Source organism: Nitrospinota bacterium, from assembly GCA_027619975.1.
GTDB lineage: Bacteria > Nitrospinota > Nitrospinia > Nitrospinales > VA-1 > JADFGI01.
Map to the genome: position 1 here is coordinate 1 of JAQCGX010000018.1, position 57671 is coordinate 57671.

At 47.1% G+C, this 57671-nt stretch carries 61 protein-coding genes and 1 pseudogene (1 of these 62 running past the window's edge); 27 read left to right on the top strand and 35 right to left on the bottom strand.

Annotated elements, in window-relative coordinates:
* Positions 1–76: 76 nt before the first annotated feature.
* Together O3C58_07820 and O3C58_07825 are read right to left on the bottom strand one after the other, a co-directional pair.
* Positions 77–1288 carry an MFS transporter gene (locus O3C58_07820; GenBank protein ID MDA0691759.1) on the bottom strand — a complete coding sequence of 404 codons (1212 nt, stop codon included), beginning with the start codon at positions 1286–1288 and terminating at the stop codon, positions 77–79.
* A complete protein-coding gene (locus O3C58_07825; protein MDA0691760.1) occupies positions 1285–1749 on the bottom strand; it encodes a tetratricopeptide repeat protein in 465 nt (154 codons plus the stop codon). Before O3C58_07825 ends, O3C58_07820 begins: the two co-directional genes overlap by 4 nt.
* A gap of 170 nt (positions 1750–1919) precedes the next feature.
* Here O3C58_07825 and O3C58_07830 point away from each other — a divergent pair, with 170 nt between their 5' ends.
* The 4 genes from O3C58_07830 (at position 1920) to O3C58_07845 (ending at position 5156) form a co-directional block, all read left to right on the top strand.
* Positions 1920–3200 (top strand): competence/damage-inducible protein A, encoded by a 1281-nt coding sequence (locus O3C58_07830; protein MDA0691761.1) that lies wholly within the window; start codon positions 1920–1922, stop codon positions 3198–3200.
* Positions 3201–3250: 50 nt separating this feature from the next.
* Positions 3251–3646: a CBS domain-containing protein gene (locus tag O3C58_07835; GenBank protein MDA0691762.1), complete on the top strand. Its 396-nt coding sequence runs from the start codon at positions 3251–3253 to the stop codon at positions 3644–3646.
* 53 nt (positions 3647–3699) lie between these two features.
* Positions 3700–3897, top strand: coding sequence for a hypothetical protein (locus O3C58_07840; GenBank protein ID MDA0691763.1), 198 nt, complete (start codon positions 3700–3702; stop codon positions 3895–3897).
* Between the two features lie 203 nt (positions 3898–4100).
* The gene (locus tag O3C58_07845; protein MDA0691764.1) at positions 4101–5156 is read left to right on the top strand and encodes a peptidase M42; all 1056 of its coding nucleotides are present in this window, start codon (positions 4101–4103) and stop codon (positions 5154–5156) included.
* Positions 5157–5210: 54 nt separating this feature from the next.
* Here O3C58_07845 and O3C58_07850 read toward each other — a convergent pair whose 3' ends face one another.
* The 5 genes and pseudogenes from O3C58_07850 to O3C58_07870 form a co-directional block, all read right to left on the bottom strand.
* A complete protein-coding gene (locus O3C58_07850) occupies positions 5211–5348 on the bottom strand; it encodes a type II toxin-antitoxin system RelE/ParE family toxin (protein ID MDA0691765.1) in 138 nt (45 codons plus the stop codon).
* On the bottom strand, positions 5341–5811 hold the full coding sequence (locus O3C58_07855; GenBank protein MDA0691766.1) for a type II toxin-antitoxin system ParD family antitoxin: 471 nt from the start codon (positions 5809–5811) through the stop codon (positions 5341–5343). The genes O3C58_07850 and O3C58_07855 overlap by 8 nt, the downstream gene beginning before the upstream one ends.
* A gap of 110 nt (positions 5812–5921) precedes the next feature.
* Positions 5922–6215: a helix-turn-helix transcriptional regulator gene (locus O3C58_07860; protein MDA0691767.1), complete on the bottom strand. Its 294-nt coding sequence runs from the start codon at positions 6213–6215 to the stop codon at positions 5922–5924.
* Positions 6212–6487 (bottom strand): annotated as a pseudogene (locus O3C58_07865) (type II toxin-antitoxin system RelE/ParE family toxin). Before O3C58_07865 ends, O3C58_07860 begins: the two are co-directional and overlap by 4 nt.
* A gap of 24 nt (positions 6488–6511) precedes the next feature.
* Positions 6512–7156 carry a rhomboid family intramembrane serine protease gene (locus O3C58_07870; GenBank protein MDA0691768.1) on the bottom strand — a complete coding sequence of 215 codons (645 nt, stop codon included), beginning with the start codon at positions 7154–7156 and terminating at the stop codon, positions 6512–6514.
* A 153-nt stretch (positions 7157–7309) separates the two neighbouring features.
* Between O3C58_07870 and O3C58_07875 the strand changes: the two genes are divergently transcribed.
* The 16 genes from O3C58_07875 to O3C58_07950 all read left to right on the top strand — a co-directional run bounded on the left by O3C58_07875 (position 7310) and on the right by O3C58_07950 (position 26119).
* Positions 7310–9730 carry an SUMF1/EgtB/PvdO family nonheme iron enzyme gene (locus O3C58_07875; protein MDA0691769.1) on the top strand — a complete coding sequence of 807 codons (2421 nt, stop codon included), beginning with the start codon at positions 7310–7312 and terminating at the stop codon, positions 9728–9730.
* A gap of 335 nt (positions 9731–10065) precedes the next feature.
* Entirely contained in the window at positions 10066–11418 is a 1353-nt protein-coding gene (locus O3C58_07880) for a response regulator (GenBank protein ID MDA0691770.1), read from the top strand.
* Positions 11419–11421: 3 nt separating this feature from the next.
* Positions 11422–12222, top strand: a complete 801-nt coding sequence (locus O3C58_07885) for a MotA/TolQ/ExbB proton channel family protein (GenBank protein ID MDA0691771.1) — start codon at positions 11422–11424, stop codon at positions 12220–12222.
* A 6-nt stretch (positions 12223–12228) separates the two neighbouring features.
* A complete protein-coding gene (locus O3C58_07890; GenBank protein MDA0691772.1) occupies positions 12229–13038 on the top strand; it encodes an OmpA family protein in 810 nt (269 codons plus the stop codon).
* Between the two features lie 162 nt (positions 13039–13200).
* A complete protein-coding gene (gene ribD / locus O3C58_07895; protein ID MDA0691773.1) occupies positions 13201–14277 on the top strand; it encodes a bifunctional diaminohydroxyphosphoribosylaminopyrimidine deaminase/5-amino-6-(5-phosphoribosylamino)uracil reductase RibD in 1077 nt (358 codons plus the stop codon).
* Positions 14278–14322: 45 nt separating this feature from the next.
* Positions 14323–14976, top strand: coding sequence for a riboflavin synthase (locus O3C58_07900; GenBank protein ID MDA0691774.1), 654 nt, complete (start codon positions 14323–14325; stop codon positions 14974–14976).
* Between the two features lie 175 nt (positions 14977–15151).
* Positions 15152–16363: a bifunctional 3,4-dihydroxy-2-butanone-4-phosphate synthase/GTP cyclohydrolase II gene (locus O3C58_07905; protein ID MDA0691775.1), complete on the top strand. Its 1212-nt coding sequence runs from the start codon at positions 15152–15154 to the stop codon at positions 16361–16363.
* Positions 16364–16380: 17 nt separating this feature from the next.
* Entirely contained in the window at positions 16381–16845 is a 465-nt protein-coding gene (ribE, locus tag O3C58_07910; protein ID MDA0691776.1) for a 6,7-dimethyl-8-ribityllumazine synthase, read from the top strand.
* A gap of 79 nt (positions 16846–16924) precedes the next feature.
* Positions 16925–17356, top strand: a complete 432-nt coding sequence (gene nusB, locus O3C58_07915; protein ID MDA0691777.1) for a transcription antitermination factor NusB — start codon at positions 16925–16927, stop codon at positions 17354–17356.
* A gap of 19 nt (positions 17357–17375) precedes the next feature.
* Positions 17376–18104: a metallophosphoesterase family protein gene (locus O3C58_07920; GenBank protein ID MDA0691778.1), complete on the top strand. Its 729-nt coding sequence runs from the start codon at positions 17376–17378 to the stop codon at positions 18102–18104.
* Between the two features lie 172 nt (positions 18105–18276).
* The gene (locus tag O3C58_07925) at positions 18277–20067 is read left to right on the top strand and encodes an N-acetylmuramoyl-L-alanine amidase (protein ID MDA0691779.1); all 1791 of its coding nucleotides are present in this window, start codon (positions 18277–18279) and stop codon (positions 20065–20067) included.
* A gap of 14 nt (positions 20068–20081) precedes the next feature.
* Complete coding sequence (der, locus tag O3C58_07930) at positions 20082–21404, top strand: ribosome biogenesis GTPase Der (GenBank protein ID MDA0691780.1); 1323 nt, start codon at positions 20082–20084, stop codon at positions 21402–21404.
* Between the two features lie 402 nt (positions 21405–21806).
* Positions 21807–23906 carry an elongation factor G gene (gene fusA / locus O3C58_07935; GenBank protein MDA0691781.1) on the top strand — a complete coding sequence of 700 codons (2100 nt, stop codon included), beginning with the start codon at positions 21807–21809 and terminating at the stop codon, positions 23904–23906.
* A 48-nt stretch (positions 23907–23954) separates the two neighbouring features.
* Positions 23955–24281, top strand: a complete 327-nt coding sequence (locus O3C58_07940) for an integration host factor subunit alpha (protein MDA0691782.1) — start codon at positions 23955–23957, stop codon at positions 24279–24281.
* 144 nt (positions 24282–24425) lie between these two features.
* Positions 24426–24785: a MerR family transcriptional regulator gene (locus O3C58_07945; GenBank protein MDA0691783.1), complete on the top strand. Its 360-nt coding sequence runs from the start codon at positions 24426–24428 to the stop codon at positions 24783–24785.
* Between the two features lie 116 nt (positions 24786–24901).
* Positions 24902–26119, top strand: coding sequence for a glycosyltransferase (locus tag O3C58_07950; protein ID MDA0691784.1), 1218 nt, complete (start codon positions 24902–24904; stop codon positions 26117–26119).
* A 134-nt stretch (positions 26120–26253) separates the two neighbouring features.
* Here O3C58_07950 and O3C58_07955 read toward each other — a convergent pair whose 3' ends face one another.
* Positions 26254–26727: a redoxin family protein gene (locus O3C58_07955; protein ID MDA0691785.1), complete on the bottom strand. Its 474-nt coding sequence runs from the start codon at positions 26725–26727 to the stop codon at positions 26254–26256.
* A gap of 210 nt (positions 26728–26937) precedes the next feature.
* Here O3C58_07955 and O3C58_07960 point away from each other — a divergent pair, with 210 nt between their 5' ends.
* Positions 26938–28554 carry a hypothetical protein gene (locus O3C58_07960; GenBank protein MDA0691786.1) on the top strand — a complete coding sequence of 539 codons (1617 nt, stop codon included), beginning with the start codon at positions 26938–26940 and terminating at the stop codon, positions 28552–28554.
* A 3-nt stretch (positions 28555–28557) separates the two neighbouring features.
* Here the strand turns inward: O3C58_07960 and O3C58_07965 are convergent, their stop codons facing one another.
* The 18 genes from O3C58_07965 to O3C58_08050 all read right to left on the bottom strand — a co-directional run bounded on the left by O3C58_07965 (position 28558) and on the right by O3C58_08050 (position 43633).
* A complete protein-coding gene (locus tag O3C58_07965) occupies positions 28558–28980 on the bottom strand; it encodes a DUF1566 domain-containing protein (GenBank protein MDA0691787.1) in 423 nt (140 codons plus the stop codon).
* Between the two features lie 38 nt (positions 28981–29018).
* The gene (locus O3C58_07970) at positions 29019–29243 is read right to left on the bottom strand and encodes a hypothetical protein (protein MDA0691788.1); all 225 of its coding nucleotides are present in this window, start codon (positions 29241–29243) and stop codon (positions 29019–29021) included.
* Between the two features lie 105 nt (positions 29244–29348).
* Positions 29349–31658, bottom strand: coding sequence for an ATP-binding protein (locus O3C58_07975; protein MDA0691789.1), 2310 nt, complete (start codon positions 31656–31658; stop codon positions 29349–29351).
* Positions 31633–32337 (bottom strand): DUF4390 domain-containing protein, encoded by a 705-nt coding sequence (locus O3C58_07980; GenBank protein MDA0691790.1) that lies wholly within the window; start codon positions 32335–32337, stop codon positions 31633–31635. The genes O3C58_07975 and O3C58_07980 overlap by 26 nt, the downstream gene beginning before the upstream one ends.
* A gap of 345 nt (positions 32338–32682) precedes the next feature.
* Positions 32683–35325, bottom strand: coding sequence for a DNA mismatch repair protein MutS (gene mutS, locus O3C58_07985; GenBank protein MDA0691791.1), 2643 nt, complete (start codon positions 35323–35325; stop codon positions 32683–32685).
* Positions 35326–35355: 30 nt separating this feature from the next.
* The gene (locus tag O3C58_07990) at positions 35356–35844 is read right to left on the bottom strand and encodes an HIT domain-containing protein (GenBank protein ID MDA0691792.1); all 489 of its coding nucleotides are present in this window, start codon (positions 35842–35844) and stop codon (positions 35356–35358) included.
* A gap of 30 nt (positions 35845–35874) precedes the next feature.
* Complete coding sequence (gene ybeY / locus O3C58_07995) at positions 35875–36342, bottom strand: rRNA maturation RNase YbeY (protein ID MDA0691793.1); 468 nt, start codon at positions 36340–36342, stop codon at positions 35875–35877.
* A gap of 103 nt (positions 36343–36445) precedes the next feature.
* Positions 36446–37408, bottom strand: a complete 963-nt coding sequence (locus O3C58_08000; GenBank protein ID MDA0691794.1) for a PhoH family protein — start codon at positions 37406–37408, stop codon at positions 36446–36448.
* A gap of 46 nt (positions 37409–37454) precedes the next feature.
* Complete coding sequence (folE, locus tag O3C58_08005; protein ID MDA0691795.1) at positions 37455–38012, bottom strand: GTP cyclohydrolase I FolE; 558 nt, start codon at positions 38010–38012, stop codon at positions 37455–37457.
* A gap of 1 nt (position 38013) precedes the next feature.
* Positions 38014–38421 carry a 6-carboxytetrahydropterin synthase gene (locus tag O3C58_08010; protein MDA0691796.1) on the bottom strand — a complete coding sequence of 136 codons (408 nt, stop codon included), beginning with the start codon at positions 38419–38421 and terminating at the stop codon, positions 38014–38016.
* A gap of 34 nt (positions 38422–38455) precedes the next feature.
* Entirely contained in the window at positions 38456–38641 is a 186-nt protein-coding gene (locus tag O3C58_08015) for a zinc ribbon domain-containing protein (protein ID MDA0691797.1), read from the bottom strand.
* A 54-nt stretch (positions 38642–38695) separates the two neighbouring features.
* On the bottom strand, positions 38696–39193 hold the full coding sequence (locus O3C58_08020) for a hypothetical protein (GenBank protein MDA0691798.1): 498 nt from the start codon (positions 39191–39193) through the stop codon (positions 38696–38698).
* Positions 39194–39262: 69 nt separating this feature from the next.
* A complete protein-coding gene (gene ndk / locus O3C58_08025; GenBank protein MDA0691799.1) occupies positions 39263–39679 on the bottom strand; it encodes a nucleoside-diphosphate kinase in 417 nt (138 codons plus the stop codon).
* A 91-nt stretch (positions 39680–39770) separates the two neighbouring features.
* A complete protein-coding gene (locus O3C58_08030) occupies positions 39771–40034 on the bottom strand; it encodes a pyruvate ferredoxin oxidoreductase (protein MDA0691800.1) in 264 nt (87 codons plus the stop codon).
* Positions 40035–40054: 20 nt separating this feature from the next.
* Complete coding sequence (locus O3C58_08035; protein ID MDA0691801.1) at positions 40055–40786, bottom strand: 2-oxoacid:acceptor oxidoreductase family protein; 732 nt, start codon at positions 40784–40786, stop codon at positions 40055–40057.
* Positions 40787–40801: 15 nt separating this feature from the next.
* Complete coding sequence (locus O3C58_08040) at positions 40802–41677, bottom strand: thiamine pyrophosphate-dependent enzyme (protein ID MDA0691802.1); 876 nt, start codon at positions 41675–41677, stop codon at positions 40802–40804.
* A gap of 203 nt (positions 41678–41880) precedes the next feature.
* The gene (locus O3C58_08045; GenBank protein ID MDA0691803.1) at positions 41881–43092 is read right to left on the bottom strand and encodes a ferredoxin oxidoreductase; all 1212 of its coding nucleotides are present in this window, start codon (positions 43090–43092) and stop codon (positions 41881–41883) included.
* A gap of 211 nt (positions 43093–43303) precedes the next feature.
* Entirely contained in the window at positions 43304–43633 is a 330-nt protein-coding gene (locus tag O3C58_08050; GenBank protein MDA0691804.1) for a hypothetical protein, read from the bottom strand.
* Between the two features lie 193 nt (positions 43634–43826).
* Between O3C58_08050 and O3C58_08055 the strand changes: the two genes are divergently transcribed.
* The 3 genes from O3C58_08055 (at position 43827) to O3C58_08065 (ending at position 45249) form a co-directional block, all read left to right on the top strand.
* The gene (locus tag O3C58_08055; protein MDA0691805.1) at positions 43827–44111 is read left to right on the top strand and encodes a hypothetical protein; all 285 of its coding nucleotides are present in this window, start codon (positions 43827–43829) and stop codon (positions 44109–44111) included.
* A 114-nt stretch (positions 44112–44225) separates the two neighbouring features.
* Complete coding sequence (locus tag O3C58_08060) at positions 44226–44672, top strand: DUF1841 family protein (GenBank protein ID MDA0691806.1); 447 nt, start codon at positions 44226–44228, stop codon at positions 44670–44672.
* A 37-nt stretch (positions 44673–44709) separates the two neighbouring features.
* Positions 44710–45249, top strand: coding sequence for a pyridoxamine 5'-phosphate oxidase family protein (locus O3C58_08065; protein ID MDA0691807.1), 540 nt, complete (start codon positions 44710–44712; stop codon positions 45247–45249).
* Between the two features lie 87 nt (positions 45250–45336).
* Here O3C58_08065 and O3C58_08070 read toward each other — a convergent pair whose 3' ends face one another.
* The 5 genes from O3C58_08070 to fliD form a co-directional block, all read right to left on the bottom strand.
* On the bottom strand, positions 45337–46842 hold the full coding sequence (locus O3C58_08070) for a tetratricopeptide repeat protein (protein ID MDA0691808.1): 1506 nt from the start codon (positions 46840–46842) through the stop codon (positions 45337–45339).
* Between the two features lie 240 nt (positions 46843–47082).
* Complete coding sequence (gene sucD / locus O3C58_08075; GenBank protein MDA0691809.1) at positions 47083–47952, bottom strand: succinate--CoA ligase subunit alpha; 870 nt, start codon at positions 47950–47952, stop codon at positions 47083–47085.
* Complete coding sequence (sucC, locus tag O3C58_08080; protein ID MDA0691810.1) at positions 47949–49109, bottom strand: ADP-forming succinate--CoA ligase subunit beta; 1161 nt, start codon at positions 49107–49109, stop codon at positions 47949–47951. The genes sucD and sucC overlap by 4 nt, the downstream gene beginning before the upstream one ends.
* A gap of 141 nt (positions 49110–49250) precedes the next feature.
* Positions 49251–49676 (bottom strand): flagellar export chaperone FliS, encoded by a 426-nt coding sequence (gene fliS / locus O3C58_08085; GenBank protein ID MDA0691811.1) that lies wholly within the window; start codon positions 49674–49676, stop codon positions 49251–49253.
* Positions 49677–49729: 53 nt separating this feature from the next.
* Entirely contained in the window at positions 49730–51346 is a 1617-nt protein-coding gene (gene fliD, locus O3C58_08090) for a flagellar filament capping protein FliD (protein MDA0691812.1), read from the bottom strand.
* Positions 51347–51599: 253 nt separating this feature from the next.
* Here fliD and O3C58_08095 point away from each other — a divergent pair, with 253 nt between their 5' ends.
* The 3 genes from O3C58_08095 (at position 51600) to O3C58_08105 (ending at position 52861) form a co-directional block, all read left to right on the top strand.
* Positions 51600–52229 (top strand): ribonuclease H-like domain-containing protein, encoded by a 630-nt coding sequence (locus O3C58_08095; GenBank protein ID MDA0691813.1) that lies wholly within the window; start codon positions 51600–51602, stop codon positions 52227–52229.
* A 100-nt stretch (positions 52230–52329) separates the two neighbouring features.
* A complete protein-coding gene (locus tag O3C58_08100) occupies positions 52330–52578 on the top strand; it encodes a type II toxin-antitoxin system ParD family antitoxin (protein ID MDA0691814.1) in 249 nt (82 codons plus the stop codon).
* A complete protein-coding gene (locus O3C58_08105; protein ID MDA0691815.1) occupies positions 52571–52861 on the top strand; it encodes a type II toxin-antitoxin system RelE/ParE family toxin in 291 nt (96 codons plus the stop codon). Before O3C58_08100 ends, O3C58_08105 begins: the two co-directional genes overlap by 8 nt.
* Here O3C58_08105 and O3C58_08110 read toward each other — a convergent pair.
* The 4 genes from O3C58_08110 to O3C58_08125 all read right to left on the bottom strand — a co-directional run.
* Positions 52858–53790, bottom strand: coding sequence for a HEPN domain-containing protein (locus tag O3C58_08110; protein MDA0691816.1), 933 nt, complete (start codon positions 53788–53790; stop codon positions 52858–52860). The two genes, O3C58_08105 and O3C58_08110, sit on opposite strands and share 4 nt — an antisense overlap.
* Positions 53791–53853: 63 nt before the next feature.
* Positions 53854–54843 (bottom strand): MoxR family ATPase, encoded by a 990-nt coding sequence (locus O3C58_08115; GenBank protein MDA0691817.1) that lies wholly within the window; start codon positions 54841–54843, stop codon positions 53854–53856.
* Positions 54844–54927: 84 nt separating this feature from the next.
* Positions 54928–56508 (bottom strand): peptidase MA family metallohydrolase, encoded by a 1581-nt coding sequence (locus tag O3C58_08120; protein ID MDA0691818.1) that lies wholly within the window; start codon positions 56506–56508, stop codon positions 54928–54930.
* A protein-coding gene (locus O3C58_08125; protein ID MDA0691819.1) for a DUF4175 family protein crosses the window boundary here: on the bottom strand, positions 56505–57671 show its 3' end. Its footprint extends 2172 nt past the window's final position; 1167 of the gene's 3339 nt are visible here — the last part of the coding sequence; its start codon lies beyond the right edge, outside the window; the stop codon is at positions 56505–56507. Before O3C58_08125 ends, O3C58_08120 begins: the two co-directional genes overlap by 4 nt.

Consider the following 57671-nt stretch of genomic DNA (forward strand, 5'->3'; position numbering starts at 1 on the left):
TTAAATTAACAGTAAACTTGAAATTAACATTTTAAGGTCCCAAAAATAGTTTTTCAGCAACCTGCTAGACCCTCCTCTATTTTCTTCTTCCGTGCTTGATTTCAGGAATGAGCATCAAGCTGGCCACAACCATCATGGCCGCTGAAAGCAGACCTACATTGACCACGCCAATTTTTTCATAAGCCCAATAGCCGATCATGGGGCCGATAGTTCCCCGTATCCCTGTCAGAGACACATGAACGGACATATAAGCCGCCGTTTTCCCCGGTGGCGCGTATTTTGTCACCCATAAACTCCAGGCGATGCTTCCCCCTGCAAATGCCAATCCGATCAATCCTGAACTGATGCCGATGACCCACGGATTTTTCGATATGAAAAACGCCCCAACGCCCACGGCGAATAACAAGTTGAGAATTATTCTAAGGGTCACAAAGTTCATGCGGTCAAACATTCTGGCCCAGAAGGGGATGAAAAGCATGCGGATGGTATCGGGAATGACGGTGATGATCATGGCCACAAAAATTGCGGAACCTTCTATGCCGAATTCGGCAGAGGTGACGTAATCTACCCGCAAGGGAATCGTCCACAGGTTGGCGAACCCCATGATGAACCAGGTGAACAACACATATCCAAAGGCACGATCCTGCACCACATATTTGAAGTTGGCGAGAGGATGCCAGTGCGCATTAGCTTCAATATTTTTTGATGGCATGCAATAGATTGCCCCCGCTTTGGCCAAAGCGCAAAAACCCATCAAGGTGAATAGCCAGGTAAAGTATTCTATATCGACTTCCAATAAGGATGAGCCAAGATAACCAAACGCCGCCGATACCCCGACCGTCAGGATGAGGGGAATGGAGAAATAGTTGCCGCGTTTATCGGCAGGATAATTGTCGCCGTAAATATCCGTTAAAAGTGGCAGTAATGCGCTTCGTCCGATGTATCCGATGACAATAAACAGGGAGAATATTTCCACCGTTTTGGACCAGGCGGCAATGAGCAGGCACACTCCGGTCATGACGGAAGGCAGGGCTCCCAATATTGATTTCCGCCAGCGGGTTCCTTCGGCGTAATGCACGAAGATGAGAGAAAGAAACATTCCCATGAAGGGAGCCGCAGCGATCAGGGATTTCAAGTTTTCGTCCGCTTGAAAGTAACGGATGGCGATGAAAAGGCAAAAGGTTTGCGATCCCGTCGCCAGCATGCCTTCGAACCCGCCGCGCGCCAGGTCGCACCGGAAGGTCTTCTTTGCGATTTCTTCTTTGGAGAGGGTTGAATAGGTGTTCAATTTAATTTTCCGAGGCACTGGGCGATGAACTCCCGGTTGGCGTCGGCGTAAGGCTGGATTTCGATGGCGCGTTTAAAACATTTCAGGGCTTCATCGTAACGGGCGAGTTTGTATAGGCACATTCCCATACCGTGCAAGGCGCCAAAATGGTGCGGGTTGATTTGAATCGTGCGTTCGCATTCGACAACCGATTCTTCAAGCTCGTCCTGTAGAAATAAAAGCGTGGCGAGTTTGTTATGGGCTTCGGCAAAATCAGGATAACTTTCTAAAAGATCTTCAAAGACCTGCCTGGCGTCTTCCATTTGGTTTTCGCCCATCAGCCTCGTTCCCTGGTTGAGCTGCTCTTCGGCTTGGCTTCCGGCTTCCTGGTACCATAGCGACCAGAGTTCCTGGGTGGCATGGTTGCGTGTGGCAGGACTAGGGTTTTTGAGATCGTTCAATAACTGTTGCAGTTCATTCATATTAAATATAAACCATTGATTTAGGTTTTCCTGATGGGGCAGGCATCAAACAGTGAATAGATTTGGGTTTCAAACAGTTAAAGTTTATATTAATTCAAATGACGCAAGGTTAGCAAACTCCGTTCTAAAATATTATTTTTGAGTGACCTGGAAAGGGTGAAGGAGCGCACTTGTTTTCTAACGAATCGGGAGTTCGGCAGGCGGAAATTATTGCCATCGGCAATGAAGTCGTTAGTGGCTTGATTCAGGACAGCAACTCACGGTTTCTGAGTGCCCGCTTGCAGTCCATAGGAGTCAATGTGTCCCGATTCACAGCTGTCGGAGATGATAAAACGACGATTCAGACCGTGGTTCAGGAAGCCCAGGAAAGAGTGGGCATTGTCATCGTCACCGGCGGGTTGGGTTCGACCCATGACGATATCACCAAGGCCGTTCTTGCCGACTTGTATAAGTCAGGGTTCAAAAAGGACGAGCAAGTCGCTAAAATGCTTACGGGGTTCTTTAAAACCAGGGGCAGGGAAGTGCCTGAAGGGGTCCAAAGCCAGTGGAACGTGCCCGAGGCCGCGACGGTTCTGTTAAACGAGAAAGGCACGGCCCCCGGATTGCTGTTTGAAAAAGAAGGCAAAATGCTTTATGCCCTGCCCGGCGTTCCGCTGGAGATGGAATATTTGTTCGAAAAATATATCGAACCTAAGCTGTCGTCCCCGGATGGGTTTAAAATATGGCATCGGGTGCTGCTCACCACGGGACTTTCCGAAGCTGATCTCTGGTCCCTGATTGGTTCGGTTGCGCCCTTGGAAAAGCTGGTGACGGTGGCATCGTTGCCGTCTCACCTTGGGGTCCGCATTCGATTGTCCGCCCTGGCAAAAGAGGAAGTTGAGGCGAAGGCCCGGTTGGATGAAGCGGATAACCTGATAAACACAAAAATTGCAACCCATCTATTCGGCAGAGATGATGAAACCCTCGAAGGGATAGTGGGCGAGCTTCTCCTGCAAAAAAAACAGACGGTCGCCGTGGCCGAATCGTGCACCGGTGGGTTGATCGGCCATCGCCTGACGCAAATTTCCGGAAGTTCCGAGTATTTTCTGGAGGGGGCGGTCACCTATAGTAACGAGGCCAAGCATAAGCGACTGGGCGTGGCGGAAGAACTTATAGTAGAATATGGCGCGGTGAGTGAGGAAGTTGCGTTAGCCATGGCCGAGGGGATTCGCAAAAGCGCCGGAACCGATTTTGGTGTGGCCGTCACCGGGATCGCCGGACCCACAGGCGGGACCGAGCAAAAACCGGTGGGGCTGACATATATTGCCATGAGCGATGCGGGCCATACCGAATGCCGGAAATACCTTTTTCATCAGGACCGTGGCCGCAACAAGGAGAGGGCCGCCCAGGCCGCTCTCGATCTTCTGCGTTGTCATCTCATGAAGCAAAAAGGTCTTGACGGGTTTAAATAGGTTTATTCTATTGATAAGAGGAAGTGGATCAATGAAAAAGGAGTTTTCAAATGAGTAAAGTCGGTGAATACATGAGTACCACGATTTATTCTGTAAGCCCGGATGAGCTTGCCTATGATGCCTTCGAAAAAATGAATAAAAACAATATTGGCGCGCTTTTAGTCAAGGATGGTGAAGAGTATGTTGGGGTCTTTACCAAAACGGATTGGATGTTGCTGGTTTTAAGGGGAGAAAGCGACCCCAAGACTTTGCAGGTTTCCGCGTTGATGACAAAACTTAAGTATACGATCGATCGGGATCAAACCATTGCTTCAGCCTGCGCCATTATAGAAGAAAATCGTATTCGCCATCTTCCAGTGACCAAGGATAATAAAATTGTGGGGATGTTTTCCGTCAAGGATTTGGAAAAATATTATCTGCACTTGCATAAAAAAACAGATTTTTAATTTCTGCATGGTTCAATAATGAACCCTGAAGGAATTGGGAGAGGAACGTAACTATGACCCCGTGCCGTGAATGCGGAAAAGAAGTTTCCGAAGATTTGCGGAATTGCCCTCATTGCGACACCCCGGTAAACCCGAATATTCCCAATTATCCCACCTTTGGCGGCAGTGGCTGGGTCATGAGCGTGATCGGAATTCTGTTCATCACGTTGATCGTGGGGCTGCTTGTTTTAATGTTTACGTTTCAAGATTGAAATTTCCCAGAGCGGACATTTCATAACGCAGCCTGGATAGAAAAAGTCAGGCTGAGGAGCAATATGTTTAAACGGTTCTCTTCCCGTACCAAAGTACGTTACATGAAGATAATTCCCGAGTATTACAATTCTTTTAAGCCAATTTCCCGCATATCCGGTTTTTTGCGGAGACAGGCCAACTTTATATAACTCACGCGACTCCAGTGCTAAGTAACGAATTTATTGACCTACTAAAATCTATTATAAGGCATCCCAGTGTCGTGGGTGCGGAGCACTCATTCTTTAGAGTGTTGCAACGTGAACTTGAAGAAAGGGGTGCGAATGTCACCTGGTACGAAGGGTTACTGGTCGCTCAGGGCAACAAACCCCTTAGCATCATGTTTTCTGCGCATATCGATCGGCATGGCTTGATTTGCACAGGCCCAAAAGAATTTCAGTACGCTGCATTCCTTTCTGCCAACAGGACGGACCTTTTAAATAATTCTGTTTCTGAAGAATTGATGACAAAGGTGACCGGGCGATTTCAGTCCGACCCAGTATATGCCTACGAGCCGTGGTCTGGTGTCTACCGGGGAAATGGCATTATTAAACGTTCCTATGTCTGCGAGTATAGAAACAACCTGATTTTCGAAATAGAAGGGCTTGGTGATGTTGTTGCCGGAACGCCTATCGCGTTTAAGGATAAACTTAAAGTCAATAACGGCCGACTGCAAGGACAATTAGATAATGTATTGACTGCCGCAGTGCTTGTGCATTTATTCAGTCTCGGTTTTCAGGGCACCGCATTTTTTACCGCACAGGAAGAGTCTGGCAAAAGCTGGCGTTATTTGCTGGAATGGTTTCGTCGATTTGGTGGATCGACCAATCGACTTTTCGTAGTGGATACCAGTCCTTTTCCCAGTATTGAGACAGCGAATAACCAGATGCTGGTTCTCAGAGAAAAAGATGCCAATGCCAGCTTTAACAGGGAGGCCACGAGTCTGATTGAAGATTTATGCCGAACAAATAATATCAGCTTTTTGTACAAAGACAGGTACGTTGAAGAAGATAACGCACGACTGTTGAGTCTGGGTGAAAAACCCCGGTCCGTCGGTAGCACGGAAATGGGTAGAATAATTATGGGTTCAAATGGACTGGTTGACGGCACCACAATACAGATACCCACAACCGGATATCACACCATGGACGAATCCGCATCACGTGAATCTGTTGATGCATTTATTCGTATATTGGCAACAATATCGAAGAAAAGTGAGTGATTGTTTTTCAGGCGCCGTACGAACGGCAATGATTACTCCAGTCCTCAAGCAGGCTCATTTGAGTGTTTTAAAGGCTTGAAATAAACCGTCTCGGTAATGCCCTGCTTGTTCGATGTCGAAGGTTTCAATGGTGTAATCCGCGATGGCGGCAAGATCGTTTTTAGCATCCTTGGTGAGGATATATTTAGCCACTGCGTTTCAGATGTCTCTGTTCCGCCTCCTTCCAGATATCCTCCGCTGTGTGCTCGCTGATTCCGCTGGCTTCGGCCTTATCCAGCATATTGCGTAATTCGACGATCTTGCTTTCCCGTTCCTGATCCTGGCGCACCAGGTGGCGGAAATATTCGCTGGTGTTTTCAAACTGCCGGGTTTTCATTGCGGACTGGATGTAGTTGCCCATCTCATCGGGCATGGTGATTGAAAATTTTGCCATCGTGTAAGTCCTCCTTTTAACTTTATTGGCCACAGGCTGGAAAGCCTGTGCTACCACTGTCCCGAGGGCTAACCCAAGTCCTCGGGGCTCAAAGCGGTACCCCAGAAAATCAAATCCTTTTTCTATTTTCCCGATGTAGGTTTTATCGGGGTGCTTTTCCAGATTGAGTTCCGCCAACGTTTGATTGACGTTCCGCACCGCTTCGCGCAGTTTCCACTGCAAATTGGCTGATCTGCAATGTCCGCTTTGGGTTGTGACTTCAACCGGTCAACGCAATCGAAGGTCCGTTTTTCCGTTATAACTGTTATTTCACAGAATTTGAGTTTTCATTTTCAAACCAACGTTATATGAAGCTCACGGCCCACGGCGCGGGCGGCTTTTGACATGGTAGCGAGTGTTACATTTGAAACGGCAGGGTCGAGAAATCGATCCAGTTGCCTTCTGCTGGTTGCCATTTTCTTCGCCATCTCTGTTTTAGAAATTTGGTTGTCGGACATAGCCTTGCGAATCTGATCCGCCAGAATTTCTTTAAGGGTCAGATGTTCGCATTCCTCAAGCATTCCCTGTTCATCGAGAAAATCATCAAAAGATGATCCAACGTGAGGGTTTTTGGTTTTCTTGCTCATTGCTCTACCTCCTTTTTCCTCTTCTTCGCGAGGTCTAAATCTGCTTGCGGTGTCTTCTGGGACTTTTTCACAAAGCCATGCAGGAGCACCATTTTATTATTGGTTATCAGGAAAATGACTCGCGCTATGCGTTTATCTGAAATGTCGCTACGGACTTCATAAAGCCCATGTCCCAGAGGTTTGCTGTAAGGCATACCAATCGGCCAGCCAAATTCAACCTTTTGAATGTCCTTGCCGACAATTCTCCGATCTTCCCTATTCAGTTTCAACAACGCGATTCAGGGGATTCTGGGTTTTCAAGCACGCATTCGGCGGAACGGCAGAATCAGAAGCATGCCCGCTAAAAACCCTCCGATATGAGCGAACCACGCGACCCCTGCGCCTCCCGATTGGGCCATGGCGTTTCCCACCTGAATCAAGACCCACAAACCGAGAAGAAACAAAGCGGGAACGCGGATGATGGTGACAAAAATGAATAAAAACACCAGTGTTTTGATTCTCGCAAAGGGGAACAGCACCAGATAGGCGCCCAGGATTCCCGATACCGCACCGCTGGCGCCGACCATGGGAATCACTGAATTGAAATCGGTGGCGACATGCCCGAGGGCTGCAATGGTCCCGCAAACCAGGTAGAACAAGATAAAGCGGAATTTCCCCAGGATGTCTTCAATATTATTCCCGAAGATCCAGAGATAAAGCATGTTTCCGGCTAAGTGCAAAAATCCAGCGTGCAGAAACATCGAGGAATAGATATTTGGATAAAACGTGACGGGGGCGCGGACCAGTGCGTAGGGAACCAGGCCATATTCGTTAAATATCATGTCCGGTGGAACGGAAGCGTTGAAAAATGTCTGGAAATATATAAAAACATTGGCTCCGATGGCCAGTAGGGTGATTATCGGGAAGTTGCGCGTGGGAATGTCGTCGCCCAGAGGGATCATGAGTTATTTCTGTTTATTGATGTTCTGCAAGGGGATGCCTTGTGATAAAATTTTAATGTTGCCTCTAAAATTCAATTTAAACTTTGAGTCTAATCCGAAAAATATCAATTTTTGGATGCTCTGGATACCCATTGATTATAAAGAACCTGTCTTATGAGTGAAACAAATGATTTGCCCGTCCCGATCCATGTTGGTGATGAATTGCCCGTCGTTCAATCGAAGCTCGAGGAATCTCAGGGTTGGGTGATAGAAACCTTTCGGAAACACCAGCTCAAAGCGGTGTCCGCCTGGATGGATGCAACAGTAGGCGAGGGGAGGGGACGGAAAAACGTGATCCCCCAGGTTTTGCTGGATACCAACCCCATTGATCACCGCCAAAGTCTGCAAGAGCAGGTGTTTCCTTCGCCCAGAGCCATCCATGAGGATCTTTTAGAGATCAACAGTCTCAAGTTCTTGCTCCAGGCTGGGCTGGGTATGGGCAAAACCACTTATCTTAAAGGGTATCAGGAGCAACGGCTGAAGGGAGTCGCGCATCCTGTTTATCCCCTGCCATTGTATTTTCATTTGGGCGACCTGCCAGCCCGGACGGGATTCGCCAAATTTTACGAAACCATATATCAAGAAATCCTGCAAGTTGTTTTATTGGAACAGGAAGAAGTTGACGGACTGGAACTGGATGAGGACCTTCTTCTCGGAACGATAGAAATGATCTTCAGAACCGGGAAAATCCAGTTTCTTCTTGATGGCTTGGATGAGCTGGACCCTGAGGATCGGTTCCACGTCTATTTCGAAACCTTTGTGGATGACAATGCGTTCAACAGTAGTTTTGTGGTGCTGGCGACGCGCAAGTTCCATCTGGGATCCCTGGCGGCGGATACGGTGGTTAAAAAAGGGCAGGACTCTGCGTTTCAGATGGAGGTTCAGGAAGTCGATGAGAAAGATCGAAACTTTTTTCTCGGCGATGCCAATAAAAACAATGTGTTGAAAACAATTTTCGCTAATTTCCCTGAGCTGGGAAATACGCCTCTGTTATTGAAGATGATCCATACGCTTGAAGCGAACGAGCTTTTGGAGGGAGTGGAAAAACGCGGGGATATATATGCGGCCTATTTCGATCATATGCTGGCGCAATTTCAGGAAGCCGATCAGGAGAACAACCCCGAGAACCCCGTTCAATGGTTGATGAAAGTTTCATTCGACTTGTTTCAAAAGGAACAGGCGCAACGGTTCCAGGATGTCGAACTGGGGTTTTCCAAGGAAATCCTGAGAGATTCTAAGGAAGCTCTGATAATTCTGAATGAAAAAGGGGAAGAAGTGAGTTTTGCTGACGGGCTGGATTGTGTTTTTCAGCAGACCGCCATGCGCTTTGAATACCGGCATCCTTCCTTTCAGGAATTCTTTGCCGCCCGATATCTGGCCGCCCACCCGAATTGGCAGGAGCTTGTGCACGAACACTGCCGTCAGGAACCCTGGGAAGAGGTCATCCGGTTTTTGGCGGGAATGGTTCCCGGTGATGAGCTGTTCGAGATTCTTCTCGAAGAAGGCGCGGTATTTTTGGCGGGCAATTGTTTGTGGGAGACGAGAGACCTCTCCAAGGAAAAATCGCTACTGGTCAATCATCTGCTGAAGTACCAGTGCAAGGAATCCCTGCCGCAATTTTCCAAGTGTCGCCTGGTGCAAACGCGTGATGTGATTGAAGCGGTGGACCGGGAAGTCCTTTTACAGCGTATTGCCGATATTCTCAAACGCCATAAAAGGGACAGCCGGATATTGTTCGCGACCCTGGAATTGCTGGTGTCCTTATACGATATGGATCTTCATGCCCTGGTGGATACTCAGGATTTTGAACCGCTCCAGAATATAAAGGAGCTGACGGACTTCCTGGCTGAATCCAGAGACCCGGAACAGGTGAAACCCTCTCTGATAAAGAGATGGAGCGAAATGGTGACCGTTCCCGCCGGGAAGTTCATTTATCAGGATGAAAAGGATGAAGAGGACCAGATCAATCTTAAGGAATATTCCATTATGAAGTTTCCGGTGACCAACATCCTGTACCGGGCGTTTGATCCCAACCATCGACACCGTTTTTCCAAGTATTCCAATGAGGAGGATCAGCCAGTCATCGGCATCAATTATTTTGAAGCCCTGGTGTTCTGCATCTGGCTGGGGAAACGTCTGCCCATTGAGAAGGAATGGGAAAAAGCCGCACGCGGAACCGATGGACGGGATTATCCCTGGGGAGAGGCGTTTGGTTATCAAAACGGCTACAACAATACCTGCGATTATGTGATGGGACGAACCAATGTTGTGGATGAGTTTGAGCAAGGGATTTCTCCCTACGGGTGTTTTGATATGGCCGGTAATGTTTGGGAATGGTGCGTTCAACATCATGCATCCAAACACTCGACCCAAAGGATCGTTCGCGGAGGGTCCTGGCTCAACTACCTGGTCCACTCCAAATGCAAGTTCCGTAACTCTTTTGATCCTTCCGAGCGGCATCTTGCGGTGGGATTTCGTTGTGTTTCAGGCCCCCAGTTCACTGAAATTGAGGAAGAGGATGACGAAGACGACTGAAACTGGCGAAAAATTTTAGTTTTCCCCTACTTAGCCGCAAAAAAAATCCGCAGACCAATAAATTATTCCCCCTGAAGAACCATTGAAAAACCGTCCCCTTTTTTCCCCTACCCTGAACAGGGTAAAGTTTTTCTTGACTCTCTAAATGGTTGTATTTATCCTAATTTCAATAAGTTAACAGAATTGTGGTGCTCAGGTAAGTTTCCATTTTTGGGGAAATTTCAGGGAGTGATGTGTTCAAACTTCCTATTTTCCAAATAGATTTACCTTGGATGACTGTTAGGTATGCATAATTTTTTGAATTTTCAATCAGAACTCATTTGGAGATCAGGTATTTGAATATCAAGGGACTCGCAAAAAAAATCCTTTGTATTGATGAAGACCCCGCACTGTCCGGAAAGGTGAGGGAAATTATCAATCACGCTTTTGATTCCAGTGAGGTGCAAATATTTCATTCGCTGACGGGTGAACAAGGGCTCGATCAGATGCTCAAGATGCCAGCCGATATTGTTCTTTGCGATATTCAATTGTCCGGAAAAGACGGGTTCGATATATGCCGGCAAATCCGCAAGAATCACCCGCAATGTGCCATCATTTTGATGTCGCCCTATGAACCGGAAACTGATGTCGCCATCAAGGCCAGAGAAGCCGGGGCGGATTCTTATTTTTCAAAACCCGTTAAGAAAGGCGAATTTCTATTTGCGGTGAATTCTATTTTACGGGCCGCCCGGCAGGAAAATGCCATTTACGAAAAAAACCAGCAATTGGAAGAATCTCTGGAGCAATTGAAGGCGTTTCATAAAAAAGTGGCCGACTTGAATGTTGAGCTTCAGGTGGACAAGAGACGGCTCGGGGTCAATCTCCAGGAAGTGACGGAACTGAACTACCAATTGGAAGAAAAGAATTTACAGATTTCCTCTATGATCGAAGAATTGGGCCACCGGTTTGAATCCACAGAGTCCCTGATCGCCAGCATCATAGAGATGCACCAGGCCGACCACCGCGGACATTCGGAGCGGGTTGCGAAAATTTCCACGTTTATAGCCGAAAAAATGCAGCTCACCGATTATCAAACTCGCAATATCAAATCCGCGGCGCGTTTGCACGAGTTGGGAATTGTGGCCCTGCCTTCGAAGGAAAAAAGGTTGGAAGCGATGAACGAGGGGAAAAGTCGATCACGAACCAACCATTCCCTTGTGGGGGAGATGCTTCTCAAAAGTTTTCCGGGATTCGAGCTGACTGCCAACATTATTCGGCATCTGCATGAAAATGTCGATGGGTCCGGGTTTCCCGACAACCTCTATGGAGACCGGATTCCTATTGGCTCCAGAATCGTGTCTGCCGCCAGTTATTTTGACCATTGCAGAATTTTAAACCCGGATTCCAGCCCATCAGAAACCTTCGCGGTTACCGAACAACAACGCGGGAAATTTTTCGATGAAGATGTTTTGAATTTCCTGGGTGAGTATGTGCAAACCCAAATGCAGTCCGGTGACGAAAAAACTCTGGATTGCACTGTATTTGCACTGGTGGAAGGGATGGAGTTGGCTTCCAATATTTATTCAGAGTCGGGAATCAATATCCTGATAAAGGGGACGGTTCTGAATGCAGATATTCTCAGTAAAATTTTAAATTTTCACGCCGTCGATCCCATTGCCGGCACCATAAAAATTAAACAACCGACTTAAACTATGGATATAGCAACTTTAGCAGGAATTGTAGCGGGAATAGGCCTGGTTCTGTGGTCTATTCTAATGAACAGTGGCCTGGACTTGTTTTGGAGTGCTCCTTCAGCCATGATCGTAATGGGCGGGACGCTGGCGGCCATATTTATTGCTTTCCCGATGAATGAAGTTTTCAAGGTGATGGGACTGTTTGTTCGGGTATTTCTGGTCAGAAAATCCGATCACTATGTACTCATTCAATCCATGGTGGACGTTTGTAATGTTGCCCGTAAAGGCGGCGTTCTGGCCATTGAGTTGAAGCTCAAGGATATCGATAACGAGTTTCTGAAAAAAGGGTTGGAGATGACCGTGGATGGAAAAGATGAAGCCACGGTAAATGCCTTGCTGAAAAGGGAAATCAAACAGATCCTGAAATCTCATAAGGATGGTTGGGAAATTTTCAATCAAATGGGTGCTTTTGCCCCGGCTTTTGGCATGGTGGGAACTTTGATCGGTTTGATCCAGATGCTTGCCGATTTGTCCGACGTGAATTCCGTTGGACCAAAAATGGCCATTGCCTTGATCACCACTTTTTACGGTGCGGTTTTGGCGAACCTGTTCTTCATTCCCATGACCGTCAAGTTGAAGCGTCGCAGTGCCACGGAAACCCTGGAAATGAATCTTGTCCTGGAAGGCATTTCCTACATTCGCAAAGGTGTGAACCCGCGATTTATGCAGGATGTTCTGGAAAACTATCTTGATTCGTACCACGGGAAAAAGTCCAACAAGGAAGACGACAAGGGCGGTAAAACCCCCGCCAAGAAATAACTGATTATGGCTGAAGAAGAAAAGAAAAAAGAGCCGGATCCGGCTGAAGAAGAAGACGAAGAGGAGGAGGACGGGGCGGAAGGGATCCCGGCATGGGTCATGACCTTTGCCGATCTGGTCACCCTGTTGATGGTATTCTTCATTCTTTTATTCGCCATGGGGTCTATTGAGGACGAGAAATGGCGGTTGATCAAGGAATCCCTCAAGAGCGCTTTGGGTACGGATGATCTTCCTGAAGCCGGAACCCGTCAGGGACTCGATGTCATGACGATGAAGGTGAATGAAGAGAGTGTCAACGCCATTGATGAAGTTGGGGCGATGGTGTCTAAGGAAATTGAGGAAATTGCCTCCGAAGTAGAAGAGTTCGTATATAAGAACAAGCTGGCGGGACAGGTCGAGGTTTCTTCTGATGAAAGAGGAGCGATCATCACCATTTCCGATACGGTACTATTTCCATCTGGCCAGGCTCGAATGAGTCGTGAAGGCGCCAAAGTCATCAACCAGGTCTTTGATCTACTCAAACAATTTCATTACGATGTGAAGATTGAAGGGCACACGGACGACTCCCCCATCCATACGGAAAGGTTTCCTTCCAATTGGGAGCTGTCCGCTTCCCGAGCCGCTGATGTGGCACGCATGTTCGTCGAAGCGGGTTTTTCGCCTGAAAATCTTTCCATAGAGGGGTTGGCTCAGTTTCGTCCTAAACTGCCAAATAACAACGCGATTAATCGCGCCGCCAACCGCAGGATTGAGATTGTTTACCAGCGCGGAAGTATCCGCAAACAAATGGTGGATGTTTTACGGAGAGGCGGGTAATCGGTGCAATTTACTTTACAGGTTCCATCTTCCATGCACTCCTGTCCTCCTGCTATAATACTCTCCACAATATTTCCTTTTCCATGACAACCCGAGGGCGTTTGAAAACTTGAAAAGGTTTTTCCCGCGACTGACTTGACTGAGAAATCCCCAGACTACTATATGGCCCGTGCTCTGGAACTGGCCCGAAAAGGTGCAGGGAGGACATCTCCCAACCCGATGGTAGGCGCTGTGATCATCAAAAATGGCCGCGTGGTGGGGGAGGGGTATCATAAAAAAGCCGGTTTTCCGCATGGAGAAATCGAAGCTCTGAAAAAAGCGGGTTCTCAAGCCAACGGGGCGGATCTTTATGTCAACCTCGAGCCTTGCTGTCACTTTGGGAAAACCCCGCCATGCACGGATGCGATTATTGCCGCAGGCATTCGTAAAGTCATCGTGGGAATGAGCGACCCAAACAAACTGGTCAGAGGAAAAGGGTTCCGGAAATTGCGGCAAAAGGGTATCGAGGTGGTAACCGGGGTGCTTGGCCAGGAATGCACCCGATTGAATGAAGTTTTCGTAAAATATATTTGCACCCACCGACCCTTTGTTATATTAAAGACCGCTGTTTCCCTTGATGGGAAAATTGCCACGAGTTCGGGGCAATCCCAATGGATCACCGGCGCTAAAGCCAGACAGAGAGTGCATCAAATCCGCAATGAAGTCGATGCGATCGTCGCCGGCGCCGGGACTATAGTTGCGGACAACCCCTTGTTGACTACCCGGCTGGGAAAAAAGTCCAACGTCAAGCATCCCGTTCGGGTTGTTTTGGACAATGAAAATCTTGTCCCCTTGAATGCCAACGTTTTTAAAAACACAGATTCCCAGCGAGTCTTTTATATTGCCGGTAAAAACATCTCTGTTTCCCGGAAGAAGGCCCTGATTCAAAAAGGAGTGGAAGTTCTTTCCCTAAAAGAAAAAAAGGGCAAAGTCGATTTGCAGCATTTGATGCAGACGTTGGGTGAGAAAGAATTGACCTCGGTATTGATCGAGGGTGGGGGTGAGGTGAATGCCAGTTTTCTGGAAGCGGGGCTGGTGGACAAGGTGATGGTTTTTGTGGCTCCAATATTAATTGGAGGGCGGGATGCTCCAGGGCCTGTCGGTGGAAACGGAATATCGCGTCTTGCGGACGCTCTTAAAATAAAAAACATGACCGTCAGTTCCATTGGCAACGATTGGTTACTGGAAGGCTATCTTTAATAAGTGCGGCGCAAGTAATTTATTGATAAAAAGGGAAATTAAAAAATGTTCAGCGGTATCATTCAGAGCCTGGGAACGGTGGAAAAAATAACGCGTGGGGATGAAAAAGCCGAGATGGTGATTCGTACTGAATCGGGTTTCAGTGATTTCGAGTTGGGAGAAAGTATCGCTGTCAACGGTGTTTGCCTGACGGTCCGAGAATCAGGGGATCATTATTTCGTTGCGGATTTAAGCACCGAAACTTTGAACCGTACGGGTTTTAAGGAGGTCAAGGAGCGGACTAAGGTAAACCTGGAGCGTTCGCTCACCCCCTCGCAAAAAATCAGCGGACACTTTGTTTCAGGCCATGTCGACCAAGTGGCTACGGTGGTGGAGTTAGAAAGTAAAAGTGGGGAAATCCTGTTCCGGTTCGAGTATCCTCCAGAACTCGCCCCTTTTATCATTGAAAAAGGGTCTATTGCCATCGATGGAATCAGCCTCACAGTATTTTCCTGCATGGATAATCGGTTCTCCGTATCAATTATTCCCTTCACGCATACCCATACGAATTTGAGCGCCCGCAAAATCGGGGACCGGGTGAATATTGAATGTGATATGATTGGTAAATACGTTTTTAAAGCCTGTGAAACTTTGTTGGGATCGTCCCCGACGGAACAAAAGGTCTCCCTTGATCTGCTCCGGCAAAAGGGTTTTTTGTGATTATGGCTCTATGAGTGCATGATTTTATCCCAAAGGTTCATGTTGGATAATATAAAATCGGTTAAAGAGAATTATTTGTAATAATAGGTCGATGAGTCCCTGATTTAGCCTGAAGGGTGGGCTTATGACAGGAGTTTTTATCATCAGGCAAAGGGATTTTTATTAAGGGAAAGTTATGAGCGATGCGTTCAGCACCATAGATGAAGCTCTGGAAGATGTAAAACAGGGCAAAATGATCATCATCGTCGATGATGAGGACAGGGAAAACGAGGGCGATCTGATGATTGCCGCCGAAAAGGTGACTCCCGAGGCTATCAATTTTATGGCCAAATATGGCCGGGGGCTGATCTGCCTGGCCCTGACCGAGGAGCGAACCCGGGAACTGGGGTTGACGATGATGGTTGAAGACAACCAGTCGGCTTTTGAAACCCCTTTTACCATTTCAATTGATGCCAGGGACGGGGTGACGACAGGAATCTCCGCCGCCGACCGGGCGAAAACTATTCTGGTGGCCATCGATCCGAAAACCCAAAAAAAGGATTTGGTCAAACCGGGGCATATTTTTCCTTTGCGGGCAAGAGATGGCGGCGTTCTGGTGCGTATGGGGCAAACGGAAGCCTCTGTGGATATTTCCCGGCTTGCCGGGATATCGCCTTACGGCGTCATTTGTGAAATCATGGATGACGATGGCGAAATGGCCCGGGTGCCTTCATTGACCCTGTTTGCCAAAAAATACAATTTAAAGATGATCACCACCAAGGACCTTGCGGAGTACCGTCTGCAACGGGAAACCCTGGTCGAAGAAGTAGTTTCGACGATCCTTCCTACGGAGTTCGGCGACTTCAACGCGGTGACTTTCCGCAACGTTCTGATTGACCAGATCCATATTGCTTTGGTCAAAGGCGAGGTCAAGCCCGATGTGCCGACGCTGGTGCGCGTTCATTCGCAGTGTCTGACGGGAGACGTGTTCGGGTCGTTCCGCTGTGATTGCGGCGATCAACTGAAAAAATCAATGCAGATGATCAGTGAAGAGGGCGCTGGCGTTTTGTTGTATTTGTACCAGGAGGGGCGCGGCATCGGGATCGTCAATAAACTGAAGGCCTATGCTTTGCAGGATCAGGGACAGGATACCGTTCAGGCCAATGAAGCTCTTGGATTCAAGCCGGATCTTAGAGAGTATGGAATCGGTGCGCAGATTCTCCATAAACTCGGCCTTGGGAAGATCCGCCTGATGACCAACAACCCACGCAAAATTGTCGGGCTGGAAGGCTATGGGTTGGAGGTGGTGGAGCGGGTTCCCATTGAGGTGAAGCCCAGAAAAGATAATATCAAGTACCTTGAGACCAAACGGCAGAAAATGGGGCATATGCTCAAGAACATATCCTGAACAAGGTGGAGAGAAAAATGGTTAGCCATATTGAAGGAGACTTGAATGCCAAAGGATTAAAAATTGGCATCGTGGTCAGCCGGTTTAACGAATTTATCACCGGCCGCCTGGTCGAAGGCGCACTTGATTGCCTGCTACGGCATGGAGCGGTAGAGAAAGATATCGAAGTGGTAAAAGTACCCGGCGCTTTTGAAATTCCCATGGCGGCAAAAAAAATGGTCGCCGGGAAAAAATATGATGCGATTCTCTGTTTGGGAGCCGTTATCCGCGGGGCGACGCCACATTTTGGTTATGTTGCCGGCGAGGCCGCAAAAGGAGTGGGAAGCATCGCGTTGGAATCTTCTGTTCCGGTTTTGTTTGGCGTGTTGACGACAGATAATCTGGAGCAGGCGATCGAAAGAGCGGGGTCCAAATCCGGCAACAAGGGTTGGGAAACGGCGCTTGCCGCCATTGAAATGGCTAATTTGTACAAGAAAATTTAGCCAGTGTGACGCTGGGCCCAATAGGAACGTGCAATGGGTTTTAGTTATTATCAGTTCTTTTAAATAGGTGCATTCAGGTATGGGGAAGCGAAGGTTCTCAAGAGAGCTGGCATTGAAGTTTCTTTATCAGTTTGAATTTAATGAAGCGGATTTCGATGATCAGATGGCTTCGTTTGCAGAAAGGACTTCCTGCAAAGAAGAGGTTAAAGCCTTCATGGAGGAACTGGTTTTAAAAGTTCTCAATCATATTGATGAGATCGACGGTATCCTGAAAAAATACAGCGAGAACTGGGCTCTTGATCGCATGACGGTGATCGACCGTAATATTTTGCGGCTTGGCGTGTGTGAATTGCATTTCAGTCAGACCATTCCTCCCAAAGTTGTTATCAACGAAGCGGTTGAAATCGCCAAAATATATGGCAGTGAAGAATCTCCGGATTTTATCAACGGCATTCTGGATAAAATTTTCAAGGAAATGCCCAAGGGAAAGACGCCTTCATCCATCGGGTGATTCCGGTTGTGGCTTCCTAATGAGATATCTCATTTTTTCCGACCTGCACAGCAATCTGGAATCATTGCAAGCCTTCTCCCGGATCGCGGCGACCCTCGATCACGATAAAAAAGTATTTTTGGGAGATCTGGTGGGTTACTGCGCCGATCCCAATGCCTGCGTGGAATGGGTTCGGGAAAATGCGGATATCATCTTAGGCGGTAATCACGACTTTGCCGTCGTGGGAAAAACCGGCCTGACCTATTTTAACCCACACGCCTACCAGGCCTGTCTCTGGACCCGTCAGGAATTGTCCGAGGAGAATAAAGCTTTTCTGATGGCGCTTCCCTGTGAAATAGAGGAAGATGGCGTTACCTGGGTACATTCATCGCCTTTTGAACCCGATCAGTGGCATTATGTAAATTCCTGCAAGGACGGGAAAATCAATTTCGATCATTTTTTGGCCCGCTTGTGTTTTCTCGGGCATTCCCACCGGCCCGTGATCCTTGAGCAAGGTTCGGATGGGGTGGTAAAGGATTACATCTCTTCGTTCCGGGAGCTAGATCCGGAATGCCGCTATATCGTCAATGTTGGCAGCCTGGGGCAGCCGCGAGATGGCAACCCGCAACCTTCATTTGTGGTCTATGATTCTGATGCGGCAACCATTGAATTTCAAAGATATGAGTACGATTTTGAATCCACGCAAAAGAAAATCCTCGCTGCCGGTCTTCCTTTTCCCCTGGCCGATCGTTTGCGCTTAGGGATGTAACTTATTGATTTTCCGCCCTCTAAATCTTGACGCTATTTTGAAAAAATGATATAGTCTTAAGCCGTAATAGAATAAAAGGTTATGAGAGGTTGTCATGGCCGTTTTCCCGAAGTGTTAATTATTGTTATCTGCAATTTTTTATTTTGCCTTTCAGCATAAGCGAATTCCTTGAATGCCCTTTTTAACTGCTAAAAAAATCGTATCCTGTTTTTTGATCGCCTCCTTTTTGGTTTTGGGAAGTTTTCAAGAGGATCTTCAGGCCAGAGGGTCTCAGGATGGTTCGTCCGGGGCTTTTTATCAGCAAGCTCAACGAAGTTATTATCTCCTGAAAAGTTCTAAGAAAAACCGGGCCTATCGCCACCAATGGGTGGCTTGTATCGAAAAATTTATTGCCGTGTACGAAAAATTTCCTTCCAGTCCGCAAGCTTACAATGCACTTTATACAGCGGCCCGCCTTTACCAGCAACTGTACGATGTGGCAAGAAATGGTGAAGACCAGGATCGAGCGAGCCATTTTTATTACAAGGTGATCTCTGAGTTCAAGAGTGGCCGGTTGACAGATGACGCTTTGATTCGTCTGGGAGAGATTTATTTTGATAAAAAAAACTATCCGGCGGCCTTGTCGGCTTTTGAGAAAATTCTTCGGGAATACCCGCAAGGAGATCAGGCCACCAAAGCGCAAAAACTGAGAGAAGCCACGGTTGCCTTTGTTCCTACTCAGAGAGTGCAAAAAGTTAAGGCCCTGTCCAGTGAAGTGGCATCGCCTGTTCTTATCAAGAAAGTGGATTATCGCAGGCAACCCGATGCTACAAGAATTGAAATTCTTATTGGTGGTCCAACGAAGATATCTCAGAATCGGTTGAGCGATCCCGAGCGCATCTATTTCAACTTCTCCAACGCCAGGCTGGACAGCAATATTAAAAGGGATATTCAAGTCGGGGGCGACGTTCTAACGCGTTTGCGCGTCAGCCAATTTGATGAAAACAGCAGCCGACTGGTTTTGGATATCCCCGCGAACAAGGAAATTAAAGTTGTCACGTCCCAGGAAGGTTCCAAACTGGTGATTGACTTGTTTGGTCCCGGTAAAAAATCTATCGTGGCTGAAAGATCCCAACCGTCTTCAACTCCAAAATCAAATTCAATGGAGACTATAAAACCCGAGCCGGCTCCAGAACCCAAGCCGGTTCCCGGGGTGGCTGTGAAACCCGAAGCCGTTGTAACGCTCAAAGTCGTTCCCGTTGCGGTGGCCTCGAGAACCAAAACCGTGCCCCGGAGCCAGGCGCCTCTTATTATCGTTGACCCTGGACATGGTGGGAAGGACGTTGGCGCAACCAGTCCCAATGGTCTGCTTGAAAAAGAATTGAACCTTGATATCTCCAAGCGATTGAAAAAAATTCTGGAAACCCGCTACGGCTATCAAGTTATTTTGACGAGGCATGATGACACCTTCATCCCGTTGGAGGAAAGAGGAGAGATTGCCAACAAAAAGAATGCGGATTTGTTTGTTTCGATTCACGTCAATGCCGCAAAACGCCGGTCCGCGCATGGAATTGAAACCTATTACCTGGGAGTTGCCAATAGCGAGCAGGCTCAGGAAACAGCCACCCGCGAAAATGGCGAGTTGGTTCACTCAGTAAAGGACAATCAGGTTCAGCAAATTTTGGCCAGTATGATCAGCACGACAAAAATCAACGCTTCCGCCGCATTGGCGAGCCACGTTCAAGAACGGCTCCACAGTTCGGTAAAAAAGAAATACTCTGAAGTGAAAGACCTTGGCGTCAAGGAAGGACCCTTCTTTGTTCTCCACGACACGAATATGCCTAGTATTCTCGTGGAAGTGGGGTTCATAACCAATTCTCTCGAGGAACGAAGATTGAAGCGGTCGGACTACCTGGAGCTGTTGGCATCTGCCATTGCCCAAGGAGTTCATGAATTCAAAAGGGACAGAGGACCCACCATTTAACGAGGTTCATCATCATGTCTGTTCCTGTGGTTGTTATCATTGGCAGAGCCAATGTAGGAAAATCCACTCTCTATAATAAACTCACCGAAAAAAGATCTTCCATCGTCAATGACACTCCGGGTGTGACTCGGGATCGTTTGTTTGGCCGCGCCGAATGGCAGGGTCGGCAGGTCATTCTGGTTGATACCGGGGGCGTTGATATCGATAACGTGAACGAAATTGAGCTTCAGGTCAAGGAGCAGGTTCTGATCGCTCAAAACGAAGCGGACTTCATTATTCTGGTGGTTGATAGACAACAAGGGCTCACGGCTCAAGACAGGGGTATCATCGAACAGGTGAGACGGACGGGAAAGGCTTTTTATCTGGCCGTCAATAAGGTGGATGAGCCCTTACACGAAAAAGATATGGGTGAGTTTTTGCAACTGGGGATAAAAGCGACCTATCCCATATCGGCAGAACACGGCCTTGGACTCTTGGATCTGATAGACGGTCTGGTTGCGGCCTTCCCTGAAGCCACTCCCGAAGAGCCGGAGCTGGATGTTATAAAAATTGCCATTGTGGGCAAGCCCAATGCAGGGAAATCCTCCTTGGTCAATAAATTGTTGAACTCCGAAAGATGTATCGTATCCCCTATCCCTGGAACCACGCGGGATACCGTCGATACGCATTTACAGTTTCAGGGAAGGGATCTTCTTTTTATTGACACGGCGGGAATCCGCCGCAAGGGAAAAACCAAAGAGGTTCTGGATAAATTCAGCGTCATCATGGCTTTGAAAGCTCTGGACCGATGTGATATAGCCGTTCTTGTTCTGGATGCGGACGAAGGGGTGTCGGATCAGGACGCCAACATCGCGGGGTATGCCTTCGATAGAGGCAAGGGCTGTATTATCGTGGCCAATAAGTGGGATTTGATCGAAGAACCAAGAGGGTCTTTCCCAGCTTTTGAAGAAAAAGTCCGGGATCAGTTTAAGTTCCTGGAGTTTGCTCCTCTGTTGACGGTTTCCGCTAAAACAGGGCAGGGGATAAACAAGTTGCTTTCGAGCATTGAAAAAGTTTATGCGGAATATTCAAAGAATATTACCACAGGCAAGCTGAACGATTGTTTCGAGAAAGCGATCCTGAAAAATCCGATGAGCAGTTATCGTGGAAAATTTTTAAAACTGTTTTACGCCACGCAAGTCAAAAGTTGCCCGCCAACGTTCAGATGTTTTGTTAATTACCCGCAGGGGATTCATTTTTCCTATCAGCGGTATATGGTCAATAGTTTGCGCAAAGTTTTTGGATTTTCAGGAACCCCGCTTCGTTTGATGTTTTCAAGCCGAAAAAAGATGGATTGATATCGGGGCCTGAGTAGAACCAAGGATTTTGCAAAGTAGTAAAAAAGTGCCCCGGCATCGTGCCGCTCCCTTCCCTTCAGTAGCTCAAGATTAGTAAAAAATCACCTTTAGTCTTGCCTCAGGTCTCTGGTAAGTTGTATAAAAAGGTTAAAATTTATCAGAACAAGAAAAACTACGCTTGCATTTGACGTTCCCTGACCCCTTGTATGGTGCCGTCCTGGGCTTAGGCGAAAGGCTATCGTTTGGAAATCAGGTATTTGCTCTGGAAAAAAACAATGATGTGTATACAATTGGGATGAATCAGCGAAGTTGAATTCGATCAATACAAACCTTTAAATTTGTCAGGCGAAATAAATTCTATGTAGATAAAAATCATGGCCCCCCTTTTCTCAGAGGTTTGCAATGAAACTATATAAGCTTCAGGAAATAAGGAATGTCGGACTCATCGGTCATGGGTCTTCCGGAAAAACATCGGTTGCAGAAGCCATCCTTTTTACATCGGGGGTGGCTGATCGATTGGGAAAAGTGGGCGACACATCATCCCTGATGGATTATGATCCAGGGGAAATGAAACGCGGACATACGATCAGCGCTTCTCTGGCCTTTTGTGAATGGGACAAGCACAAAATAAACATCCTCGATACGCCCGGTGATAATAATTTTATAGCGGATACGCCGGCATGTATTCGCGTGATTGAAGACGCTGTCGTTGTTATTGGGGCTGATGACGGAATTCAATTTTATACAGAAAAAGTATGGCAATGGGCTGATGATCAGGATTTATTGCGAATGGTCTTTTTGAATAAATTGGATCATGAACGCGCCAACATCCCTCCCATTCTGGAAAATCTGAAGAAAAAATTCAAAAAGACGCCGGTATTTTTACAATTGCCCGTGGGCAATGGCGACAGTTTTATGGGCATCGTCGATCTGGTGGGGAATAAATATTACACCTATGAAAAAGGATGTAGCGGGAAAGGTAAAGTAAATAAAATTCCTTCCGATATAACGAGTAACGTAGAAATCGCCCGTGCGGAACTTACGGAAGCCGTGGCGGAGGTGGACGACGAACTGATTGAAGTTTATTTAGAAAAGGGCGAGCTGACCGAGGACGAGTTTCACCAGGGATTGAGAAATGGAATCCAGAAGGGGCAACTGATTCCCGTGTTGTGTGGGTCGGGATTGCAAAATATGGGAATCGATCTTTTATTGGAAGCGGTGATTGATTACCTGCCGTCCCCGGATAAGCGCAATCCGGTGGCTGGAAGATCTCCCAAAGATGACGCGGAAATGGAACGAAAGCCAGATCCCGAGGAACCGTTTTCAGCTTTGGTTTTCAAAACAATCGCCGATCCCTATGCCGGGAAATTAACGTTGTTCCGGGTGTTTTCCGGGTCGATCAAGGCGGATTCCAGCGTATTCAATGCCTCGAAGGAGAGCAGCGAAAGGATAGGGCAGATTTATTTGCTCCAGGGAAAAAAACAGGTTCCCGTTTCAGAAGTTTCCGCCGGGGATATTGGCGCTGTGGCCAAGTTGAAGGTGACAACCACCAGCGATACCCTTTCAGATACTGACAATGCGATCGTTTTTGATCCCATTCAATTTCCCAGTCCGGTATTTTCGCAGGCGATTGTGCCCAAAACCCGAGCGGATGAGGAAAAAATCAGCACGGCTCTTCATCGAGTGACCGAGGAAGATTCGACTTTGAAGGTAGAAAGGAACGCACAGACCCACGAACTGCTTGTTTCAGGAATGGGCCAGCTTCATCTGGATGTGATCATCGAGCGTCTGAAACAACGGTTCGGGGTGGAGGTGGATGCTAAACCTCCCAAGGTGCCTTATCTGGAAACCATTCGTGGGCAAACCAAGGTCCAGGGCAAATATAAAAAACAGACAGGGGGTCGAGGGCAGTTTGGCGATACCTGGCTGGAGATTTCACCTCTTGCAAAAGGCGGCGGGTTTGTTTTTGAGGATAAGGTTGTGGGAGGTGCGATTCCCAAAAATTATATTCCTGCGGTGGAAAAAGGAATTCAGGAAGCGATGACCCACGGAGTGATCGCGCATTATCCCATGGTCGATGTGAGGGTGAAGCTTTATGATGGTTCGTACCATAATGTCGACTCGTCGGAGATGGCTTTTAAGATCGCAGGCTCCCTGGGGTTTAAAAGGGGGGTTATCGATTGCAAACCCGTATTACTGGAGCCCATTATGAATATGCAGGTGGTGGTTCCCAGTGAACATGTTGGTGACATTATGGGCGACCTAAATTCCAAACGAGGGAAAATTCAGGGGATAGATGCGGATGACGACATGCAGACCATTCGTGTTCATGTTCCAATGGCGGAGATATTAAATTATGCGGCGGACCTCCGGTCAATAACGAGCGGCAGGGGGTTGTTTGTGATGGAGCTTGATCATTACGATGACGTACCAGAACACCTTTCCAAAAAAATTATTGAGCAGGCCCAGCAGGATTTTGAAAAAATGAAAGAAAAATCGTAACCAAATCACGGGAAACATGTTCTTATCTTAATTGAAAGGATGTTGAAAGTGGAAATTGTTGAATCCAAGGCAAATGTTGTAAAATCTGACTTAGTCGAACAGGTGTACAAAAAAGTGGGTTTTACCCGCCAGGAAGCAGAAGAAGCCGTTGATGTTTTATTTAAAGAAATAAAGAAAGAACTGGCTAGTGGGGAAAGCGTCCGCATTGCAGGATTCGCTACTTTTAATTTGAAACATAAAAAAGCGAGAAATGCACGCAACCCTCAAACCGGCCAGCCCATTCTCATCCGCTCGCGCAGGGTCCTGACCTTCAAGCCCAGCAAGAATTTATTAACATCCACGGAGTCACCCTCAGATAACGGCAACAATTTCTAATCCAATGAAGGCGAGTTGTTTTTTAATCAGGTTGCAGAGGTTGTTTTCTTTTCGGTTTGCTTGTTCACCTCGTTCAGGGCATTAAAGGTTCAACCGTAACTAGTTTATTTATTATGATAAATGGTAGCTTAAAGGGTATTTGAAATGGATAGTGTGATTCCTGATAAATTATTTTTTAAAATAGGAGAGGTGGCCGATATCGCAGGGGTGGAACAACATGTTTTGCGCTATTGGGAGGATGAGTTTGATATGCTGAAGCCGGATAAAAATCGATCAAGGCAAAGGTTGTATCAGAAAAAGGATGTGGAATTGGTGTTGGAAATCAAACGTCTGTTGTATGGGGAAAAGTTTACCATTGCCGGCGCTAAAGTGAAGCTGAAAAAGTATAAAAAGAAAGGTTCGCCGGAGTACCTTGATGAACGTGAAAAACTCATTGAGCTGAAACGTCAAATGAAAGAAGACCTGGAATCCATTTTAAACACACTGGATCACCAAAAATCCTGAATTCTGCTCACCAAATTCAATCTCCCCAGTTTTTTCCTTCCAGAACCAACACTTTTGATTCAAAATAATAAATTTGAAATTGAATTAATACAATCAGGCCGTTAGAGGAAACTTTCTTGTTTACCCAGTTATCCCTTTTGGACGGGTTTGCCATCGTCATCTTCTGGTGGATCGTCTGGCATCGCTGGAGTCACCAGTGCCGGGGTGCGATGCCGCAACTGTCTGAAGAAAAGCCGAACCTGTCTCTTGCCTCCCCGAGGGTATCCATCATTGTCCCGGCCCGCAATGAAGAGCAATCCATCGAGCGTTGCGTTCGATCCCTGCTGGCGCAGGACTATCCACAGCTGGAAGTCATCGTGGTGGATGACGGATCGGAGGATGCCACCGGTGAGATTTTAGTCCGGCTGGCAAAAGGCGACTCCCGATTGAAGATCATTCAGGGAAAACCTCTTCCCGAGGGTTGGATGGGAAAGGCCCACGCCTTGTGTCAGGGATACCACCAAGCGCGAGGAGACTGGTTGCTGTTCACCGATGCGGACACGCATCACGACCCGTCTTTGCTTTTAAGGGTCATGGGGCAGGTGATCTCCAGTAACGCTTCATTGGTAACGGTGGCCGGCGAACAGGAAGCGCCAGGTTTTGGCGTGGCCCTGGTCAACCTTGCGGTTTTTTCTTATATCTTTATGGTGAGTGATAGAAGAGGATTTACCGAAGCCGGGTCCCGGCAAAGCCTGGTCAATGGGCAGTACGTCCTGATAACCCGTGAAGCCTATGAAACCCTGGGGACCCATGAAGCCCTGCGCGAGTATTCAAGCACCGATGTGTCGTTGGGATACCTGGCGAAACTAAAAGGTTTCCTCACTCTGGGGATCAATGGCGGCGAAGCTCTGCAAACAAAAATGTATTCTTCCATATCGGAGGCCTTTAGGGGATGGTCCAGAAGCCTGGTCAATGGCATGTGGACGGCTTTGGGGCCGGGGCGGGGCAGCGTGGCGCTGATTTTGTTGACGATCGGATTTTTGTTTTTCTGGGTGGTTCCCTGGTTGACATGGCTTGATGGCTTGGGAAAAAATAACAGTTCCCAGCAACTCGTGGGGTTCTTGCAGCTCCTGGCAGTTTTTTGTACACTGTGGATGAAAAGCGGTAATTTCCTCAAAGGAGTTTTGGATTTGTTTCTAATCCCTTTATCGTATTTGATTTTTATGGTTATGGTGGTTTCGGGGTTAACAGGGGCTTTGTTCAGGGGGGGAACGGCATGGAAGGGAAGGATCGTCGTTACCGCCAGACGGTTGCCGCCCTGGAAGCCAGAGGCATCACGCCCTCGAAAATCCTGAGCATATTATGAATACATATTTCAAAAAACGATGCTCGTGGGCTGAAAACTATCCTTTGATGACCGTTTACCAGGAGGTGGCAAAAAATAAAAACCTCCCCGAATAAATTCAGGGAGGTTTATTATTGGAAAAAATTAGGCAAACGCTTTTTTAGCCACTTCCACTAATCCATCGATCGTTCGGCAACCGAGCAATTCAGCATCTTCTCTGCCTAATTGCTCGCCATTGGCGTCAACCGCAATGACGGACCGCTGTAAATACCGGCTTCGAACCCCTTCGAGGTTGAGTTTATTAGCCTTGGCGAAAGCCTGATCCGGGTCCTGCAGGAGGTTAGGCAATCCTCGTCCGGCATTGCTCAAAATATCCGTCCCCACAATGACGATCACTTCGTCGGCTCCGGCATCCTTGAATTTGCCCATGTTTTCTTTGATAAGATCCAGCTCTTTATTACAGAATCCACCGGCTCCAGGCAAAGTCACAACCAGCCGTTTCCCCTTGAAATTATTGACAGATATTTCTTTTTCTAGTGGGGTGGAAGCGGCATTTTCAACCGTCCAGTCGGGATTCAGTTTAATCAGTTTTTCATCGATACCGGGCAACTTCGCCATACCAGCAACCTCCTTTTGTGAACAATTATTGATGCTAGTACGATGAGCCAATTTCATCAAGGATGCAAAAAAATCATAAAAAAAAATCTTTGTGCCGACAGCCTCAAAATGCCTTGATTTTAAATGGCAAATAGACCATTGGCTTTTGCTCTTCCCATTTGATAGTCTAAATGAAACATCTTTTTTCCGATTTTCTGAGGTTTGCCGCCCATGATAAAATCATTTAAAGCAATTGCCATTTTGTGCCTGATTCCTGTTTTATGCGGTTTTCAATATCATCCGGTCGATCAGTCTTCCGGCTCGGAGGAAGGTTCACCTCCAAGAAAATTTTATGAATATCCCGGTGATTACGGGCAAGAAGTTCAACAGTTGATGGATAAGTTCAAGGATGCGTTTGGTTACGAGTTGATTGAATTTGGCGAAGCGTGGCGCACCGATCAGATCGAAAAATTGCATGCTGTGTTTTCAGAACTTCCCCCCACTTTTTATAAAATGCCAGGTTTCAAAGGGCTTTATCGATTGAGCCGGATCATGGCTGATTCGGGAGAAATCACCGGGGATGAGATTCCCGCCGCAACTCTGCCGCCATTTATAACTATTTACAAATCTCTGGGAAAGTCTTATCAGGTGTTGGTGGCGGATCAGGACCCCCGTGTGGAATTTTACACCCCCTTATTTTATGAGGATGAAAAAGCTTTTAAGAATATCGTTCAGCATGAAATGGCGCACGCGTTTGATATGGTGCATGGGTTCCCAAGTTTTTCCGCCGAGTGGCTGGCCATTGCCAATTTCAGAATCCTCAACATCCCGGCTTTGGACGCAAAACCCGGCAGTGATTTTCTCTACACTTTTTTGAACGATGCGGGAGTGGACAATTACGCGCCTGTTTCGCTTCGCCATCTGCCGACCTATTCCCGCCAGAATCTCCAGGAAGATTTTGCCAATTCGGTGGCGGCCTATATCAATTATCCCTACTTCCGGTACAGCCATCCGGCCCGATACAGATTTCTCAAAGAAAAGGTTTTTGCTGGCAAAGAGTATTTCTCTGCAGATGATAAGAATCTCGGCTTCGATGATAAAGTTCTTGCCGATTTTAAAGTTGCCATGGACAAAAAAGATTGGCAACGGGTAACGCAGATCATCGCCGAAGTGAGTCGTGGGCATTATCCGAAACTGGAATCTGCAATCGTATCCCGCCTGCGAGAGGAGATCGACTCTGGGCCTGCGGTTGACGGCAAGGACCTGCAATTGAGCCTTGCCAGTTGTTTGCTTCAGGACCCGGAGGCTCTGGAATTGCGCAAGAACTTGATTATTAAGAAACGTGTCTCTATTGAAAAACTATTGAAGAATGAGCGGTGTTTTCGATCAGGCAGGGATAATTTTCAAAAAAATCTCGTCAAGTGGGCACCGGCGAATGTCCATTTTTTTCAGGAAAAAGGGCAGAGCTTTTTGCAGTTTCTCGATCCGGTTCTTGGTGTTGCTCACTCCCGTGGCTATAATACTCAATATGTGTGGAGGTTGTTGACCGAAAGGCAGGGAAGTGAACCTGTCGCCGGGGGCAATCTGGTTCTGAAGGAAGGCGGAAATGGCTCGGTCAAAATCGACCTTGCGGCTACCGCAGAAAATAAGTTTGTATTGCCTGAGGGACAGCCGCTGGTCCTGGAGCTGGGAGTGATGCGTATGCATCCCAGGCAGTTCGATACGTACAATTCAGAAATAACAAAAATCCGCTTTGTGATGCACCCCGGATTCAATTACCAGGGGCCTGAACGGCCAAATATTCGGGTCATGTATCCTTTTCGCGCGGCGTACAAAGACAAATTTTGAGAATCAGGGAATGGTCCGAACCATGCGGTAAGCCATATTCATATTGGAGTATTTAGACGGCCAGACTTTTTGCCCGTCTTCATACTGGATGATCAGGGCGGAAGAATCTTTTTCCTCCAGGGTCCATGTGGTTCCCGCGCTTCCCGGCTCAAATACAGGGTCCAGGTAAATATCATCTCCGTATTTATCGGTATTTGTTTTGTTCAGGTCAAACAGGCTCCAGGCTTCTTCTTCCGTGGGGAAACGCCAGTCTTCATGGCCTGCAATCCGTTCGAGGTTGGCGATTTCCACATAATCCTGGCCTTTGAACCAGTTGAGCCACTTTTTATTGTCCTGAAAGGAATCGGTTTTTCTCCACATCACATTCATCTTCGTGTCCGTGATGGTTCCGTTGCCATTGTCCTTGAATCGTTCGTTATCTGACATAAGGTTTAATTTATTTCTTTGGTTATGGGGGGGGGTCGTCACCAACCCTGTCCCTTGATGCCATAGGATCGAGTGCCAGCGCTTCCCTTTTTCAAATAATCCTCTAGCCCTTTATTTATATCTGCATCCTGTTCGGAATCGGGCTTGTGGGTTTCCAGAATTTTAGCCACATATTCCTGCAGGGCGTTTTCATCTCCCTGACAATGATTCAAAAGGCGCTGGTAAATTTTTTCATCCAGATTGATGGTCAGTTTCTTTTGCATCGAGCGAAGGAATGATAATGAATGTTTTAGAGGTTGCGTGAGTATGGAGATATCTTAAACCAATTTACTGCGGATGAAAAGACTCCCCCTGGAATTTTGAAAATTTCAGGACACCGAAGTCGATGTTTTGGATGCGGATTTAGCTGGGGTATTTTTTATTGAAACCATGGAATAGGGGAGGTCGATCACGAACCGGCTGCCCTTGGGTGCGTTGTCCTTGACCTGAATGGCTCCGTCGTGGTCAACAATGATCCTATTGACGATCGCCAGCCCTAGCCCTGAGCCGCGCTTTTTGGTGGTGAAATGAGGGCGGAACAGCTTGTCCACGTCTTCAGGAGCTATTCCACTGCCATTGTCTGAAAATTCGATTTGGACTTGTTGTTCTTTTTGATTCAACCTTGTGGATATGCATATTTCCCCGTTTTCATCCACAGCGTCCAGGGCATTTTCAAAAAGATTGATGAACACCCGCCGCATTTGTTCAGCATCGACTTTAATGAGTCCAATGTCCTGATCAAAATTTTTATTAATGGTTACCCTTTTTTCATAGTCGGAATATAAAATAGAGACATCATCGATGATTTTGTGAAGCGAGGCAGGTTTAGGATTTGGGGCCGGCATGCGAGAAAAGCGTTGAAATTCGGTCAGCATATCTTTCATCCCTTCAACTTCCTGGCAGATGATAGCGATGCTTTCCTCGAACACTTGGTCAAACTCTTTTTTATTTTCGCGATATTTTTTCTGCAGGCGTTGGGTATTCAGTTGAATCGGGGTCAGAGGGTTTTTGATTTCGTGGGCGATGCCCTGGGCGACTTCTTGCCAGGCGGCAATTTTCTGAGTCTTGATCAACTGCGTCAAATCTTCAAAAACGATGACGAGGCCGAGATATTTTTCGTCGGGGTCTTTTAATACCTGGATGTTGACGAGCAGGGTCAGGTTGCTGTCACCGACCCTGAGGTCTATTTGTTCTTTCACAGATGCTTCGAGTTTATCATTTATTTGTTTTGTCATGAGCCGAATCGGTCCATGAAAGGAGGGATCGAAGGCTTCTCTATAACTGCACCCAAAAACTTCCTCTGCTTTAGCCCCAAGTATTTTCTCAGCCGCCTTGTTGAACGTGGTGACACGACCTTTTTTATCCACAGAAACCACCCCGGCGCCGATATTTTCCAGAATCGTTTCTATGTAGTAGCGCCTCTGCTCCAGCTCAAGATTCGTTACTTTCAAATCCTCATGAGCGTGCTGGATGTTCAAGCGGCCTTCGTTTAATTGGTTGGTCATTTTATTGAAAGAGTCGACCAATATTCCTATTTCATCGCTGGCATGGACGCCGATTTTAAAATTGAGGTCGCCTTCGGCGATTCTTCTAGTCCCTTCGGCCAACTCCTGAATGGGGATGGTGATGCCCCGCGCCATGTAAAACCCCAGCCAGATCGCGGAAAACAAAATCAGCAAAGTGATCAAGAGGAAGGTGATGTAGTAACTGGCGCTGACGGGTAATTTTAAAAAGCTTTGTTGTTTGTAATCCTCGAACGTACTGCGAATGGCTTCTATTCTGCCCAGTGAATTTTGCGGGATCGGGGCCAGGGTGAGAATATAGCCCCAGATCTCAATTTTATTATCCACCGTTTGCTTGAGGGGCACCATCACCACAAGGAAGGTTCCATGGTTGGTGGTTCGAATTTCTGAAACCCCTTCGCCCCCCACACTTTCCTTAAGCAAATCCTGATAGCTGGCGCTGGCCTGAGGAAGAAGCTTTTGATTATAAACAGAAACAACGATCTGCTTTTGATTGTCATAAACGATCAATCCATTGAGATCGTATTCCTCTACTTTTTCTATTGCCAGGGCCTCTAGCTGATCGCGATTTTTTTGTCGAAACAGTTCCCTCTTTATAATGAAATTTTCAATTTTTTGAGCACGGGACAGGGCTCCTTTTTCCAGATGGGAATAATAATCCCTCGCCACGTCCATGGATCTTTGTAATGTTTGTTCCACTTGCAGGCTAAACCAGCTTCCTATGCTATAGGTGAACAGCTTGCTGGCGGTCGCGAAAAGCAGGGTAGAGGGGACGAGAGCAAGAATTAGAAACGCGATAATGAGTTTGGTTTGGAATTTCGACCCGATGATTTTACTTTTACGCTCGTTGTATAATTTTACCAGGTTTCTCGTAATGAGTATGATCAGGACAAAGAGGAGGATCAGGATGATGTTGAATACCGCAAGAACTGCGATATTGTTGGCTATCGGGGCGGTGGTCTTTTGTTGAAGGATATAGTTTTCAATCGCGGTCAGGGCGAGCAGGGAAAATATGATCGTGGCGATGATTCGTTGGGTACGTTTTTTTTTCCTGCGGGCTTGTTCTTCGGAAGGTTGTGAAAACTGGGGTTTATTTGTTGAAGGAACGGATGACATGACTTAAGGCCTTTGATTTCGCTCTCTCTTTGGATTTTTCATTGAAGGCTTCACTGGAATTGAGGAATTCCTGGTCAATGGTGAGGGGCGAAGTTTTGGCCCAGGATGTTTCAAAATTATTGAAAGGAACGAAGAAAAAAAGGTAGTTGAAGGGAAACCAAAACCGATCCATTTCAAGGTTGGCCTTTACCTGAACATAATACTTCTCAGCCGGGTCCAACTGGTAGATAGGAGCAATGGGAATATTGTTAAGGGTCGCCATTAGTTGTTGGTAGCGATCTTTTTTTTGGGTAATGATTTTTCTTTTTACGTTTTTTCCAACCTCAGAAAACCGGTAGGCTTTTTTCAAAGAATCAAATTGGACCGTGTGACTGACTTCATTGGATCGGATCAGTGTATCGTTCCAAAGAGAGACTTGTTTCCTGAGTTCGATTTGAAAGGTCACTGTCATGGGAACACCGCTTTCGATGGCTTCAAGAATTTTTCCTTCGATTCCATCGGTGAGAATGGCATCCATGGTGATGTAATTTCCCTGCGTGGAAACCCCCACGTTGACAAGTGATGGGGAGGCGGCTCCTGCGATGGAAACCAGCGTCCACGAGCAAATCAACAGTGTTAGTGTCAGGATGATATTCAGCTTTTTGGCGGTTTTTTTATTCAATATAGTCAGAAAGTCCACTATTTTTTTCCGTTTGGCGGGAACTGTTTACCGTCTGTTTTCTTTTTCGGAGTGGAGCCTGATCATCAGGGATCGCAAGCGGCTCCCGTTTGCGATCAAACTAATCAATCCTTCCAACATAACCTATTTTCAGGCTCTTGTAAAGTCAATAAAATAGATGACTTAGCTTTGAAAAGCGTTAATTTTACAGCCGAAAATCTCTTCCGGAAAAGGAAGCCAGGGTTCAACTGATTGAGAATACTAAGGAAATAAATTTCGTAGGTCCGATTAAAATTTCGGCAGACGAAACGAAACTTTAGAGAGATGACAAATAGGGATGTTTTTTTTGCTTCCAAGGTTTACGTGTTAAAAATTTTTTCGCAGAGCTTTCAGTTCGAAAATAAGATCCAGGGCTTTTCGTGGCGTCAGATCATCTGGGTTCAAATCATCCAGTTTCTTGAGAAGAGGCGAGTGATCTTCGGTAAACATCATCAGTTGTTGAGGGCCCACATCTAAAGGGTCCGATTCGCTATGAGAAATTTTGGGCCGCCCCACTTCATCGAATTCGCTTTTTTCCAGATTATCCAGAACCTCTAAAGCGCGGTTCAATACTTTTTCCGGCAAGCCAGCCAGCCGGGCAACCTGAATTCCATAGCTCTTATCCGCCCCGCCTGAGACGATTTTCCGCAGGAATATGATCTCATCATTCCACTCCTTGACCTGAACGTTGAAATTATTAACTCCGGGAAGAACCAGGGCCAGATCCGTCAGTTCGTGGTAATGAGTCGCAAACAGGGTTTTGGGTCCGCCTTGTTCCCCGGTCAAGGCGTGGAGATATTCGACGATCGACCAGGCGATGCTGATTCCATCAAAGGTGCTGGTGCCGCGACCGATTTCATCGAGGATGATCAGGCTCCTGGCTGTGGCGTTATTTAAGATATTGGCAGCCTCGTTCATTTCCACCATGAAGGTGGATTGTCCTTTCAAAAGGTGATCCTGTGCCCCGACTCTGGAAAAGATCCGATCCACCACCCCGATCCGGGCTTCGTCAGCGGGAACAAAACTTCCGACCTGGGCCATCAAGGTGATCAGGGCGACTTGGCGCAGGAAGGTGGATTTACCGGCCATGTTGGGACCGGTGATGATCATGATCTGATTGTCGGTGGAATCGAGAAGGGTGTCGTTGGCAATGAACTGATTGAGAGGGTCAATTTTTTCTACCAGAGGATGTCTGCCGTTCTTCAGCAGGAGGGTGGAATCCTCAAGGAGGGTGGGGCGGCAATAATTATTCTGGTGAGCTATTTCGGCAAAGGAAAACAGGGCGTCTATTTTTCCGATAGTCCGGGCCATGGCCTGGATGCGCGGACCCTGCCGGGCGATGTCTTCGCGGATTTTATGAAAAAGCTGAAGCTCCAATTCCGATATCTTGTCTTCCGCCCCGGTTATTTCGACCTCATACTCTTTCAATTCGGGAGAGATGTAGCGTTCCGCATTGACCAGAGACTGTTTGCGAATGTATTCCTCGGGAACGCGGTCGCTATTTTTTTTGGTGACCTCTATGTAGTAGCCGTAAATTCTATTGAACCCCACTTTTAAAAGGGGGATTCCGGTCCGCTCTTTCTCTTTCGTTTCGAGAGTGGCGATCCAGGTTTTACCATCTTTGCTGATCGATTTCAGCCGGTCGAGTTCCGCATCGCATCCGGGTTTTATCAGATGCCCGTCTTTCAGGTGGATGGGCGGATCGTCCATGATTTTCTCATCTATGAGTTGAAATATATTTTCCAGATTGTCCCAGGTTTTCGTAAGTTGAGAGATGGCCTCTGCTTGAAACTGGTTGAGCAGGAAGAGAATTTCCGGAAAGGTTTCGATAGAATTTTTAAGCGCGATCAAATCGCGGGGACCGCAGATGGAAAGCGATATTCGCCCGACCAGGCGCTCCAGGTCGTGAATCCTTTGCAGTTGGTCGCGCATGTCTTTTCTAGGGAGCGGATTTTGTTTGAAGGTGGCTACCAGGGTCAGGCGTTCCTCGATGGTCTTCCGATCGATCAGTGGTTTTAAAATCCATTCCTTGATCCTTCTTGCTCCCATCGGAGTTTGGGTGGTGTCCAGCAAATCCAAAAGAGAATTTTTACGACTTCCATCACTCGACTGCACCAGCTCCAGGCTTCGGATGGTGGTGTGATCCAGAAGCATGGAGTTATGAATATGATAGGTAGAGAGTGCGCTGATATGGCGCAAGGCGGATTTCTGGGTTTCCTGCAGGTAATGAATCAAGGCGCCTGCCGCAGAAATCGCCAGTCTTAAATTTTCACAGCCAAACCCCTCCAGCGAACCGGTGTTGAAGTGCTCGAGCAAGTTCCGGTAGGCTTCGCTAAAAGAAAACGTCCAGTCTTCACAGCTGTGCTGATAGATGGCGTCGTTATTTAACCAGGGCGTATTGCCATTGGCTTCCGCCGCTGTAGACTCTGGGACAAGGATCTCTTTAGGACTGATTTTTTCCAATTCGTCTGCAAGGAGTGAAACCGCATTATCTCCCCGGATTTCGGTGACCTTGAACAGCCCTGTGGAAATATCGAGGGCGGCTAAGCCCAGCCCGTCTTTGCCGAAGAACAGGGAAACCACAAAATGGTTGCTTTTGGGGTCCAGCAAGGAATCATCGAGAACCGTTCCCGGTGTTATGATACGGACAATTTCGCGCCGGACCAAACCTTTTGCAAATTTGGGGTCTTCCGTCTGTTCGCAGAGCGCGACTTTCTTTCCCGCCTTGATCAATTTGGAGATATAAGCGGTGGCGGCATGGTGAGGGATGCCGCACATGGGAATCGAATTGGCTTTGTTTTTACTGCGTGAGGTCAGGGCGATCTCCAGGATGCGGGAAGCGATCTTGGCGTCCTCATTGAACATTTCATAGAAATCTCCCATGCGGAAAAAGAGAATCGCATCGGGACAATCCCTTTTGATGCCCTGGTATTGCTGCATCATCGGGGTTTCGTCTTCCGACGGGCCCATTTTTTTTGTTCCGGAGGTCATGCTAAACGTTTAAACTGAAATGTTTTGAAAATGAGGAAGTAAATTGTCGTAGGTGGCTCTGAGGTGTTCCGGGTGAACTTTGGTGTCGGCCAATACGGGCATGTAGTTGGTATCGCCATTCCATCGGGGGACGATGTGAATGTGAATATGCTCATCGAAGCCGGCGCCACCCGCTTTGCCCAGATTGAATCCGACATTGAATCCCTCGGGGGATTTAACCGTCCGCAGGATTTCCACGCATTTCTGCGTCAGGCGGTTTATCTCGGTGAATTCGTTTTCTTCCAGCTGGGTGATGCAGGAGAGGTGTCTGTAGGGGGAAACCATGACATGACCGGTGTTGTAAGGAAAAATATTCATGATGACGAAAGAGTGCGGCCCTCTGTAGAGGATGAAATTTTTTTGGTCCTCTTCCGCACTGGGAAGGGAGCAGAAGATACAATCCCCCGATTTATCTTCCTGAATGTATTCCATTCGCCAGGGGGCCCATAGTTGTTTCATCGTCGAAATTCCCTATTGCTGTGAAATAGCTCAGTATTGACAGGATTCAGAAGGAGCTTTGCCTGGAAATATTAATGCGAATAAATCCCAGGTTTTTTCCTTCATAATTTTTTCTTCCTTTAGAGACCGCTCGTGGTCGTACCCCAAAAGATGGAGCGTTCCATGAATGAGCAATAATACCAGTTCCTGCTCCAACGAGAATTGATGCTCCATCGCCTGACGGTGAGCCGTTTCCACAGAAATTACCACGTCCCCGAGCATTTGGGAAATAAATTCGGTATCTTCTCCTTCATTCTGGGGGAAGGAAAGAACATCGGTTGCGGTGTCAATATTTCGATATTGATGGTTCAGTTGGCGAATTTTTGCGTCGTCCACGATCAGAATACTGAGTTCATCATCATGGCATTCCAATGTTTGTAAAATTTTTTTGACTTGCCTTTTAAATTTCGCGGTATCGACTGTGTGAATCTCTTGATCGTTTTGGATTTGAATATCCATGCGAGATATTTTTCCCTGATATGGGTTGGCTCTGGTTTTAGAAATGAAATGCGCCAGTGTTCCTGAAAAATAAATTCGGAAATATCGAGGGTGATGGAGGCAATTATTTGGGACTGTCACCCTTGTCGTAAGCCCGGATGATTTTTTTTACAAGTTCGTGCCGGACCACATCTTTTTCGGTAAAATAGATGAACTGAATCTCTTCAATATCCTGCAAAAGTTTTTCCACATGAATCAGACCGGAGTCGCGGGCGCTCGAAAGGTCGATTTGTGTGACATCGCCTGTCACCACAATTTTAGACCGGAACCCAAGGCGGGTTAAAAACATTTTCATTTGTTCGCGGGTGGAGTTTTGCGCTTCATCGAGGATAATAAACGCATCGTTTAGCGTTCGCCCGCGCATATAGGCCAGAGGAGCGATTTCGATGATTCCATCCTGAACCATCTGCAACACCTGGCTGGCTTCCAACATGTCATTCAAGGCATCGTAAAGCGGCATCAGGTAGGGATGGATCTTCTCCGAGATATCTCCCGGCAAAAAGCCCAGTTTTTCTCCGGCTTCTACAGCAGGACGCACCAGAACAATTTTTTTAAACTGGTTTTTGAGCAGACCTTCCACGGCGAGAGCCACTGCCAGATAGGTTTTTCCCGTCCCCGCCGGACCGATGGCAAATATAATATCTTTCTGCTTGGCCGCCTTTATAAACTCGCTTTGGGCAGAACCTTTGGGGGAAATGTAGCCTCGACCGGGAGACAAGACCACCCGTTCGGTAAAGATCGATTTTAAATCGACATTGGGATCATCGGCAATCAAGCGAATGGCGAACTTGATATCCCCGTTTTGCGGCGGTGTTTGCCCTTCAAACAATTCCTGTAGTTGGGCCAGGAGTCGATTGACGGTTTCTATGGAATCTGGAGAGCCTGTAACTTTGACCTGGTTGCCACGGGTGGTGATACGAACGTTGAACTTCTTTTCTATCAGCTTGAGGTTGACGTCATGCGTTCCAAAAATATCTGGAATCAGATCGTTATTTTCAATTATTATTTCTTTGGTGGTGGGGGCCAAGCGAAGTTTGTCTATCCTATAGAGGGTGAGTAAAAATATCCATTGGTCAGGATCGATTCCCCTGAGGGCGAATCAGGCTTAAAAATTCACTGCGAGTTCTGGCATCGGACTTGAAACACCTGAGCATGGAGCTGGTGGTGGTGTAGGAGCTTTGTTTTTCAACTCCCCGCATGGACATGCATAAATGCATGGCTTCAATAACCACTCCCACGCCCTTGGGCTGCAAAATTTCCTCAAGACATTCGGCAATCTGCTTGGTCAAGCGTTCCTGCACTTGCAATCTGCGGCTGAAAGCATCTACGATGCGGGGAACTTTGCTCAACCCGATGATCTTGCCTTTGGGCAGATAGGCAACGTGACATTTTCCCAGAAACGGCAACATGTGGTGTTCGCACAAGCTGTAAATGTCGATGTCTTTAATGATGACCATCTCGTCATAATCTTCCTGGTAAAGGGCACCGTTTACCAGTTCGTCTATATTTGTCCTATACCCACTGGTCAAAAATTTCAGGGATTTTTCAACTCTTTCCGGGGTATTTTGGAGACCTTCGCGTGATGGGTCTTCTCCCAAGTCTACCAGCAGTTTTGCTATCAGGTCTTTCATATCAATTTCCACGGTAGACGACATAGTTTCGCTCGGATTCATAAAGTTTCAGCTCATGTAAAGTGCCGTTATCAATTTTTGACTCCAGGAGTTCCCAGAATTTGATGGCAATATTTTCAGCAGTGGGAATCACGTCTTTCATAAAGTCGACATCCATATTGAAGTTCTTATGGTCCACTTTGTCGATAATTTCCCAATGGATCAATTTCTTAAGGGTTTTCAAGTCCAGCACCATCCCTGTATCCGGGTCGATGTCCCCCTTGACCGTTACCTCCAGAACATAATTGTGACCGTGGCCATTAGGGTTGTTACACAACCCGAAAGTTTCTTCATTCTCCCTGTCGGAAAATTTGGGATTGAAAAGGCGGTGGCTGGCGCAGAATTCCAGACGTCGGGTAATATATATCATAGGAAAAAATATTGAAGGGATAGGGGAGGAAAGTTTATTTCAGGTACTTTCTTTTATTATCGGTGGAATAAAATCCCGGCCCATACAAATGAAAGTTCATTTGGTTAAAGCATTTATGTAGAGGTCCCCCACATTCTTCGCATTTGCTAATGGGTTCGTCATTCACTTTTTGCAAAAATTCAAAGTTTTTTTTGCACTTGTCGCATTGGTACTCATACATCGGCATTGGAAAAACCTCTCGATAATTAAATTTAGACCGAGCTCTATGAACGCCCTAATTCAAATGCGGAACTTGGTCATTGGGAATAAGCGATCCATTCCAGAAAATCTCTTTTCTGGAGTTGCCTCCCCGAAAAACATCCAGAGTTTTGGGAATGTTTATTTTCATTCCCTCCAAATCGAATACGGACGACGGAAGCGTGAGACCCCATTCAGGGTCAAACACTCCGATCAACATTCTCGATGGCGTCATCACCTGAATGACCATGAATTTTTCTATGGAATACTTTTTTTGTATTTCCAAAGGCATCATAAAGGTTTCATTTTCGCCCTTAGAGCCATAGCGCATGACAGCCTTACCGGAATCAAGCTTTTCAAATACAATGGACTTAAAAAACTCTTCCAACTCCACAAAAATATTCTCTTTTGGAAATACTACAATACCAAAGTCTTCGTTGTTTTTGTAGAGCTGGTATTCATGACCCGAACCCGCAGAGGCGGGAATAACCCCAAGCCAAAATAATAAAACTATAATGTAAGGTATCTTTTTCATATTATTTGGATGGGTAAGACCCTTAGAGGATTCCCGCTTTTTTCTGTAAAGTTTATAGTTTATTGAAATTTATGGAAAAATCTCAGTTTGGCTGAAGAAAAATGGAACCTCAAAGGCCGCATTTTCCGGGGAATCCGATCCGTGAACCGAATTTTCCTCCAAACTGATTCCAAATTCTTTGCGGATGGTTCCTTCGGCGGCATCCGCCGGGTTGGTGGCTCCCATGAGCTCTCTCCATCCTAATATGGCATTTTCATGTTCCAGCACCATCAAGATTACAGGGCCTGAACTCATAAAAGTGCACAAACTGTCGTAAAACGGTCGGTCTTTATGTACATAATAGAACCTCGCCGCAACGCTTTTTGGTAACAGAGCGCGTTTAATCCCCACCACTCTGAACCCATTAGATTCGATCCGATCTGTTATTTTTCCAATGAGATTCCGGTAAACTCCGTCGGGTTTAATCATTGCCAGTGTTCTTTCCATTTAGAATGTCCTTAAGTTATGAGTCAAGGTTGGTAAAAAAAAAAGGTATTTGAGCTCAACCGGCTCAAATACCTTTTTGATAGCAATGGAATTATCGCACGACAATACCGGTTTTCTTAATAACAAAACCTTCATCAAGTGAGTCGATCCACCTCATCTTTATGGCATGGTTCTTGGCGATTTCATCGCAGATATAAACGCAGATCTCACAGGACTTACAGCGATCAACAGAGATATAAGCCGACTTGTCGGCATCACTATAATTGATGCAATTCGATTCGGGACAGTATGTGGTGCAAAGGGAACAGTTCTTTGATGAACAAATGGCCTTGTCAACTTCAGCAACGTAGTACATGGTTTCTCCAAATAAAAATATTAAGCCACCCCGGCAGCAGCGTGTTGTTCTTTAGTGAGTTCTATGTACTTAGCGTCTGGATGCGCAAAACCATTGTCCATCATATACTTGTAGCTGGCTTCAAGGGTTTTCATATTGGCTTCCATGAGCTTCGCTTTTTTGGCGAACTTTTTCTCGATGGCGCTGTCAAGCGCGGCGGTTCCCCCGGATACGACGATTCCTTTACCGATGAATCGGTCCTTAACGGATGCGGCAAGCGATCCCAGATCCGGTATCCCGAAAACAGCTGCAACGGCGCCACACATGGCCATATTCGTGGCCAATTCGGTTTTTGCAACTTCGTTGGCGATCTCAGTTGCCGGGAGATAATAGACTTTAGCATCCATATTATCCATTTCCTTTTGCTCATCCCTGCTAAAAGGAATCGGCGTCCGGCTGTTGATAATGATAATGCCGTCTTTTTTCAGACCCGTATAAAACGGCATGGTGTAGGATTTCCCCAAGGTGATAACCGAGGGATGGAAAATCATAATGACGTTCGGGAAAATGATCTCGCCGATTTCATAAATGACTTCATTGGAAATCCTGACATAGCTTTCTACTGGTGCGTTCCGTTTCTCTGAACCAAAAAATGGAACGAGAGAGCTGTGCCCGCCAGAAATAACAACTGCGTTACTGATGATATGGGACGCTGTGACCACACCCTGGCCTCCGATCCCTGCCATGCGAACGTTATAGCGTTTAACAGCCATAATTACCTGTCTCCTTTAATTTTTATCTTTTTTATCTTTTTTGGCTTTTGCTTCAAGATCTTTCAAAAACTCTTTGGCTCGATCAGAGATGATCTCTTCAAACCCATAACGGTCCTTTTCAATTTCAAAGGCGTCTTTCATAACATCAGGAGTGGGGATGGAATACTCAATGTTGCAGGAAGTATACGCCTGCACATAGGTGGCCCCAAATTCCCTGGCGATCAGAATTGCACGCCGGATGGTACGGGCAACGCGCGCCGGATTGGTCGGTGCGAGGCGAGCGATGTAATCGAGCTTGGCGACCTTGGCTAAACCCATCATGTCCATTTTTTCGTCTTTTTTTCCGCGGGGAGCCATTTTGAGCACTTTACCCTGGATGGTCATGCCGCTTTCCTGTCCACCGGTGTTACCGTAAACTTCGTTGTCGAGCAGGACGGTGGCAAACTTTTCATGGCGGAACCAACTGTGCATCAAGCCCTGGAATCCAATGTCCACGAGCCCGCCATCGCCGGCGCAGACCACAACATCTTTAAACTGATTAGGAAAACGAAGTTCCAGGCCCCGTTTCAGGCCGGAGGCTACAGCGTTGGTATCGCCATAGTTGCCATAAACAAAGGGAACCGAAGCCTGGGAAAGAGCCAAGCGACCACAACCTGCTGTTCCCACGACAATCGTGTGTTCCGGATTGGGCATGCCAATGTACATCAACCGGATAAACAAAGTCATGGCACAGCCTGCACACATGGGATGTTCTTCAATGATTTCCTTGAATTTCCCCATGTCGGTCACTTTTTTATTCTTGCCATAGGGGCCGTGATCAACGAGATCTTTGTATTCAATTGGAAGAAATTCTTTTAAAGCTGGAGAAGGTATTAAGGTTTCAAAAGACATGATTTCATCCTCTATATATGTAGCAAATTATTTAATTAGGAAATTGAGTCAATCTCAAAACTATTGTTGCAATGATACACCTTTTACAAACAATTTTAACTAAAATCACTTCAATTTGATTGCCTTCAGGAGTATTCCGGCAATCAAGCAGAATAATTCAGCGTTTTATTAAAAAGAGCATTAAATGCCCAATTCCTTAAAATCTAGGAATTTTGTTTTCTCGCTTCCGCCAACCATTCCAAAACCATTTCGGTTGGCATGGTCATGCCGCCATAAACTCTTGGTCCGGCGGAGATGATTGCGTCACAATTGCCATAAAGAGTTGCACAGACTTCTTTGTGCAACCAGCCCGCTTGGTTGAATTCTGGAATCAGAATACGCTTGGCATTCTTTAAGGTCTCAATCAGTTCAGCTCTTGGGAAGGGGCGAATGGATTTGATTTTAATCAGCCCGACTGTTCGCCCTTGTTCAGCCTCCTGGCGCATGGCTTCCCGTGCCTGGGAAACTGCGGACCCGGAAGCTATGATGAAATCTTCAGCTTCTGGGTTAATTATCTCCACCAACCCGCCCAGATACTTCCTCAAATATTTAGCGGAACGCTCCACAGCGGCAAAAACTTCCTGCTGCCAACTGGAGTGCATGTGATAACTGATGAAGTTACTTTTCTGAATTGGCGCGTCCCGAGAGAGACGAGCGGGAGGATTCTCATTGTCCATTGCAGGCACAGCGGATTTCCAACCATCTCTTGGCGGTAATTTGTATTCTTCAGGAGTTATGGAAACCTGTCCCCGTGCGTGAGTAACAAAAAATCCATCCACGGATACAACAACGGGTAAGGTGACGTCCACCTTTTCGGAGACGATAAATGCGACCAGAGGATAATCGTAGAAATCCTGCTGGTTCTCAGCGTGTAACAGGATGATGCCCGTGTTGATTAGAAAGGACATTTCGATATTGTCCGGCTGAATCGCCAAAGGGGTGTTGATGACCCGGCACATGTCCAGCAGGACAATAGGAACTCTCGCACCCGGCCAGGAGCTGATCGCTTCCATGCCGCGCATGAGGCCCGGTCCGGCAGTGGCGGTGAGAGTTCTGACTCCGGCACGAGAGGCGCCCGCGCAGGCTGAAAAAACGCCGATTTCTTCTTCGCCGCGATAATATTCTTTGATATATCCCTCATCATAAAGATAGCCCGCCTGTTGCATGGTTTCACTTTGTGGCGTGATGGGGTAGGAAATGGCGATATCAACATTGGCCCTGCGAATCGATTCGCGGGCGGCTTCACTTCCTGTGATGAACAGTGTTTCTCGCGGAAGCTTGAAGAACATTTCTTCTGGAGTGACTATTTTTTGTTTATCCCCTAGAGGTACCCAATCTACAGGTTTACCTTCCGCTTGGGCTGTTAGGTTGGACATGCTATGTCTCCTGGAAAATCGTTTTTTCTGACGGCAGAGTTTTACTTGCAACTGCCGAAACATAAATTAACTTAATTTATACTTGTAACTCTATGATTTATTTAGCTTTATCTTTGACAGAGCCAAACCGCAATTTCGCTTGTAAAAAGAACCCAATAGTAAATAACAAACACAAGCCCTGTCAAGTGTTAACCTGCCTCGAAGTGCCTTTTTAGGACTTGTTATCTTCTGGCAACATATTTTCCAACAAACTCAGTTCGTCGAAATAGCCAAATGCCTTTTGCAGGAATTCATTCAAGGTTTTATCGTTATAAAATTTCAAAGTCTTATCGGTCAACTCTGTGGTATGGCAAACCTCGTATTCCATAGGTTTTTCATTTACGTACTTGATAACGTCCACTTCCCAGTGAATATTTGATATGTTTTCCTGGGGTTTGCTGATGGCGGTCAGGCCATAATCGTTTACTTTATACAGGAATTGCACGCCTCCCAACCCGTTGGGCTCGGCACGATTTAAAAGCAGATACTCTTGGGTAATCATTTATTTCTTCCTTATATTGGTTAATCACGTCCTTTTTGAAAGTTTGTGAACTAAAGGTGTGTTCTAATATAGCCTAAATTGAACGATTTGCATAAATTTTATGGTGTTTTGATAAGTCCAAATGGATTTATCGGAATCCTACATAGGTATAAAAACAGAATATTGGCAATTAAAATTTTTATAGGAAAAAACTATGTCCCCCATTGAATTAAGTGATCCTGCCAAGATAGAAGAGTTTTTGACTAAGATCCAGTTGACAGGAAAAGGGTTCACCACGGACTGCCTTTTATTGGACGCTTATGATGCCGGTTTGGATTATCCGGATTATTTAAAAGCCGAGGGGGAAGATCCGGATGCAAGTTATGGGGATGAGTCTCCCGCCTGGGCGAAATATCACATGCGCCAGGGAAAACGAGTGTTTATGGTTTATGGCGGGGAAGGCAAGGATAGAAGGACGCATTTTTCGGAAACACCTTAAATTTGTTTAACTAACTATTTTTCAGTCAATTTAAGTGATTTTGCACGATGGCGTCGCTTAAAAGGTTCACACGATGATATCGTTTCGTAAATTCCTTTTCAGGGGATAAAAATAATGGATTTTGATAAAGAAACTCAAGTACGAATTCTGCAGGTGGCCGCTGGTCGGGAAGATGGAAAGACCTTTGAAGAACTCGATGAGCGTATTGCTCATATCATGGACCTGCATCCGGAATTCGATGAAATCTGGAAACAAGGGGAACTGGCGACCTATCCTCAGGAAATCAACGGAAAAGTCGTCAGTCCATTTGTACACACCGTTTTACATGTAACGGTTGACAGGCAGATCACCCTTGGGCAGCCCGAATTCGTTCCCGAAGCCTATAACCGGCTCATCGATCAAGGGATGGAGGAGCATCACGCCCTGCATGCCGTTATGAGTATTTATGCGGAGCTTCATTTTGCGAATTTACGCAAGGGCCAGCAGTTTGATACGCTTGACTACCAGAGCCGATTGCAATATCTGTCCTATGAAGATTCTGGTTCAGAGGGCGAAGGGTGATTTGGTGGACAACGGTTAAAATTTTTTGGAGGTTGTTGTGAGCAAACAGATTTCGAAACTAGATGAACCGCTTAAAGAATTCATAACAAATCAGCATATATTTTTCGTAGGGACGGCGGGAGTGGAGGGTCGGGTGAATATTTCCCCGAAGGGCATGGACTCATTGCGAGTGATCGACTCTAAAAAAATAGTGTGGTTGAATTACACGGGAAGCGGGAATGAAACCGCGGCGCATGTCCTGGAATGCCAGCGTATGACTCTCCTGTTTTGTGCTTTTGAAGGCAAGCCGCAGATCTTGCGTGTCTACGGAAAGGCGAGGGCGGTCCATCCTCACGATGCGGAGTGGGAAACATTGCTTGGTCTTTTCCCGGCGCTACCAGGAGCGCGGCAGATATTTTCGCTGGATATCGAGAGCGTGGCCACGTCCTGCGGTTACAGTGTGCCTTTTTATGAATACGTTGGCGAGCGTGATGTTTTGGTGCAGTGGGCGGAGAAAAAAAGGGAAGATGGCGTTAAGAAATATTGGCAGGATAACAACCAAAAAAGCATCGATGGCAAACCCACCGGCATATTTTGATGAGCAGGGAATAATAAAGAGGTTAAGTCGCAAAACCTATTCAATTGTTTTTCCCACAGGGGATCTGGGTCAACGTGATGGGCTTGTCTACGAGGACCTTAATATAAAATTGAATCCAGATATCGGTTGGTCGTTTTCCATCCTGATGGTGGTGGGCTGACAGGACGCAACGACAAACTGAAATTCTTCCGCAAGATTCTGAATGTAGTCTTTGGAATGGGCAAACCGTCCTGTTTGTCTGAGTGAATAGTTTTCCCCTTCGCAACCCTCCGTGGAAAATAAAAAATACGAACCTTGCATCGCCCGGCTCTTGACCGTCGAAAAAAAAGCCGCAAGATTTCCAAAATAAACCATGACGTCCGTCGCCAGAAACAAATCATAAGTTTCAGAGGATTGATTTAAAAAGTTTAAGATCTCGCCAACGGACAGGGCATCGTAAATTTCTTTTCGTTTCGCTTCCGCAACCATTTTGGAGGATATATCTACTCCTGCCAGGCGATCCGATAAGGGACGGAACGCCTGGCCTGAAAGCCCGGTTCCGCATCCCAGATCAACCGCTCTCCTGAATCGGTAGTTCTTGCCTGCTAATTGGATCAGGTGTGTTTTCAGATCATTGGGAGCATTGTATTTGAGTTTGTCGACGAGTTGATTTTCAAAACTACCGGCGGCCTTGTCGAATAAACTCTCAACGTACTGAATGGGCGTGGTTTCGGTGGGGGTTCCGCGGATGGAATTCAGCATGTGCCGGGAAGAAAAACTTGCAGGGTCCAACTCCACCGCCCGCTGATACAACTCCGCCGCTTTTTCCTTCTTTCCCAGAGCGTAATAAATATTGCCAAGGTTGTTGTGGGCTTTGGCCAGATCAGGTTTTACGGCAATGGCCTTTTGGTAGGAAACCAGGGCGTCATTCATCCTGCCGACTTCTTCATAAGTATTGGCTAAATTATAATGAGCGTCCGCGTAATCGGGATATATTTTTAAAGCCTGCTGAAAAGATACGATGGCCTGTTCCAAACTTCCGAGCTCTTTGTAAGCAATGCCGAGGTTATTGTTTGCTTCAGGTTTAGAAGGGTCCAGATCGAGCGCAATCCGGTACGATAGAATCGCCGCCTCCAGATTGTTGACGCTATTAAATGCATTGCCCAGGTTGAAGTGGTAATCCCAGTCTCCGGGGTTGGTTTGGATGGCTTGTTGATAGGACGCAATCGCATTTTCAAAGTCTCCCAGTCTTGCATGGATGAGGCCAAGGTTGAAATGGGCCACATCCAGACCGGGCTCGAGAGATACGGCTTTTTGATAGGAGCCCATGGCTTCTTGCCATCGGCCTTGGCCTTCAAATACCTTGGCAAGGTTGTAATGAGCGTCCGCAAAATTTGGGTTGATTGTGAGAGCTTTGGCTATGAGTTCTTCGGCGCGGTCGAGTTGACCCAGTTGGAGTTCAAGCACTCCTGATAAGTGCAAGGCGTCAAAGTCGTCTGGAGCTTTGGCCAGAGCCTCATGGAAATAGGTTTTGGCCTCCTGCAATCTGCCGTTTTGAAAATTTTCGACGGCCAGGTGCAGTAATTTTTGCGTATCGACAAGAGGGTCACTCATGCAAAAAACACTTTCTTGATGGGCGATGAATCCCCATTGCAACCCAACCTTGCAAATTGTGGATTCAATTCAAATTGCTGCAATTATCATCCATTTTTGCTTTTTCGTAAAGCCTGGAAAAGCGGGCTATAAGGTGTCGGGTGGGAATGGAGGAGAATAGGGGAGATTTGGATGAGAAAAGTTGAGAAGTCTCATTACTGTGTGATTGCCTGTAGAAGAAAGTTCCCCTCGGGGGGGGAGCTACAAAACCTTCTGTATGGTTGTTCCAAGGTCAGCGGGGCTTTTGACCACCTTGATGCCGCATTTTTTCATGATCTTCATCTTTTCCTCTGCGGTTCCCTGTCCGCCGGAGATGATAGCGCCAGCATGACCCATGCGTCGTCCGGGAGGTGCGGTTTGCCCGGCGATGAACCCGACTACCGGTTTGGTGACATGCTTTTTGATGAAGTAGGCGGCTTCGTCTTCCGCCGATCCCCCGATCTCGCCGATCATGCAGATGGCTTTGGTGCCACGGTCTTTCTGAAACAATCCGAGTGCGTCTATGAACGTGGTGCCGATGATTGGATCGCCGCCAATGCCCACACAGGTGGACTGGCCGATGCCTAGCGCCGTCAACTGCCCGACAGCTTCATAAGTCAGGGTGCCACTGCGGGATATGATGCCGACGTTGCCCTTTTTGTGTATATGCGCCGGCATGATGCCGATCTTGCATTTTCCGGGGGAGATGACGCCTGGACAGTTGGGTCCCACGAGGCGGGAATCGGAATTTTGCAGGTAACGGTGGACTTCTATCATGTCGCTGGTCGGGATGCCTTCGGCGATACAGATGATCAGCGCAATGCCCGCATCGGCGGCTTCCAGAATCGCATCAGCGGCAAACGCCGGGGGAACGAAGATCATGGTGGCGTTGGCTTTGGTTTTCGTCGCGGCATCTTTAACGGTATTGAAGACAGGCACGTTGTCCAGAACGGTTTGACCGCCTTTGTTCGGCGTGACCCCGCCCACGACGTTGGTTCCATATTTCATGCATTGTTCGGTGTGGAACTGACCTTCACGTCCCGTGATTCCCTGAACGATCAACCGTGTATTTTCATCGACGAGTATGCTCATTGGATTGCTTTAACCACCTTTCTGGCCCCATCCTTCATTCCGTTTCCGATAACAAAATTCATGCCTGACTCTTTTAGAATTGCGTGTCCCTCTTCCATATTGGTCCCTTCCATGCGGACCACGATAGGAACCTGAACGTTGAGGGTCTTAGTCGCCGCCACCACGCCACGGGCGAGGATGTCGCAACGTAAAATGCCGCCGAATATATTGATGAAAATGGCTTTGACGTTCGGGTCCGACAGCAGAATGCGAAATCCGTTTTCGATCATCTCCTCATTGGCTCCACCGCCGACATCAAGAAAGTTGGCCGGCTCTCCACCAGAATGTTTGATAATGTCCATGGTGGCCATCGCCAGTCCGGCGCCGTTGACCATACAGGCAATGTTGCCGTCCAGCTTGATGTAGTTCAAATGAAATTTGGAGGCTTCGACTTCCAGAGGAGCTTCCTCATCGAGGTCGCGGTATTCAAGAGTGTCTTTATGGCGATACATGGCATTGTCGTCGATGTTCACCTTGGCGTCCAAAGCCAGTACCCGATTGTCAGAGGTTGTGACCAGCGGATTGATTTCCAGCATGTCACAATCTTCCTTAACAAAACATTCGTAAAGGTTGATGATGAAAGGCACTATTTTCTTCAGATGGTCGCCTTTGAGATTGAGCGCAAATCCGATCTTCCGAGCCAGGAAAGGTTTAACTCCGATCACCGGATCGATCACTTCTTTGAAAATTTTCTCAGGAGTGTTTGCGGCGACTTCCTCAATATCCATGCCGCCTTCTTCACTCGCCATGATGAGAACCCGGCTGGTTTGCCGATCGACCACGATGCTCAGATAAAGTTCCCTTTCGATGGGCATGCCTTCCTCAACCAAAACCTTCTTGACGAGCCGTCCTTCGGGACCGGTCTGATGTGTGACCAGCGTCATGCCCAGGATATCAGCGGCGTGCTTTTCAGCTTCTTCCGGGCTTTTGGCCAGTTTGACGCCGCCACCTTTTCCCCGGCCCCCGGCGTGAATCTGGGCTTTGACCACGACCACACTCGTGCCCAGCTTTATGGCGGCATCCCTGGCTTCAGGTGCATTATTCACCAGGATTCCGTTAGGAACAGCGACGTTATATCTGGCGAGAATTTCTTTGGCCTGGTATTCGTGAATTTTCATAGATTCAGTCGTGATTTATTAGATTTCAATTGGGGAAAAGGAGACCGTTTTTATCATATGCCCTCAAATTTGTCAAAGCAAAATAAGGAAAGTCCGTACGTCAGCTTCGGTCGGCCTTATTTTTTTGGTATCTGGGGATAATTAAACTTTTGAGGTGATACTTTTTAGGGATTGAGTGTTTTGCTGTTGTGCATGGTTGTTATCGAATATCTGGATCCAGGCTTCGTGAAGAGGTTCCAACACCTTTATAATTGATTCCAGGGCCTTGCGATCCGATTTGATGTTGGCCAGGGTCAATTGACGTAAAATAAATTGATACAGGGTCTCCAGACGGGCGGTGACCTCGCCGCCATTTTTCAGGTTCAGGGAAACGGATAGTTCATTGACAATATCGTGGGTTTTCCCGATGTATTTTGCCTTCCCGGCAATATCGCCCTTTTCCATACTTTGCAGAGCCATTTTCGTAAACTTGATGGCGCCCTCATACATCATCAGAATCAATTTGCCTTGACTGGATGTGGAGACTTCGCTTTGTTTGTATGCATTGTGATACCGGGCAGGGACCATGTGAAAAAAGACTCCTTGAGACTGTAGCGTTAATTTTAACTTGATCCTGAATCTTAAGATTTCAGGTTATTAAGTCCGGCGAGCGCACTCTCGAATGCGCCTTTTTGAGAATTCAGTTTTCCTATGATTACTTCCAGATTGGCAAATCGTGACCTGAGGTCTTTTTCAAAGACCTCCAAACGCGATTCAAGAGAAGTGATCTGCTCATCAACATCACTGATGGTTTTGGTAAAGGTGTCGATTTCGGTCGTCAGGGGACCTTTAAGCGATTTATCCACCAGGTTCTGAAGGACACGGTCGATCGTTTCTCCAACCCCCAGAGATAACGTGATCGTTCCATAAGATCCATCCGACAGATTGCCGAGCCTGAAGTTGAGACCTTCAGCGGCGGTTCCCACTGCTCCGGAGAAAAAGTTTCCCGATCCGGCGGCATCGGAATATTGATTCTGACCCGAAACACTCAATTGCGGCACACCCCCGACAACCCGCAAATCAAAGGTGCCGGCGACCGTATCTTTTGTGAACCCGATGAAGGTGACATTATTGTTCGAAGTCGTTCCCTTGCTGGCGAACAGGTTACTCACACTGCCAATATCCGTGTTCAGAGCTGCGGTCAGTTTGGCATCGTCTATTGATATCGTCCCGTCACTTTGAGTGCGGATTCCAATCTGGGATAGCGAGTTGAAAGTGCCCGAAACCCCCGGCACCGCACTGCTCAACGTGTTTCTCAGGCTCTGTTGCAGGTTTTGAACGGTGAAGTTGCCAAACAGAAGGCCGGTCGACCCCGTGTCGGTGTCTAAAAACTGTTGTCCATCGAGAAATGCTGATAGCTCATTGTACCCATCGACAAAAGCATTCACTTTCTCTTTAATTGCGGTTTGGTCGGAAGACAGAGTGACGATTCCTGAACCGGCTGATTGCAAGTTGATCGTGGCCCCGGTGATGACGTCGGTCACCGTATTATTGGACTTGGTGATCGTAATCCCATCCAAGGTAAAACTTGCATTCTGGGCGGACTGGGTTGTCGTGAACGACAATACTTCCTGGGTTTCGGCACCGATCAGGGCCTGATTGATTGACAGAGAAACGCTGTTGTCGGCTCCTGATTTCGTTCCGGCAACCAAAAGCCGGATAGGGTTTGTGGAACTTCCGTCATTCAGAAACGAGGCCTGGATATTGGCCCCGGAATTATTGATCGCCAGCCGCAACCCGTCCAACGTGTTGTTGGTTGAGTTGATATTGATTTGTGTAGTCGTTGTACCGACGGTGATATTAAGGATTCCCTGTGGAATCGTGTCAGAAGTGGCGCTGTAACTTGCGGACACCAACTTGCTTTCCCGAGCCAGTTGGTTGACGACCAGGGAAAATGTACCGGAGGCTGCCTGACTGGTGGTGTCGAGGGTGATCACCTGATTGGTGTCGGAGGCGCTGTTATTTGAAAATACCCCTTTGGTGGAAAGGAACTTGGTTTCTGAATTTATGGTGGTGACAACACTTTTAAAGGTTTGCAATCTCGATTGCAGTTCCTGAAAAGCGAGTAGTTTTTCAGCTTCGAGGTCGGCCTTGGCCTCCAGCAGGTCAATCGGTCTCCTTTGCAAAGAGATCAGCTTGCTGACGATATCATTGGTATCGAGGTTTGAATTGATTCCCGATATTAAGGATTCGGCCATAAAAGGGTCTTTCTAAGCTATTGGTGAAATAGAGACAGTTATCCCATTAAGGTTCTTTATCGGTCTGATATTTTATAAACTTTAATCGTTTTGACAGGCTTAAAATCAATGAGATAAATTCAATCAAGGCAAGGCACGGTAAATGCGGGATTTTCTATGGCTTTCTGCTTCGATCTTAAAAAAAGATTGATTTGATCGTCGAGAATGCTAAATTACGGAACTCTCTCACCAAACAGAAATAATGGGGAAAAAAATGGCAGAACAGTTTGATTTATTTGCAGAACCGGAAGAAAAACCGGTTGAAAAGGCGGCGTCGCCGAAAGAAGCTCCCAGAGTCCTGTATTTCGACCTGGAAACCCAGAAAAGCTCCGATGAAGTCGGAGGCTGGTCGCCCATGTCGATCAAATTGATGAAACTTGCCGTTGGAGTGGTCTGGGACAGCCGCGAGCAGAAATACTTTGTCTACCGGGAAAATGAGGCGGAAAAACTGGCGGAAAAACTGCACACCGCCGATCTGGTCGTGGGGTTCAATGTCATCGGCTTCGACTACACCGTTCTGGAAGGTTATGGGCCTTTCGACCTCAATAAAATAAAGACCTTCGACATGCTTCTGGATGTCAAAAAACTTCTAAACCATCGCCTGGCACTCAACCACCTGGCGCAACACACCTTAGGCGCGGAAAAATCCGCCGACGGCCTGATCTCCATCCAGTGGTATAAGGAAGGCAAGATGGACCAAATCATCGAATACTGCACGCAGGATGTGGACATCACCCGCGACTTGTTCCTGTTTGGCGAGAAAAACGGCTATGTGAAATACAAAACCCGCGCCGGAAAAATCGAAGACCTGAAGGTGGATTGGAAGATTGGGGATTTGGTTTAGACGGCTTAGCGGTCGGCTTATCGTATTCCCGCCAACTATTGCCAAAATCATAGTACCAATATATACTAATATTTAGTATTAATATTGGGAGTTCATTATGATGTCAAAAAACACCAGCATTTCTCTCGGTGAGCATTTCAACAACTTTATCGAACAGCAAGTTTCTCAAGGCCGTTATGGTTCCGCCAGTGAAATCGTCCGGGCAGGTCTGCGCCTGTTGGAGGAACATGAAAACAAGGTTCAAGCGTTACGCTCGGCCTTGATCGCAGGGGAAGAAAGCGGACCCGCCAGGAAATTTGCAGTCGATAAATTTTTGTCCTCGGTGAAGAAAAGAAAAAAGAATGGCTGATTTTTTTCTGCGGCCAAAAGCAAGGCAGGATCTTGAAGATATCTGGTTTTATACCTATGAAACTTGGGGAGAAGATCAGGCCGACAGCTACATTCATGACTTGAATAGCGGTTTTCTGGCGTTAGCGGCCAAGCCTGAAAAAGGCCGACCCTGTGACGATATTAGAGAAGGCTACCGCAGGCACTCTGTAGGAAGGCATATTATTTTTTACCGAGTGACCAAAAAAGGAATTGAAATCGTCCGCATTCTTCATCAAAGCATGGACCCGGAGCGACATTTCTAACGAATGAATTGTTTTTGCAGTATGTCAGAAACATACCGGTCAACCTCTCCAAGCATACTGTGAAGTTCCGGTCGGTTGACAATGCCACGATGGACAAGGTCGTTACGTGTTTTGTAAATTTTTTTAAAGAACTTTTCAGCAGTCATAGAGAAATACTCCTTTTCCGCTAATAGCTCACGCGCCATTCTCTTTCCTGTTTGAGCAATGGATTCCTTTTTACGCCATGACAATTCGTCAATTAATAATTTTTTATCTTCATCTGGAATTTCTGCATTGTTGGTCGCTTGAATGAGACTATCCACGTGGAGGCATGCTTCCTCTGATTTCGGTAATGGATCAAACAGAGCTTCCAGACACATAAATAACGTTAAAAACCTGGCACTGGAAGTGCTCTCAAAGTGGCTCATTGAATAGAGTTCTACTGCCAATTCTGCCCGCGGTGACTTAAAGTTGAAAGTGTCGGGAATCTGTTTAAGAGTATCAATAAAAGAATCTATCGATCTTCTACTCGCGCCTTTAGCATGCAAACTATAGAACAATGGTTTTGGTTCTGCTTCAAAGATCGTAATTCCCAGCTTATCATCAAGAACCGGGGTGCCATGCTGCTGTGATAGCATTTCCCGCCCGTCCTTCGTTAAACCACCTGGTAATGCATATTTACCAAGGTCAATTCCCACACGTTGCTTTGTTGCATAATAAAGAACTGCAATCTTCACCTTCTCAGCAGAGTCTTGTGCTTTTTCAACGGTGTTATAGGGGCCGCCGATAACGCTGAACCGGTTGCTTGAATTGAATTTCTTTTCTTTATTTAAGGCAGAAAGCTTAAAATTCTCGCCAGTTTGATTGCTTTTAAATTCGAGGAAAGTTTCTTCTTCGGTAAAGGGTCCCTCTGCTGCTAATTGAAAACAAACTCGATACTTGTAATTCATTTTAAATTTATAGTCAGGAAGGATATGTTTGTTAGTAGTCCGCTTTTAGCGATCCTTTCTTCCTCACCCCACCTTCACTTGCTCCAGCAGTTTGTCGATGATGTCGGCAGGTTTGATGTTTTCCGCTTCGGCTTTGAAGTTGAGGATGATGCGGTGCTCCAGAACCTGGCGGGCGACGCTTCGGACGTCTTCAACGGTTATGCTGACGCGTTCATCCATCAAGGCGCGGGCTTTGGCTCCCAGTATGAGGTATTGCGAGGCGCGCGGGCCGGCGCCCCAGTCGATCCATTCATCGACGAAACTGGGTGAACTGCCGTTTTGATTAGGGCGGGTGCTTTGCACCAGATCCACCGCATAATGGGCGACGTGATCCGAGACGGGGACGCGGGGGACCAGCGCCTGCAATTCCTGAACGCGTTCGGCATTGAGCACGACTTGCAAGTCGGGGCTGTGGCCGGAGGTGGTGGAGAGAGCGATCTCCACTTCCTGTTCCCTCGTCGGGTAGGTGACGTTGATGATAAACATGAATCGGTCCAACTGGGCTTCTGGGAGCGGGTAGGTGCCCTCGTGCTCGATGGGGTTCTGGGTGGCGAAAACCAGAAACGGTTGATCCAAGGAGTAGGTGTTGCCGCCGACCGTCACCTGATGCTCCTGCATGGCCTGCAACAGGGCGGCCTGCGTTTTTGGCGGTGTGCGGTTGATTTCGTCGGCCAGAATGATGTTTGAAAAAATCGGGCCTTTGATAAAACGGAATGAACGTTTGCCTGTCGCCTGGTCTTCATGGAGAATATCGGTCCCGGTGATGTCGGAGGGCATCAGATCGGGAGTGAACTGGATGCGGCTGAAATTCAAACTCAGCACCTTGGAAAGGGTGCTGACCAAAAGTGTTTTAGCCAGACCGGGCACGCCGACGAACAGGCAGTGGCCTTTGGAAAATAAGGCGACCAATAAATCTTCGATGACAGCATCCTGCCCGACAATCACCTTTTGAATTTCCTGAATTACATTTTTTTTGGCTTGCACCAATTCTTTTGCCAGTTCCAGATCTTCCATATATAACTTTCACGTTGAAAGGGTTACTCCAGCTTTTTCTTCGCAGGATTGAGGAGGTTTGATCCTGTCTTATCCGCGACGTTTTCAGCCAGGCCGGTTATCCAAATATTTGTACAATTTCTTCTGCAAATTTTTTTCTTTCTCCATCTTAAGGATATCATAAATCTTGATCAGCCTCAGGTGGACGAAAGGATTGAAGGGATTGATCTTGACCGCCCACTCGAAATAGTCTCTCGCCTCGTCTGTCCGTCCGGTTTCCAGGTACAACTCTCCCAGGTTCACGAGGGTGGTGTGAAAATCGGGATACTGTTGGAGGCTCTTTTTAAGATTCAATTCCGCCTGTTCGTAGTCCTGAAGAATCAGGTAGGTTCCTGCCAGTTTGTTGTACAGGATGGGGGATTCCAATTCGCTTTCCTCAAACGCCTTTTCGTATTCAATGATGGCGGCCTTGTATTGATTGCGGGATTTTAAGATATCTCCCAGAAAAGCCAGATCCTGCGCTCTTTGCGCCCCGACTTCCTGGTAGTCCTTTTTGTCGTCTTCTGTGTTTCTATCGGTTTTGAAGCGGGTTTGCAGGGCTTTCAGTCCGGGAATGGTTTTCAGGTTCTGCTGTTTCATGAAACTCTTCCACTTTTCCTGAAAAGTCGCAAGATCCATGCCCAGGTGGGCTTCAAGGGCGCTGTTGAAATTTTGTCCGGCGGCAAGGTCATCGAGCAGAGCGGGGAGCATATCTGCTCCCTTTTCCCGAATCATAAAATCCACCATAGAGGCGACTTCGGCATAGGCCAGTTGCACGTCCTCCTGGTTTTTTAATTTTGCCAAAGAAGGCATCATGGCGTCCAGAGAGATCAAATAATCATTTGCGAGTCCTGCGGCCAGCACGGTTTTCATCAGCGGGCTTAAGAAATCTTCAGCTTGCCGCCATTTGCCCTCGAAATGTTTGGCGATGCCTTCGTGAATCCACAGTGGCAGTTTGTTGTGACTTTTTTTGGTCAGCAGATAGTGGGTGTATTCATGGCTGAGGGTGTCCATCCAGTGATAACCCCGCACCAGAGACGCCGGGGAAATCAGCATGATGCGGTTGTATTTGCACAGGGCGACGGTGCCTGATGTGATGATATCCTCTCGGGTCAGGGGAGAGACGCGGGACAGGGGCTCACGATTGGGGTAGATTTCCACCCGGATTTTTTCCTCGGGAAAATAATTCAACAGCTCGCCCAGCACCTGATAGGATCGTTCCAGAACTTCTTCTGCGTAATGCACCAGAATCTCGTCCGGCCCCTTTTCAAACCGGAAAATAAAATGCTCGGATTCTCTGGAGATAAATTTGGCCGCCGCCTGACGCGTTTCGTTGGCCAGCGATTTGAACTCTCGCACGGAATCGTGTTTATCTTCCACGGGTTTTAAAATCTTCCACGCGTATTCGTAGTTTCCCTTAGAAAATTCCACTCGCGCTTGCAGGAACCGCACATCTCCCGATTGTGGAAACTGCTCTAACAGTGATTTCGCCAGAGTGTCCGCCTCCGCGATTCTCCAGTCTTCCACCAGCTCGTAACCTTTAAATACCTGGTGGGGAGGAACCTCGACAGGAGCGGCGTTTGCAGACGGAGTCATCCCGTTCAGGAGCACTGTCAGAAGGCTGTATAGAAAGAAACGCCGCATCATTTCACCAACTCCTTGTAATATTCCATGACCATGCGCTGGTAATCTTTTGGAGTGTGGTTTTTCATGGCGCGCAGGATTTCCTCGCGGAATTCGCCGGGAACTTTATACTGATCTTCGGACGGCAAGTGGACTTTTTCTTTTTGCATACGCTCCGAACCGCCGCGCCGGGAGTCTCTGGACTGGCCAGTGCCGAATTTTAAAGGCGATGAGCGGGAGGCCTGCTTGCCTTGTTCGCTACTGGATTCCTTAATCTCCTTGATCATCTCCTGGGTTTCCTGAAGTTGCTTGAGGGCCTGGTTTTCTGCGCTGATGCTTTTCTGTACCTGATTTTGCTTGAGGTTACTCTCTGCCCGTTGCATGTTCCGGCCGGTTTGAGACATTTTGTCGGCCAGCTCCGGGGTGATCATAGGGTTTTCTTTGTTCATTTGCCCGAACCGTTGGGTCAGCTGTTCGGATTCATTCTTCATACGCTGTTCTTCCTCAGCCATTTTCTGCATTTCAGATTTGTTTTCTTCTGACAATAATTCCTGATTGCTGTCCTGTATGGTGCGCATCATGGAACCCAGTTTTTTTGAAATCTCGCTGTTCAAGCGGGTGACTTGTCTAAGATCTTCATTGAGACGATCACCCAGATCCTCCCGCTTGTTGGGGGTGGTGCGGATATTATTCTGCCATTGGAAGACTTCAGGATAGGTGTTTTTAAATAAATTATTGAACTCGTTCAAATCCTGTAACTCCGTCAACTCTTCCAGGGTGTCGTATTTTTCCTGAAGCTGAGGCAGGGAGTTTTTGAATGTTTGAAATACCTTGGCCCGCAGGGAATCCATCTCCGTCATCAGCTGGGCCAGCTCCATTCTGGCATCATTGAGTTTTTTAAAATTTTCCTCAAGACTGGGGCTCTGGTTGGCATCGACAGTTTTCTGACTGAGCGTCCGTAATTTCCGGTTGACCTTGATTTCCTTATCGAGGAGATCATTCAGGGCTTTCATGGTGGGGTGTTCGCCCAGATATTGGTCATCTCCCTTGAGAATCGATTGAATTTCGTTGAGGTACTTTTTGATTTCTGCAAACACCTGGCGGATGGCGTCTTCAAATAAATTGGATTGCGCCTCGCGCAGGGATTGGTTGATCTTGGTGGTTTGGTCGAGCAATTTTTTTTGGTC

Excerpts from the sequence above, each read along its gene's own strand:
- O3C58_08030 (MDA0691800.1), bottom strand. The coding sequence starts at position 40,034 with ATGTACTACGTTGCTGAAGTTGACAAGGCCATTTGTTCATCAAAGAAC.
- O3C58_07975 (MDA0691789.1), bottom strand. The coding sequence starts at position 31,658 with ATGTCATCCGTTCCTTCAACAAATAAACCCCAGTTTTCACAACCTTCC.
- sucD (MDA0691809.1), bottom strand. The coding sequence starts at position 47,952 with ATGAGCATACTCGTCGATGAAAATACACGGTTGATCGTTCAGGGAATC.
- O3C58_08070 (MDA0691808.1), bottom strand. The coding sequence starts at position 46,842 with ATGAGTGACCCTCTTGTCGATACGCAAAAATTACTGCACCTGGCCGTC.
- ribD (MDA0691773.1), top strand. The coding sequence starts at position 13,201 with ATGGCCCGTGCTCTGGAACTGGCCCGAAAAGGTGCAGGGAGGACATCT.
- O3C58_07825 (MDA0691760.1), bottom strand. The coding sequence starts at position 1,749 with ATGAATGAACTGCAACAGTTATTGAACGATCTCAAAAACCCTAGTCCT.
- O3C58_08095 (MDA0691813.1), top strand. The coding sequence starts at position 51,600 with ATGGCAGAACAGTTTGATTTATTTGCAGAACCGGAAGAAAAACCGGTT.
- O3C58_07990 (MDA0691792.1), bottom strand. The coding sequence starts at position 35,844 with ATGAAACAACTATGGGCCCCCTGGCGAATGGAATACATTCAGGAAGAT.
- O3C58_08115 (MDA0691817.1), bottom strand. The coding sequence starts at position 54,843 with ATGGAAGATCTGGAACTGGCAAAAGAATTGGTGCAAGCCAAAAAAAAT.
- mutS (MDA0691791.1), bottom strand. The coding sequence starts at position 35,325 with ATGGGCCCGTCGGAAGACGAAACCCCGATGATGCAGCAATACCAGGGC.
- O3C58_08020 (MDA0691798.1), bottom strand. The coding sequence starts at position 39,193 with ATGAAAAAGATACCTTACATTATAGTTTTATTATTTTGGCTTGGGGTT.
- fliD (MDA0691812.1), bottom strand. The coding sequence starts at position 51,346 with ATGGCCGAATCCTTAATATCGGGAATCAATTCAAACCTCGATACCAAT.
- O3C58_08120 (MDA0691818.1), bottom strand. The coding sequence starts at position 56,508 with ATGATGCGGCGTTTCTTTCTATACAGCCTTCTGACAGTGCTCCTGAAC.
- O3C58_08040 (MDA0691802.1), bottom strand. The coding sequence starts at position 41,677 with ATGTCTTTTGAAACCTTAATACCTTCTCCAGCTTTAAAAGAATTTCTT.
- sucC (MDA0691810.1), bottom strand. The coding sequence starts at position 49,109 with ATGAAAATTCACGAATACCAGGCCAAAGAAATTCTCGCCAGATATAAC.
- der (MDA0691780.1), top strand. The coding sequence starts at position 20,082 with ATGTCTGTTCCTGTGGTTGTTATCATTGGCAGAGCCAATGTAGGAAAA.
- O3C58_07840 (MDA0691763.1), top strand. The coding sequence starts at position 3,700 with ATGACCCCGTGCCGTGAATGCGGAAAAGAAGTTTCCGAAGATTTGCGG.
- ribE (MDA0691776.1), top strand. The coding sequence starts at position 16,381 with ATGGTTAGCCATATTGAAGGAGACTTGAATGCCAAAGGATTAAAAATT.
- O3C58_08100 (MDA0691814.1), top strand. The coding sequence starts at position 52,330 with ATGTCAAAAAACACCAGCATTTCTCTCGGTGAGCATTTCAACAACTTT.
- ybeY (MDA0691793.1), bottom strand. The coding sequence starts at position 36,342 with ATGGATATTCAAATCCAAAACGATCAAGAGATTCACACAGTCGATACC.
- O3C58_08010 (MDA0691796.1), bottom strand. The coding sequence starts at position 38,421 with ATGATATATATTACCCGACGTCTGGAATTCTGCGCCAGCCACCGCCTT.
- O3C58_08045 (MDA0691803.1), bottom strand. The coding sequence starts at position 43,092 with ATGTCCAACCTAACAGCCCAAGCGGAAGGTAAACCTGTAGATTGGGTA.
- folE (MDA0691795.1), bottom strand. The coding sequence starts at position 38,012 with ATGAAAGACCTGATAGCAAAACTGCTGGTAGACTTGGGAGAAGACCCA.
- O3C58_07955 (MDA0691785.1), bottom strand. The coding sequence starts at position 26,727 with ATGGCGAAGTTGCCCGGTATCGATGAAAAACTGATTAAACTGAATCCC.
- O3C58_07860 (MDA0691767.1), bottom strand. The coding sequence starts at position 6,215 with ATGAGCAAGAAAACCAAAAACCCTCACGTTGGATCATCTTTTGATGAT.
- O3C58_07920 (MDA0691778.1), top strand. The coding sequence starts at position 17,376 with ATGAGATATCTCATTTTTTCCGACCTGCACAGCAATCTGGAATCATTG.
- O3C58_08105 (MDA0691815.1), top strand. The coding sequence starts at position 52,571 with ATGGCTGATTTTTTTCTGCGGCCAAAAGCAAGGCAGGATCTTGAAGAT.
- O3C58_07900 (MDA0691774.1), top strand. The coding sequence starts at position 14,323 with ATGTTCAGCGGTATCATTCAGAGCCTGGGAACGGTGGAAAAAATAACG.
- O3C58_08110 (MDA0691816.1), bottom strand. The coding sequence starts at position 53,790 with ATGAATTACAAGTATCGAGTTTGTTTTCAATTAGCAGCAGAGGGACCC.
- nusB (MDA0691777.1), top strand. The coding sequence starts at position 16,925 with ATGGGGAAGCGAAGGTTCTCAAGAGAGCTGGCATTGAAGTTTCTTTAT.
- O3C58_07835 (MDA0691762.1), top strand. The coding sequence starts at position 3,251 with ATGAGTAAAGTCGGTGAATACATGAGTACCACGATTTATTCTGTAAGC.
- fusA (MDA0691781.1), top strand. The coding sequence starts at position 21,807 with ATGAAACTATATAAGCTTCAGGAAATAAGGAATGTCGGACTCATCGGT.
- O3C58_07905 (MDA0691775.1), top strand. The coding sequence starts at position 15,152 with ATGAGCGATGCGTTCAGCACCATAGATGAAGCTCTGGAAGATGTAAAA.
- O3C58_07890 (MDA0691772.1), top strand. The coding sequence starts at position 12,229 with ATGGCTGAAGAAGAAAAGAAAAAAGAGCCGGATCCGGCTGAAGAAGAA.
- O3C58_07960 (MDA0691786.1), top strand. The coding sequence starts at position 26,938 with ATGATAAAATCATTTAAAGCAATTGCCATTTTGTGCCTGATTCCTGTT.
- O3C58_08035 (MDA0691801.1), bottom strand. The coding sequence starts at position 40,786 with ATGGCTGTTAAACGCTATAACGTTCGCATGGCAGGGATCGGAGGCCAG.
- O3C58_08060 (MDA0691806.1), top strand. The coding sequence starts at position 44,226 with ATGGATTTTGATAAAGAAACTCAAGTACGAATTCTGCAGGTGGCCGCT.
- O3C58_07875 (MDA0691769.1), top strand. The coding sequence starts at position 7,310 with ATGAGTGAAACAAATGATTTGCCCGTCCCGATCCATGTTGGTGATGAA.
- O3C58_08050 (MDA0691804.1), bottom strand. The coding sequence starts at position 43,633 with ATGATTACCCAAGAGTATCTGCTTTTAAATCGTGCCGAGCCCAACGGG.
- O3C58_08015 (MDA0691797.1), bottom strand. The coding sequence starts at position 38,641 with ATGTATGAGTACCAATGCGACAAGTGCAAAAAAAACTTTGAATTTTTG.
- O3C58_07965 (MDA0691787.1), bottom strand. The coding sequence starts at position 28,980 with ATGTCAGATAACGAACGATTCAAGGACAATGGCAACGGAACCATCACG.
- O3C58_07870 (MDA0691768.1), bottom strand. The coding sequence starts at position 7,156 with ATGATCCCTCTGGGCGACGACATTCCCACGCGCAACTTCCCGATAATC.
- O3C58_07885 (MDA0691771.1), top strand. The coding sequence starts at position 11,422 with ATGGATATAGCAACTTTAGCAGGAATTGTAGCGGGAATAGGCCTGGTT.
- ndk (MDA0691799.1), bottom strand. The coding sequence starts at position 39,679 with ATGGAAAGAACACTGGCAATGATTAAACCCGACGGAGTTTACCGGAAT.
- O3C58_07925 (MDA0691779.1), top strand. The coding sequence starts at position 18,277 with ATGCCCTTTTTAACTGCTAAAAAAATCGTATCCTGTTTTTTGATCGCC.
- O3C58_07945 (MDA0691783.1), top strand. The coding sequence starts at position 24,426 with ATGGATAGTGTGATTCCTGATAAATTATTTTTTAAAATAGGAGAGGTG.
- O3C58_08055 (MDA0691805.1), top strand. The coding sequence starts at position 43,827 with ATGTCCCCCATTGAATTAAGTGATCCTGCCAAGATAGAAGAGTTTTTG.
- fliS (MDA0691811.1), bottom strand. The coding sequence starts at position 49,676 with ATGGTCCCTGCCCGGTATCACAATGCATACAAACAAAGCGAAGTCTCC.
- O3C58_07970 (MDA0691788.1), bottom strand. The coding sequence starts at position 29,243 with ATGCAAAAGAAACTGACCATCAATCTGGATGAAAAAATTTACCAGCGC.